The sequence below is a fragment of the Paraplanobispora takensis genome (assembly GCF_016863195.1).
In the GTDB taxonomy this organism is placed as follows: domain Bacteria; phylum Actinomycetota; class Actinomycetes; order Streptosporangiales; family Streptosporangiaceae; genus Planobispora; species Planobispora takensis.
The window spans coordinates 1-51,275 of sequence record NZ_BOOK01000064.1 but is presented as its reverse complement, the minus strand read 5'-3'; the positions used below and the strand labels follow the sequence as shown (position 1 = coordinate 51,275).

Sequence of the window (51,275 nt, the reverse complement as noted above, 5' to 3'; positions counted from 1 at the left end):
AGGCCCGCCTGACGATCCAGCCCAGCCCACGGCACGCCAAGATTTTCAGTGATCTTCTAGCCGAGTAAGTCCTGAGGCTGAAAGCGGGTACGGCAGTGCGGGCCAAGCGGGCGATCGCCGAGGCCGAGCGGATCGCACCAGTCCGGGTCCGGCCCGCCCGTCACTCGTTCGCTGAACTGCAGGCCGCCCGGAACCGGTACACCGACGCTCTGCACTCCGGCGCCCTGGACGCGGTCCGGACAAAGCCCGACGGCAGCGGCTTGATCCTCGGCGCCGCACCGGATGCCGGCAGGCGAGCACCGGCTTCCCCGCCGAACGCCGACGTCCCGGTGGAGGTCACGCTTCTGGGGCGGGGTCAACGACACGACCGCCGCCGCGTCCCGCGAGCACGTCACCTTCGACCTTCTGTTCACCGCCCACGCGTCGAACCTGATCTACGACGGCGGGGTAGGCGAGGGTGAGTTCACCAAACGCGTCATCAGCATCACCGGCTGCTGTGAGGTCATCGCCAAGGGCACGCACACGGGAAGAAACGGTGACACACGCGTTTCCCAGGACTTCCGCAGCGCGCGTGACGCTCTCGGCCTCGCACCGGTGTCCTGATCTCAACCGGCCGTCGGCCTGATGCCACACCGGTGAACCAACGCACCACGTCCGAGCTCGGAGGTTCACGCCCTGCGGGCTCGGACCGGTCATGCCCGGATCACCTGATGAACCTGCCGGCAACCCGACCCCGCTCAACCCGGGACAGTCCCGGGCCTCCGTCGAAACCGGAGCGGTTCAGTCCAGCCGTTTCGAGAACGGCCCCACTGTGGAGCTATGGGGATTCGAACCCCAGACCTCCTCCATGCCATGGAGGCGCGCTACCAGCTGCGCCATAGCCCCTTGCGGTGTGGAGCGTCCCTCGCGGAACGCGGCACAGAAGAATCCTAACCGACTCCGCGACCGCCTCGCGCCATCATTACGGGCGGCCTCCGCCCGGGGATGTCACGCGGGACGGGGCGTGATACGTCCTGGGTCCATGTCCGTCGAGATGACCGTCGAACGCTTCGAACGACACCGCGACCTGCTGACCGGGGTCGCCTACCGGATCCTGGGCACCGTCGCCGACGCCGAGGACGTGGTGCAGGAGGCGTGGTTGCGCTGGTCGGGGGTGGATGTCGGCGTCGTCGAGGACGACCGGGCCTACCTGATCAGGGTGACCACCCGGCTGTCCATCGACCGGCTGCGGCGGATCGGGGCCCGCCGGGAGTCCTATGCCGGGGAGTGGCTGCCCGAGCCGGTCGCCACGGGCGCGGACGTGGCCGAGCGGGTGGAGCTGACCACGTCGGTGGAGCTGGCGCTGCTGGTGGTGCTGGAGACCCTCTCGCCGCTGGAGCGGGCGGTGTTCGTGCTGCGGGAGGCGTTCGGCCTGCCGTACGCGGAGATCGGGGAGGCGATCGGGCGCACCGAGGCGACGGCCCGGCAGCTCTCGCGCCGGGCGCGGCGGCACGTCGAAGAACGGCGCCCGAGGTTCGAGGTGGACCGGGCCAGGCGCCGGGAGATCACCGAGCGTTTCATCGGCGCCGCCGTGGACGGCGACCTGGAGGGGCTCGTCTCGATGCTGGCCGCCGACGCCACGCTGGTCGGCGACGGCGGCGGGAAGGTCAGGGCACCGCTGCGGAGCATCGTCGGCGCCGACAAGATCGCACGCCTCCTCGTCTCGATCGCGTCGGAGACGGGCGCCCGGCGGTTCCTGGAGTCCATCGGCCTCACGGAAGCCGACGGCATCACCGTGGAGTTCCCGGAGATCAACGGCGCCCCGGCGGCCGTGATCACCGCCGGCGGGCAGGTGATCACGCTGCTCTCCCTGGTCGTCCGGGACGGGCTGATCGAGACGATCTACCTTGTCGTCAACCCGGACAAACTCTCCCGCCTCTGATGCCGGAAACCGAGCTGGAAACCGAGCCGGAAACGATGTCACGAACGCCGCGGCGCCTCGCGTCGTGAGGGGCATGAGACGAGAAATCACCATCATCGGCGGTGGCCTCGCCGGGCTCACCGCGGCCATCGCGTGCGCCGAGGGCGGCGCCGCCGTCACCCTCCACGAGGCCCACCGGTCGCTCGGCGGGCGGGCCCGCTCCTCCGCGGCGCCGTACATCGCCAACGACGGGCCGCACGTGTTCTACTCCGACGGCGCGCCGTGGCGCTGGATGGCGGCCCGCAGGCTGGTCCAGCCGTTCCGCAAGCCCACGCTCGGCGAGATCGCGCGGAGCCGGTTCCGGTACGGCGGCCGCCTGACCCTGACCCCTCCCTGGCCGCTGGTGAGCGCGCTCACCAGGCGCAAGGCCGTGGCCCCGGTGGATCAGGACTTCCGGAGCTGGGCCACCGAGCGCTTCGGCGCGGAGGCGATGCGCGCGGCCTGCGGGCTCGTGGGCGTCATCACCTTCGACGCCGACCCCGGGCGGCTGTCGGCCGCGTTCGTCTGGGAGCGGGCGCTGCGGGCGAGCGCGCCGCAGTATCCGGCCCCGCGCTACGTCGTCGGCGGCTGGCGCAAGGTGGTCGAGCGGATGGCCGCCCACGCCCGCGGGCTCGGCGTGCGGATCGAGACCGGATCGCGGGTGGACCGCCTGCCGGAGGACACGCCCGTGATCGTCGCCACCTCGCTGGACGCGGCCAGGCCCCTGCTGGGCGAGGAATCCCTGCGCTGGGAGAGCGGCCGGGCGGTCCTGCTGGACCTCGGGCTCACCCGCGGCCCGCGGGACGTGTTCTTCGCCTCGGACCTGGACGAGGGCGGGTTCGTCGAGCAGTACGGCATGGCGGACCGCACTCTCGCCCCGGCCGGGCATACGCTCGCGCAGCTGGAGATGCCGCTGCGGGCGGGTGAGGCGAAGGCCGACGGGCTCGCCCGGCTGGAGCGCCTGGCCGGCCTGGCCCTGCCGGGCTGGCGCGAGCGCACGGTCTGGCGGCGGGAGTCGGTGTCCAACGGCCGCAGCGGCGCCCTGGACCTGCCCGGCACCTCGTGGCGTGACCGGCCGGCGATCGACCGGGGCGAGGGCGTCTGGCTGGCCGGTGACTCGGTCGCGGCCCCCGGCATGCTCAGCGAGGTCTCCACGCACAGCGCCCTGGCGGCGGCCCGCGGCGCGCTGCGCGCCGCAGACTCGGCCGTGGCGGCCTGACCGGCGGCTTCCCGGTTTCCCACAGCCCCGGGCAGCCGATCAGGCCGGGAAAGCGCAGGCCGGTCCGGCCGGGAAGCACAACCCGGCCAGGCCGGCAGAGCACAGGCCGCTCAGGCCGGGGACACCGCGGTGAGCATGGTCAGCTCCGAGCCGTCGGCTGACAGTTCCAGGGTGACGGTGGCCGTCCCGAGTTCGGAGGTGCGCGACAGGTGCGTGCCCCCGCACGGGATGCCCACCGACCCCTCGGGCAGGTCGCAGTGCCAGGTACGGCGCGCGGTCAGCCCGGGGCCGGGGCTGTCGATCCGGACCGGGGCGTCGGCCGCGATCCACTCCTTGAGCCGGTCCTCGGCCCGGCGGGCGATCTCCGGGAGCTCCTCGGCCAGCCCGTCGGCGGTGAAGCCCTTGCGGCGCAGGGACTTGCCCAGCCGGTAGACGTCGCGGCTGCCGCAGGGGGTGATCTTCGAGGAGGTGATGGCCGTCTGGTCGAAGTCGGGACTGCCCAGCCCGTCGGCGGGGATCTCCTTGCGCCAGCGGCCGGCCAGCGCGGCGTTGAGCGCCAGGGCGGCCAGGTGGCAGGCGGTGTGCCCGGCCGACAGGTCCCGGCGGTGCCGCGCGTCCACCACCAGGTCCACCTCCCCTTCCAGGGGCGTGCCGGTGATGTGGACCACGAGCCAGTGCCAGCCCTCGGCCCCCCGGCGGACCGGGATGTCCTGGCCGAGGTGGACGGCCTCCTCGCCGTCCCGCACGGCTGCGGTGACGCAGTCCAGGACCGGGGCGCCGCCGATCGTGCCGGTGTCGGCGGGCTGGTCCGGCCAGGTGTGGTCCAGCGGGTGGAAGGGGGTCTCGGCGACGATCACGCCGTGCCGGTCCCCCACCGGCACGACCCCCACGACGGCCGAGCGTCCCCCCACGTCCCCCGCCGGATAGGTGACCAGCGTCGATGCCTCGATCTTCATGCCCTCATGATGCCAGTACGGCCTGCGCCGCCCCCGAGGAGGCGCAGGCCGTACCCCGCCTCGGGACTCAGCGGGACAGGGCCCGCTCGTCCTCCAGATAGCGCGAGCGGCCGGCGTACCAGCCGACGGCGAGCTGCACCGCGACCACCGCGAACAGCAGCGTGAAGGGCGCCGTCCAGCCGCCTGTCGCCTCGTGCATCACGCCGACCACCAGCGGACCGGCGCCGGCGATGAGGTATCCGGCGCTCTGCCCGAAGGCGGACAGGGCGGCGGTGGCCTCGGGGGTGCGGGTGCGCAGGGCGAGCATGGTCAGCGCCAGCGGGAAGGAGCCCATCCCGATGCCGACCAGGACCACGAACAGCCAGGCCCAGGCGGCCGGGGCCAGCCACAGGCCGAGGAAGCCGGTCACGTAGAACACCACGAACGCCGCCACCACGGGACGCTGGTCGGAGAACTTCTCGGCGACCGACGGCACGACCAGGGAGACCGGGATGCTGATGGCGGTGAAGACGCCCAGCAGCAGACCGGCCTGGCCGGTGGTGAGGCCGCCGTCGGTGAGGATCGTCGGCAGGAACCCGAACATGATGTAGGCGACCATGCTCTGGGTCCCGAAGTAGGCGGCGACCGCCCAGGCCAGCCTGCTGCGCAGCAGGGTCCGCATGCCGAGGGTGCGGGTGCCGGCGCTCTCCGGCTCGGCGCGCAGCAGCATCAGCCACGGGAGCGCGGCGACGGCGGCCAGCGCCGCCCACACCCCGAGCGCGACGTGCCAGTTGCCGTCGGCGGCCCGCTCGATCGGGACGGTCGCCGCGGCGGCGAGCATCGTGCCGACCGCGAGGGCCGTGGTGTAGACGGTGGTCATGGTCCCGGCCCGGCCCGGGAAGTGGCGCTTGATCAGGGTGGGGATGAGCACGTTGCCCACCGCCCCGCCGGACAGCGCCAGGGCGCTGCTGAACAGGAAGACCTCCGCCGAGTCCACCATCGCGCGGATCAGCAGGCCCGCGCCCAGCGCGAGCAGGGCGAGCAGCAGCAGCCGGTGGTCGCCGAGCTTCCTGGCCATCGCGGGGGTCACCGCGCCGACCGTGGCGAAGATGAGCACGGGAAGGGTGGTCAGCAGCCCGACCCCGGCCCCGGACATGCCCAGGCCCGCCGAGATGTGGTCGAGGACCGGCCCGACGCTGGTGACGGCGGTGCGCAGGTTCAGTGCGGCCAGGACGATTCCCAGCACGAGCAACCATGCCAGGGGTCCCGGCCCTGTCTGGGTGCGGCCCCGGGCTTCCTGGGTGAGCACGCTCATGCGGGTTCAGTCCTCCTGATGTCAGCGTCTATTCATGGGATGATTGGTCGACCCTGACTGTAACAGGACTGAAATGCGGATTTGTTCCTGACGTCGAGAACCCCTGACAAGGTGAAAGCCCGGCCCCCTCTCCGTTGACAGAGAGGAACCCGGGCCTCCGGTGACCTGCGGGGTACGGCTCCGCGGAGCCGTACCTCCGCGAGACGGAGCCGTCCTTAGAGCTGCCCGCCGGGGAGCGTGCCCGTGCCCCGGTCCTGCGGGCCGGGGACGTCGCCGCGCCAGGCGCCCGTCTCGGCGCCGCGCGCCTCGATGAACGTCTTGAAACGCTCCAGGTCACCGCGGACCCGCAGCCGGACGATCTGCAGCCAGTCGCCGACCGTCTCGGCGAAGCCCTCCGGGTCGTACTCCATCTGGAGCGTGACCCGGGTGGTGTCGGGGGTCAGGTGGTGGAAGGTCACCACACCGGCCTGGTGCGGCCGGTCGACGGACTTCCACGCCACCCGCTCATCGGGGTGCTGCTCGGTGATCTCCGCCTCGAACTCGCGGCGGACGCCTGCGATCTCCACGATCCACGCGGTACGCGTGTCGTTGATCTGCTTGACCGACTCGACGCCCTCCATGAACTCGGGGAAGCTCTCGAACTGGGTCCACTGGTTGTAGGCCGTGCGAATCGGCACGTTCACATCGATGGACTGCTCGATAGTGCTCACGATCCTGCCTTCCTGTTGGGGTCGGGGAAGGCAGGACTGCCCGAGTCGGCGCGGGACTAACACCCCGGTATGTCGAAAACCCGTCACACACGACGTCGGAGCGACTTTTTTACGCCTGCTTGCGACGCGACAACCAGTACAGGCCGATCAGCGGCAGGACCATCGGGATGAAGACGTATCCGCTCCCGAAGCCCGACCAGACCGTGGCCTTCGGGAAGGCCGCCGGATCGGCCAGGCTGAGTGTGCCCACGATCAGCACCCCGGCCAGCTCGATGCCGCAGGCCACCAGGGCCAGGGTGCGCCTCCCCGTGGCCAGGGCCACCGCGAGCAGGAGATAGACCACGGCGGCGAAGGCCGACAGCGAGTAGGCCAGCGGGGCCTCGTCGAACTGCCGCGCGATCTGCACGGCCGCCCGCGACCCGGCGGCGAGGGCGAAGACGGCGTAGACCGCCACCAGGACCCGGCCCGGCCCTGAGCCGATGCCGTGCCCGTCCCCGGAGGAGGGGACGGCCGCGCCCGCCTCGTGACCGGAGTCCGTGTCCACGGGCGTGTCGTGCCCGTCGGCCGTCTCGTTCATGCGACCCCCTGCCAGATCTGCATCATCCGCCCGACCATGCCCGGGATCGCGAAGCCCGCGACCGCGATCACCGCCGGGCCCCAGCGGGAACGCTCGCCCACCCCCCAGAACGCCGCCACCGGCGGGATCACCACGGTGCCCAGCATGTAGCCGATCAGGGTCGCCGTCTCCGCCGGGCCCTCGCCCCGCACCAGCGCGGCGATCAGGAACCCCGCCTGGACGAGCAGGCCCAGTTCCAGCACGCCGAGGGCGACGAGGAGCACGTTGCCCATCGCCTTGTTCAGCGCGGTCGTCAGCAGACTGACCAGCGCGATCACCAGCGCCAGCACGATCAGACCGATCGCGAGCGGATCGATCATCGGGACCTCGGGAGGTTTGCGGACATGGGCAGTAGGGTACTGCCCGCCCGCCCCGCCCCCTGATCCGAGGCGCATAGGCTGGGGACGTGGAGAGAATCCTGGTCAGCGCCTGCCTGATGGGGCGGAAGGTCCGTTACGACGGGGCCGCCAAGACGAGCGGCGACGCCCTGCTGGCCGACTGGCGCAGGGAGGGACGCCTGGTCCCCTTCTGCCCGGAGGTCGAAGGCGGCCTGCCCGTCCCCCGCCCGGCCGCCGAGATCGAGGCCGGCGCCGGGGGCGCGGCAGTGCTCGCGGGGGCCGCCAGAGTGCTGGCCGCCGACGGGAGCGACGTCACCCAGGCCTTCCTCGCCGGGGCCCAGTCCGCGCTCGCCGTCGCCACGTCCTTCGACGTCAAGATCGCCATCCTGAAGGAGGGCAGCCCATCCTGCGGCAGCCTGACCATCTACGACGGCGGTTTCCGCGGCCACCGCCTGCCGGGCCAGGGCGTCACCACCGCCCTGCTGGGACTGCACGGCATCGCGGTCTTCTCCGAGGACCGCATCGCCGAGGCGGGAGAGCTGCTGCGGGAGATCGAGAACGGCTGACCCGCGCGCCGTACGCCCGCGCGACCGTGGTCCCGAACGTCCGCGCCGGTCAGTACTCCCAGGTGTCGGTGCGGTTCTCGTGCCCGATGCAGAAGGCCGAGGAGCCGTGGTCGCCCTGGAACAGGTCCACCCGGATCCAGCCGTCGGCCTGGGAGATCCTGGTCTGATAGCCGGAGACGGGCACGGCCGACACCAGGCGGCAGGCGCCGTTCTCGATCGTGAACGAGACGGTGCCGCCCTTGACCTGCACCACCCGCACGTTCTGGTTCGCCGCCGCCTGGGTGGCCGGCTGAGGCGCGGAGGTGGTCTGAGCGGCCTTGGGGGCCGAGGTGGTCCGGGCGGGCCGGGGTGCCGAGGTGGTCCGGGTGGTCGTCGGCGAGGTGCGCGCCGGGACCGGCTTGATCCCCGGGCTGCTCGACGAGCGCCTGGGGCTCGGCGACGTACGCGGTCGCGCGGAGGTGCCGCCCGCCTGCTCCGAGCGGGCCGGGCGCGGCCGGGCGGCGGGGGTCGGCGTGCCGCTCTCGCCGGGGCTGGGCGAGACCGCCGGGGTGCCGAGGAAGTCCGCCGGCTCGATCGGCGGCGGCGCCTCGCCCGTCCGCCCGTCCGCGGCGCTGAGCGGCTCGATCTTCACGTCGTCGAAGACTCCGCGGTGGAGCACGTCCCGGACGCCGAACCAGGCGACGGAGGTCGCCATGACGGTGGCGCCCACCCACACCGCTACGAAGCCCAGCTTTTGCCGCATGCGGTGAATTATTACCCCAGATGTCTCTTTGTTCACTACGGTTACCTCTCATGGCGACCGTTCTCGTGGTGGAAGACGACGAGTATGTGCGCTCCGCGATCATTCAGGAACTGAGCAGGCGCCAGCATGCCGTGCGCAGCGCGGGGCGTGCCCTCGACGCGTTACGGGAGATCACCCAGCATCCTCCGGACGCGGTGATCCTCGATCTCGGCCTGCCCGATCTGGATGGGTCCGAGGCGCTGAAGATGGTCCGCAGCGTCTCCAGCGTCCCGGTCATCGTCGCGACGGCCAGGGACAACGAGGCGGAGATCGTCCGCCTGCTGGAGGCGGGGGCGGACGACTATCTGGTCAAGCCGTTCTCCGGCGACCACCTCAACGCCCGGCTGGACGCGGTGCTGCGGCGGGCCCGGGCCGCGAGCCCTCCGCAGATCGTGCGGGTCGGCGAGCTGGCGGTGGACCTGAACCGGCGCGAGGCCACCGTGGGCGGCACGCCCCTGACCCTGACCCGCCGGGAGTTCGACCTCCTGGCCTACCTCGCCGCCAGGGCCGACCGGGTGGTCTCCCGCAAGGAGCTGCTCACCGAGGTGTGGCAGCAGTCCTACGGCGACGACCAGACCATCGACGTGCACCTGTCGTGGCTGCGCCGCAAGCTCGGCGAGAGCGCCTCGTCCCCCCGCTATCTGCACACCGTCCGGGGCGTCGGGGTGATGCTGGTGGCCCCGTCGTCATGAGCCGGCCAGTGTGGAGCCCGTCAGCGTGGAGCGCGTCCCGGTGGGGCCTGTCACCGTGAGGTCCGTCACCGTGAGGTCTCTCGCTGCGCGCCCTGTCACTGCGCGCCCTGTCACTGCGGGGTTTGTCACTGCGGGGTTTGTCACTGCGGGGTTTGTCACTGCGGGCCCTGTCACTGCGGGCCCTGTCACTGCGGGCCCTGTCACTGCGGGCCCTGTCACTGCGGGCCCCGCGGCTGTGAGCCCGTCATCATGAGAGGGCCGCGATGAGGAGGACCCTCGCCCTGCTCGCGCTCGCCGGGGCGTCGATGATCGCGTTGGCGTTCCTCGTGCCCCTCGCGCTCTTCATCAGGGAGAGCGCCGAGGCCAGGGCCATGGCGGAGGCCGAACGGCAGGCCTCGGCGCTCGTCCCGGTACTGGCGATCACCGTGAACCCGGCCCGCCTGCCCCACGCCCTGGCCAGCACCGGGGCGCAGGACCGCATCGCCGTGCACCTGCCGAGCGGGGGCTCGGTCGGCACCGTCCGGGCCCCGGCCCCGACCGTGGCCGCGGTCGCCCAGCGGGCCAGGGCCGTCACCGCCGAGACCGGCACCGGGCGCCTGCTGCTGCGCCCCGTCGCCCTGGACGGCGGCCGCACGGTGGTCATCGAGGTCTTCGTCCCGGCCGAGGAGCTCACCCGGGGCGTCACCTCCTCCTGGGCGGTGCTCACCGGCGTCGCCGTGGTGCTGGTCGCCGGTTCGGTGGTGGTCGCCGACCGCCTGGGCGGGCGCGTGGTGCGCGCGGCCCGCCGCCTGGGCCGGGCGGCGGGCTCGCTGGGCGCGGGCGACCTGACCGTCCGCATAGAACCCGAGGGTCCGCCGGAGCTGGTCGCCGCGGGAGAGGCCTTCAACACCATGGCCGACCGGGTCGTCCAGCTCCTGGCCGCCGAGCGCGAGATGGCCGCCGACCTGTCGCACCGGCTGCGCACCCCGCTGACCGCCCTGCGGCTCAGCCTCGACCACCTGGGTCCGGAGGCGGAGCAGAGCCGCCGCTCGCTCAGCCGGCTGGAGTCCGAGGTCGACCAGATCATCGCGGCGGCCCGCGAGCCGTCGCGCGCCCCGGCGTTCGTCTCGTGCGACGCGGCCGAGGTGCTCCGCGAGCGGATAACCTTCTGGTCCGCGCTGGCCGAGGACCAGCAGCGCCCGTGGCAGCTGATCGGCGCCTCCGCCCCCGTCCGGGTCCCCGTCGCGGCCACCGAGCTCAGCGCGGTGGTGGACGCGCTGCTCGGCAACGTCTTCCGGCACACCCCCGAGGGGGCCGCCTTCACCGTGACCCTGCACCAGGGCTCCGGAACGGTCGGCATCCTGATCGCCGACGCCGGGCCGGGCATCCCCGACATCGATGCGGCGCTGCGGCGCGGCGCCAGCGGTTCGGGCTCCACCGGTCTCGGCCTGGACATCGCCCGCCAGCTCGCCGAGTCCTCCGGAGGCGACCTGCGGATCGACGGCTCCTCCATGGGCGGCGCCAGAGTGCAGCTGTGGTTCAGGACCGACCAGCGCGACCGCACCCCCCGTACGGCCCGCCGCCTGGTCCGCAACCGCTGGTCCCGCGCCGCCCGAGCCCGCTGACGCAGGCGCCCGGCCCCCTCACGTACCGCCCGAGCCCTCCGAGACGAGTACGGCCCAGGCCTGCTCGCGGGTCGCCGACGCGCCGTGCTCGAAGGCCTTGTCGAACGCCGTGTCCCCGAGCCGGGCGCGGGCCGCGCTCTCCAGCCGGACCGCCTCGGCGTCCGGGGCGAGCGCCGTACCGCGCAGCGCCGCGGCGGTGCCCAGCAGCAGCGCCGCGCGTTCGTCCTCGCCCTCCAGCAGCGCGACCCCGCACAGCGCCCCGGCCACGGCCGCCGCCAGCGTCATGTTCCGGTGGGCCACGGCGGTGCCCAGCACCTGCCGGTGCCACGCCAGCGCGGCCGCGCCCTCCCCCGCCGCCTCGCAGAGGAGCCCCAGGTCGAGCATGATGCCGGCGCGGGTCTCCTCGAACCCGAACCAGCCGGTCGGGCAGGCGGCCAGCCCCTCCTCCAGCAGCCGCCGGGCCCGGCCGGTGTCTCCCCGGGCGCGCGCGACCCGGCTCAGAGCCTGGTGCGCCTGGGCCAGCACCTCCGCCGCCCCCGCCCGGCGGGCGGTCTCCATCGCCTGCTCGGCGTCCCGCGCGGCCCCCTCCGCGTCTCCGGCCTGCACCCGTACCAGGGCCCGGCGGCACAACCGCTCGGCGATGTCGTCGTCCGCGCCGAGCTCGCGCGACAGCTCCATGCTCGCCTCGATCAGCGCCAGCGCCCGGCCGGTGTCGCCCCGCCACTCGGCGATCCTGGCCAGCTCGGACTGGGTGAGCGACAGGCCCCACCTCTCCCCGACCATCTGGAAGCCCTCCAGCGCCGCCGACAGCGCCCGCTCTCCCTCCTCGACCCGCATGGCGTGCACCATCATGAGCCCGTCGCCGAGGAAGCCCAGGGCCCGGCTCCAGGGGTCCTGCCCGATCAGGGCGCGCTGCTCCTTCTTCGACGCGGCCACGCCGGGCTCGGGGATGCCCATCGCCATGCCCCACAGCATGGTCAGGAACGGCTGCCTGGGCGGCCGTCCGATGGCGACCATGGTCTCGATCACGCTGTCCAGGTGCTCGCCGAACTCCCCTCGCGGCCCGCCCGAGACGATGCTGAACACGCACATGGCGTATTCCTCCTCCAGTCCTTCGGGGATCCGCGTGCCGATCGACCGGATGATCTCCTCGGCCGGGCCCGTCCCCTCGCCGCGCGCCCCGCGCATCCACAGGTAGGGGGTCAGAGCCGCGAGCAGGCGCAGCGCCCGCTCGGTGTCGCCGGCGTCGGTCGCGCGGCGCAGCGCGGCGTGCAGGTTGTCCCGCTCGGCGTCCAGCGAGGCCAGCCGGCGCAGCTGATCGGCGCCGAGCAGGTGCGGCCCCGCGGCCAGCGCCAGGCCGAGGAAGTGGTCGGCGTGGGCCCGCCGCATCCGCTCTCCTTCGCCCGCCTCGGCCAGCCGCTCGGCGCAGAAGGCACGGATCGTCTCCAGCATGCGGTAGCGGTCGCCGGCCACCTCGACCAGCGACTTGTCCGCCAGCCCGGTCAGCCACTCGACCACGTCCTCGCCGGGCAGCCCGCACACCGCCGTGGCGGCCTCCAGCGTGGCCCCTCCGGTGAAGACGGTCAGCCGCCTGGCCAGGACGCGCTCGTCCTCCTCCAGCAGGTCCCAGCTCCACTCCACCACCGCGCGCAGCGTGCGATGGCGGGGCTGGGCGGTACGGCTGCCGCGCGACAGCAGCCGGAAGCGGTCGTCCAGCCGCGCGGCCACCTCCCCGGCCGTCAGGGACCGCAGCCGGGCCGCGGCCAGCTCGATCGCCAGCGGCTGCCCGTCCAGGGCCCGGCAGATCCGCACGACCGCGCCGGCGTTCGCCCCGTCCACGGTGAACCCGGGCCGTACGGCGGCCGCCCGGTCGGCGAACAGCCGGACCGCCGGATAGCCGAGCGCCTCCTGCGCCGGTGTCCCGGCGGGCGGGAGGGCCAGGGAGGACAGCGGGCACAGGCTCTCCCCGGTGATCCCGAGCGCCTCCCGGCCGGTGGCCAGGATCCGCAGCGTGGGACAGGCGCCGAGCAGCCGGGCGGCGAGCCCGGCGGCGGCCTCGATCAGGTGCTCACAGTTGTCCAGGACGAGCAGGACCCTGCGCCCGGTGAGGGCCGCGATCATCTTCTCCGCCGCGCCGGGGACGGGCCTGCCGGGCATCGGCGGCGCGAGCCCGGTCTCCCGCAGGCCCAGCGCGCCCAGGACGGCCTGCGGGACCTCCGCACCGTCGGTGACCGCGGCGAGGTCGGCGAAGTAGACCTCGCCCGGCGAGCGCCCGGCCGCCTCCACGGCCAGCCGGGTCTTGCCCGCGCCTCCGGGGCCGGTGAGCGTGACGAGCCTGCCCTCCGAGAGGAGACCGCCGACCCGTTCCAGCTCCTGCGAGCGCCCGACGAAGCTCGTCAGCTGCGCGGGCAGGCCCGTACGCGTGTCCCCGGCCGTCCCGCTCCCCGCCGCCCCCTCCTCGACTGCGGCCCCTGCGGTCCCGGTGCCGGCATCCGGCCCGGTACGCGGCTCCCTCTCCGCCGGCGGACCGGACGCGCCCGGCAGGGGATCGGACCGCAGCATCGCCAGATGGAGGGCCGCCAGGTCGGCTCCCGGCTCCGCGCCGAGCTCTTCGGCCAGGACGCGCCGGGTCTCCTCGTAGGCGGCCAGGGCCTCGGCCTGGCGGCCTCCGCCGTACAGCGCCCGCATGAGCTGCCCGCGCACCCGTTCCCGGAGCGGGTGCGCGGCCACCAGGTCCCGCAGTTCCCCGACCAGCGCCCGGTGCGCGCCCAGGGCGAGCTCGGCCTCGATCCGGTCCTCGACGGCGCCCAGGCGCACCTCCTCCAGGCGGACGGCCTGCCCGCGCGCGAACGGCGCGTCTCCCACGTCGGCGAACGCCGGTCCCCGCCACAGGCCGAGGGCCTCGCGCAGGAGGGCCGCCGCCTCCCGCGCGCGACCGGCGGCCAGCTCCCGGCGCCCGGTCTCCGCCAGGTGCTCGAAGCGGTGCGCGTCGACGTCCTGCGGCTCGGCCGGGAGCCGGTATCCCGCCGGGTGCCCCTCGACCGCGCCGGTCCGCCCGAGCTGGTGACGGAGCCGGGAGATCTGGGACTGCAGCGCGTTGGCGGCGTTGGCCGGAGGATCGTCGCCGTACAGGCCGTCGATCAGCCGTTCGGCGGTGACCACCCGCCCGGCGTCGAGCGCCAGCATCGCCAGCACCCCGCGCACCCGCGGCCCTCCGACCGCCAGCACCAGCCCGTCGGCGCTCCGCGCCTCCACCGCCCCCAGCACGCCGAACCACATGCGCTGAATTCTCCCCGTTCCATGGTCATGTGGCGACCGCCCGGCCTCCCCCGCCACGGCTCGGGCGTCCTAGGCGTCCCGGTGGGGAGGCGTGCTCCACAGCCGCACCGTGCCGCTCGCGTCGGGGGCGGCCAGCAGGTGCCCGCGGGGGTGGAAGGCCAGGCAGGAGACGTACCCGGTGTGACCGCCCAGCGCTTCCCCTTCGGGCCGGACGGTCGCGGCGTCCCACAGCCGCACCGTGAGATCGTCACCGGCGGTCGCGAAGAACCGGCCGCCGGGGTGGAAGGCCACCGCCCAGACGTGGTCCCCGAGATGACCGCGCACCGGCTCGCCCACCGGGCAGCCGGTCGCGACGTCCCACAGTTTCACCTGGTTCAGGTCGTAACCGGCGGCGGCCAGCAGGCGCCCGCCCGGGTGGAAGGCCACCGCGTGGACGGACCCGCTGTGGCCGCTCCTCAGGTGACCGTCAGACCGTCCGGTCGCCACGTCCCACAGCCGCACGGCAGGGCCCGAGGCGCCGGCCAGCAGGCGCCCGCCCGGGTGGAAGGCCACCGCGTGAACGGGACCGCCGGCGCCCAGCGGTTCACCGGCGGGCCGGAGGGTGCCGGTGTGCCACAGCCGTACCGTCCCGTCCTGGCCCGCACTGGCCAGCAGGTGGCCGCCGGGGTGGAAGGCCAGTGCGGTGACGCCTTCGGTGTGTCCGTCCGGCGGTCCGACGGCGGGCCGCAAGCCGGCGGTGCGGTACGTCCTGATCGCGCCGTCCGACCAGCCGGTGGCCATCAGGTGGCCCCGGGGATGGAAGGCCACCGCCCAGGCCTCTCCGGCCGGACCGGCCGGGGAGCGGGCGATCTCGTGACCGGTGGCGGTGTCCCACAGCCGCACCGTCCCGTCCTGGCCCGCGACGGCGAAACAGCCGCCGCCGGGGTGGAAGGCCGCGTCCGCCGGGCCGCAGCGCCCGATGCGGACGTCCCGGAAAAGGGGAGGCGGGACCGGAGGGCTCACGACCAGGAGCGGACGGGCAGCCCGGCGCGGAGCCGGTCGAGGAACCTCTCCACGACGATCGAGCCGCGGCCGGGGTCGACCACCTCCGGGACGAACCGCTCGGCGATGTCGTCCCTGGTGAACTCCGCCTCGGAGGAGGACCCGTAGTTGTCCACGTGCCGGGCGCCCGGGGCGGTGATCCGCAGGTCGTGATCGTAGTCGATCACCCACGGCGTCTCGACCCTGCCCGCTTCCAGGATGCCGTGGTTGTAGTGGCCGTAGACCAGATGCGTGAAGACGCCGTCCTGGATGTAGATCTCGGCGTCACCGCCCTCCAGCGTCTCGGCCCTGGTGGTGCCCTCCACGTAGAGTCCCGGGGTGTCGTCGTACAGCGCGATCGGACCGCTCACCGTGAGGTCCCCGGTGATCGCGACGATCCCGGCCTCCCGTCCGCCGAGTCCGGTGAGGGCGTCCAGGAAGTCACCGCTGAGCACGACGTCGCCGTCGAAGAACAGGACCGTGTCGTAGTCGCCCTGGAAGCAGGCCGACAGGGATCCGTCCAGACGCGCGTCGGCGTCGGCGAAGGTGAGGCGCTCCGGGGAGGCGGGGTGTCCGGAGGATGTGAGGTGTTCGGGGGACGCGGGGCGCTCGGGGGGCACAGGGGCGTTCACGCCTGCAACCGTAGCCCTTCCCCCCGACCGGTACGGCCCGCGGGAGACCCTGCGCGAGCGACCGCGCCGGAGGCGGAGAACGACGAGATCCCGCCCGATCGGGGATCGGACGGGATCTCGGCTGCTTCACGCTGTGGAGCTATGGGGATTCGAACCCCAGACCTCCTCCATGCCATGGAGGCGCGCTACCAGCTGCGCCATAGCCCCTGGTCACCGCTCCGAGTGCTCTCGTTGCGGCGCTCCGGAAGCATATAGGGACAACGTCCCGTTCACCTAATCGACGGACGTACAGCCCGCGCGCGCCATCCGCGGCGCGGGTGACGGCCGCTCTCAGGAGGCTGTCAGAGGGCTGTTCAGGAGGGAGTGGCCTCGGGGCTGTCGTCGCTCTGGACCGGCTCCGGCAGGGTTCCGGCGTTGTGCTCCAGCAGACGCCAGCCCTTGCGGCCCTCCTGCAGGACCGACCACGAGCAGTTGCCCAGGCCGCCGAGGGCCGGCCAGTGCTCCTGCGGCAGCCCCATCAGCCTGGCGATGCCGAGCCGGATGGCGGCGCCGTGGGAGACCACCACCAGCAGCCCGTCGGGGTCGATGCGGTCGGCCCAGCGCGTGATCGCGGAGGAGACCCGCTTGGCGACGTCGGCGACGTCCTCGCCGCCCGGCGCCTCCCAGGCGGCGAACTCCCGGGGCCAGCCCGCCGAGATCTCCTCGCGGGTCAGGCCCTCCCACTCGCCGCCGCCGCGCTCCCGCAGGTCTTCGTCCACGGCCACGTCCAGGCCGGTAACGCGGGCCAGCGCCCGGGCGGTCTCCGAGGCCCGCTCCAGGTTGGAGGAGACGATCAGGTCGGGGCGGAGCGTGGCGAGCATCGAGGCCGCCCGGGCCGCCTGGGCGATGCCCGTCTCGTCCAGCGGGATGTCGGTGTGACCCTGGAAGCGGCGCTCGACGTTCCACAGCGTCTGGCCGTGCCTCAGGCAGACGACGCGACGGCTCATGCTCCGCCCTCGCCCCGCACCGCGACCCGTGCGTCGAGGTCCCTCACGAGGCGTCCTCCACGCCGGTCGGCCGGGCGCGCTGCGCGGCGACCTGGGTCACGCTGTCGGGCAGGGAGATGGAGGGACAGTCCTTCCAGAGCCGCTCCAGGGCGTAGAAGGTCCGGTCCTCCTCGTGCTGGACGTGCACGACGATGTCGACGTAGTCCAGCAGGACCCAGCGGCCCTCCCGCTCCCCCTCGCGGCGGACGGGCTTGGCGTCGGCCTCGATCCGGAGCCGGTCCTCGATCTCGTCGACGATGGCGCGGACCTGACGGTCGTTGGTGGCGGAGCAGAGCAGGAACGCGTCGGTGATGACGAGCTGCTCGCTCACGTCGTAGGCGAGGATGTCGTCGGCCAGCTTGTCCGCGGCTGCCTCTGCGGCGATCCTCACGAGCTGGACGGATCTTTCGGTTGCTGTCACGGTGTGGACTAATCCTCCGTAGTCGGTGTCGTCACCCCTAAGGATGCCCGGTGCGGCCGCGTTGAAGAGCAGGCCCGGACAGATACAACGCCTATCCTCCGCCACCCGATTCCACCCTGCAAACAGATTCACACCCGTGCCCCTCCCCGCCCACCGGCCGTTCGCCCTCATGAACCGTCACGACACGGGAGGGACCGGCGCGGCGGGACGGCCGCCCGCCGTACGGGACGAGGCCAGCTCCTCCAGATGGGGCCACCAGCCGGGATACCGGCGCATCGCCTCCTGCAGGGGTCCGCAGGTGTCGAGCATGTGGACGACGTACAGACTCCATGAGCTCAGGCCGTCCTTGGCGGAGGGAATCTGGCCGGTCATCTGCAGAGCGGAGCTCAGGGCATCGGCCAGCATCTCCGCCATCACCTGGACGCGGACCCGGTCCTTCCCCCTCCGGGGCACCGGCTTGCCCTGGTAGAAGTACGGATACAGGTCCGGGTGGTCGACGAACACGCGCAGGAGCGGGTGCAGGAGGCCGAACACCCCGAACGTGGTCGAGACCCCCGCGAAGCCATTGCCGGTCCTGACCTGTTCCGCGGCGGCGGCGGCCTGCCGGGCCGCGAAACGGATCGCCAGCATCGCCACCAGGAGGCCGACGACGGCCACCACGAGGCTGCACACGGCGACGGTGACTTCGGTCACGGGCCCTCCCAGGGGAGCGATCTTGGGCATTCGCCCTGAGAACGCGCGCCGGGCGGGATTTTCTCCCGGACGCCGGGAATTCCCGGTCCGCCGTTTCCAGCGCCGGAAGGGGTCGCGCCGAGAGGCGGTCAGGAGGGGCCGCTGAGGCGGCGCTCACCGCGGGTGGTGATCACGAACACCTGCCAGTTGTAGTAGGTGTAGTAATTGCGGATGTCCCGCTTGATCTGGCGCGCGTGCCGCTGCACCGCGTTGACGTAGGCCCAGGAGTGGTTGTAGGCGTACAGCGCCCGCCGGTAGTTCCGCGGCGCCCCCGAGGCGTGCAGATAGTTGGCCGCGGCGAGGATGGCGTCGCCGGTGTCGTGGACGTCGCCGCCCATCCCGTAGGCCTTCCAGGTGCCGGGCATGAACTGCATGGGCCCCTTGGCGCCGGTGTGGCTGGGCGAGCGGACGCGGCCGAACTTCGTCTCGACGAACATCACCGACGCCAGCACCTCCCAGTCGACGCCGAAGCGGCGCTCGGCCCGCCGGAAGTGGCCGAGCAGCACGTCGGCGGGCTTGGCCTGGGTGACGCGGAACTTCGCGGGCTTGCTGACGGGGTGGGCGAGGCTGAGCAGTTCGCGGATCGCCGTCACGTTCTCCTCGGCCGGTCCGGCCAGGGCCTTCGGCAGCGCGGCGTAGGTGCGGGAGGCGATCTCGCGGTTGCGGGCCATGAAGCGGTAGATGCGCTGCTGGTGCAGGGCCAGCAGGACCACCGGCTCGGGGGCCTGCCCCGTGGCGGGGTCCCCGGCGCGCCGCCACTCGTCGACGGCGCTCCGCAGCCGCGTCGTGGTGCCGGCCAGGGCACGGGCCAGCCGGGCGGGATCCCTGGGGATGGCCACGTCCGGATCGGGCAGGGCGGAGGCCGTACGGCCCGCGGGATCGGCCGTCGGAGTCGCCGAGGGGCTCGAAGCGGCCCGCCCCGACGCCGGCTGCTCCGCGGCCGACCGCATCGGCGTCCGGCCGGACGCCGCCGTGGAGGCGGAACCCTCCGCACCGGCGCAGCCCGACAGGAGCATCGCCAGACCGACGAACGAGGCGGCCAGCGGCCTGCCGCGCAGCCGTCCGGCGCGCGCTCCCGGCGGCCCGGCGGCCGGGTCGTCCCCGGGTGCGGGCGTCGTGCGGGGACGCCCCGGACGGTGCTCACGCTTCAGTCGGGCAGCTCTCGCGCGCTGATCCTCCATCCGGCCAACGTACCCGAGGGCGCGGTCTGCTCGCCGTGCGGAACACGACTCTCCAGGTGTTCTCCGGCGCAGCAGCCTCCCGCGAATTCCGGGGTGCCCGGCCAGGGCTATGGTGACCGGAGTGGACGTCGATACCTGGTGGAACATCATCGAGCGGGCTCGGGCGATCGCCGGCGACCGGGCCGACGACCGCGACCCGCCCGACGACCCGCTGGTGGAGATCCTGACCGGCCTGATCTCCGAGCTGGAGCCCGTAGAGATCATCGCGTTCGAACGGATCTTCGCGCAGATGCAGGACCTCGCCTATCGGTGGCCGCTGCGCAACGCCGCGCAGCTCATCGAGGGCGGCTGCGGCGACGACGGCTTCATCGACTTCCGCGCCGGGCTCATGCTTCTCGGTCGCGCGGTGTTCACCCGGGCCGTCGCCGACCCCGACTCGCTGGCCGAACTTCCCGTCGTGGTGCGGATGGGCCGTACCGGGGAGGGCTGGATCGGCTGCGAGGACGCCTCCTACGCGGCGAAGCGCGCCTACGAACGCGTCCAGGGGGAGTCCGAGTCGTTCGACGAGGTGCTGACCGCCGCGATGGCGGCCATGGACCGGCCCGACCGCCCGGCCGGCGAGGACTGGAACGTCGAGGAGGAGGAAGAGACCCGCAAGCACCTGCCCCGCCTCAGCGCCCTGTTCCTGGATCCCGAGGACTGAGCCCGGCCCCTGCCGTCCAGGCCGCAGCCCGGATGCAGCGCGGCCGGATGCAGCGCGGCCGGATGCGAGAACCATGCGGACCGCATGCGGAATGCATTCCTCCTTCATGCCGAATACATTCCGGGACCGTCTACCTTTTATCCGGAAATGACCTTCGGGGATTCACCTGCGGCCGGGACGATGCCGCGGCGTCTTTCCCGCACCCGAACGCATCGGGCGTTTCTTTCGCTGGACGGAGAGGGATAAATGAAATCGACCGTGTCTGGAAAGACTTTCTTCCGTACGGCTCTGCTGGCCACCGTGATGACGGTGGCCGGCTTCGCACCGGCAGCCCCGGCCGACGCCGTCGCCGCGGACTTCGAGCTCCAGGTCACCTGGAAGACGCTCTCCCTCAGCGACCGCATGAGCTGCGACCCGACCGGGCCGCCGCGGCGCGGCGGCGGCAGGGGCGCTCCCAGCATGAGCTACAGCTACGAGTGCGGCGGCTGGGAGCGGGTCAACGCCTCGATGAGCGTGGAGGGGGGCTCCCCCGTCACCCCCCGGGTCCGCAACCTCGGCACCTGGAACCGCGCGGCCCGGTCGTGGGACCGGAAGGAGAACTGGGCCGGCGAAGAGTTCCCCGACCACCCGGTCTTCATCGGCACCGGCGACGACTACGACCTGGCCCGGCGCCCGCTGTGCACGACCGACACCTACCTGCGCTGCCTGACGGACTATCTGAAGGACAACAACACGGTGACGGTCCGCGGCGCCTTCGGTGAGCGGATCAGGTTCGCCGCCCACCTCCAGACGACGGACAGGAACGACGACAGGCGCAGGCACACGGGCACCGGGGAGTGCAAGGTGGAGGACTTCACCGACTGGGACGAGGCACAGGTCGACAGATACAGGGCGGGGAACCCTCGGAGGATCACCATCCTCGGTTCCTACGACGGGCGCGGCGTCTGCGCGGTGCGGTACGAACTGGTGGCCAAGCGGCTCCGGTGACGGGCGGGTGCGTACAGGGCGAGGGCCCTACAGCGGCCCCGCGGAAGGGATGTACGGCGAGGGCGCGGAGTGGGCGACGGCGTCGGCCGGTGACGGAGCCGGGCAGAAGCGGTCCCGTTCCGGCAGTGCCCCGGTGGCGAGAAAGGAGCTCAGCGCCTCGTCGGCGCAGCTGCCCAGCCCGGTGACGCCGTGACCGCCCTGGTCAACCGTGATCATGACGGCCCGCCGTCCGAGTGCGGCGCGCAGGCCGCGCGCGCTCACCAGGGACGTGGAAGGGTCACGGGTGTTCTGCAGGATCAGCACGTTGCGCGGCCCGTGGCCGGTGACCGTCACCGGCGGCTCCACCGGCCGGGTGGGCCACGCCACGCACGGCCAGAGGTTCGACGGCATGCCCGCCGTCACCGGCCACGCCCTCCGGTCGGCTGCGACCTGCCGGGCGTACGGCGCCACACTGCGCGGCCAGGCGACGTCGTCGCAGAGCACCGCGTAGAGCGCGGCGGTGCTGTTGTCCGCCGGCACCTCCGCCGTCCCGGTGCCGCCGCCCCTGCCGAGAGAGCCCAGCCGGTCCAGTCGCGTCAGGATGGCGGTGCCGGCGGTGCCGGCGGCGGATCCTGAGACGGTGGCCGCGAGCTCCTGCCACACCTCGGCCACGAGGGGAAAGTAGCCGTCGAAGTACAACCCCGATCGGGTGATCTCGCGCAGCGCGTTGCCGTCGAGCACGGGGCCGTCCGGGACCGGCAGGGGCTGCCGGTCGAGGGCCGCGATCAGCCGGTCGAACGTGCGTCTGACCTCGTCCGGCGTCGCACCGAGGTGGTAGACGGCGTCCCGCCCGGCCACGAAGGCGAGGAAGTCGGGCAGGCGCACCGCGACCGCCTCGTTCCAGGTCCGCCACATGTCCCGCCACACCAGGCCCGGATCGACGGCGCTGTCCAGCAGGATCCGATCGGCGCGTCCCGGGAACATCGAGATGTAGACGGCCCCCAGATAGGTGCCGTAGGAGAGGCCGAAGTAGGACAGTTTCGGCTCACCGAGCGCGGCTCGGATGCGGTCCATGTCCCGGGCCGTGTTGGCCGTGGTGATGAACGGGAGCAGATCGCCGGAGTGCTCGGCGCACGCGGCCGCGGTGTCCCGCGCGAAGGCGATGTTGCGCTCGATGCCGCCGTCCGGCGCCGGGTAGGGCAGCAGCAGCGTGAGCTGCCTCACGGGATCGAGGCCGCAGGTGACCGGGGTGCTGTGGCCGACCCCTCGCGGATCGAAGCCGATCAGGTCGTACCGATCCAGGACCTCGCGCGGCAGTACGACCGCCAGCCGGCTGGGCAGGTCCAGGCCGCTCTCGCCCGGACCGCCCGGGTTGGACAGCAGGATCCCGCGACGCGACCCGGGTTGCGCCGTGCCGATCCGGGAGATCGCGATCTCGATGCTCCGCCCGCGCGGGGCGCGGTAGTCCAGCGGCACCCGCAGAGTCGCGCACCGCTGGCGCGGGTCGCGCGGGATATCGGGTCTCCCCGGCGGGCACTCACCCCAGACCGGAGCCGCTCCCCCGGCTCCGGCCACCGCCGGCTCCGGCGCGCCGATCCGGGCCTCGACCGGCGGGGGCGCGCCTGCCGCCATGGTGGCCGCTGTCGCCGCGGCGAGGAACACCGTCAGAACTGATCGCAGAACTGATCGCAGAATTGATCGCACCGCTACCCCTTTTTTCGAAAGGAACAGATGCTTTCTCGATGACCACGAAATCGGCGCCGGGCACGCGAGTCTCCTCGCTCCGTTCGCCATCCGTGATTCGACCGCCCTCGGCAGGTCACGGGATTTGATCGGCCATGGAACGGCCGGTGACGTCGGCGGGCCGGCGCGGGGCGGAATCGCCGCCGTCCGCCGTTCCGGCCCCGAACTCCCACGGGTACGGCGAGCCGCCGTCCGGATGAATCGATTGTCGGACGCCCGTGCCTTTCACGGGCCGTGACACCCCCTTTGTCGCAATGTTTGTATCAGCATAGTGCGTCATACTTTGCGACAAAGTCAACGCCCGGCTCGGCGGCGACGACCTGGAGCGTCTACGCGCGTATGCACGCCGACGACCGCACGCGGGCCGCCGACGCGCCCTCCCCCGAGCGACCGATGACGGAAAGCCCTGGTCAGTCGTCCTTGTCCTGGTAGAGGCCGCGCTTGTTGATGTATTGGACGATGCCGTCGGGGACCAGGTACCAGATGGGCTCTCCGGCGGCCACTCGCTGGCGGCATTCGGAGGAGGAGATGGCCAGGGCCGGGATCTCCAGGAGGCTGACGCGGCCTTCGGGGAGACCGGGGTCGTGGAGGTGGTGGCCGGGGCGGGTGGCTCCGACGAAGTGGGCGATGGTGAACAGTTCCTCGGCGTCGCGCCAGCTCAGGATCTGGGAGAGTGCGTCCGCGCCGGTGATGAAGTACAGGTCCGTTTCGGGGCCGTGCAGGTCGGAGATGTCCCGCAGGGTGTCGATGGTGAAGGTCGGGCCCGGCCGGTCGATGTCCACCCGGCTCACCGAGAAACGGGGGTTGGACGCGGTCGCGATGACGGTCATCAGATAGCGGTCCTCGGCCGCGGAGACCACCTTGTCGGCTTTCTGCCAGGGCCTGCCGGTCGGCACGAAGACGACCTCGTCGAGGTCGAAGTGGTGCGCGACCTCGCTGGCGGCGACCAGGTGGCCGTGGTGGATCGGATCGAAGGTGCCACCCATGACGCCCAGACGGCGCTTCCCCCGGCTGATCGGCGCGTTCGTCATGGAACGGACCATACGCGCAAGCCGTACGGGGCTTTTAATCACCCCCCGCGCGTGACGGGCGTGCCCGACGTAGCATGCCGGACATGACCACCACCCCGGATCGCAACCGCGTGCAGCTTCCCGGCATCAGCTCTCGTGCTTACGAACATCCCGCAGACCGGTCCGCGCTGGTCGCCCTCCGGTCGCTCAGCGGATTCGACACGGTCCTGAAGCAGATGTCCGGCCTTGTCAGCGAACGCCGCCTGCGCCTGATCTATCTCGCCTCCGCCGTGCGCACCGGCGACACCCAGTTCCGCGCACTGCACGACATGGGCCGTGACGCGGCCTACGTCCTCGACCTCCACCGCATCCCTGAGGTCTACGTCCAGCAGAGCCCGCAGGTCCAGGCCAAGGCGATCGGCTTCGACGACCCGTTCATCGTCGTCACCACCGGCCTGCTGAACCTGATGGACGAGGAGGAGCAGCGCTTCGTCATCGGCCACGAGACCGCCCACATCCTGTCCGGCCACGCGGTCTACCGCACCATGCTGGACATCCTCACCCGCCTGGCCGCCCGCGTGGCCTGGATCCCGCTGGGCTACATCGGCCTGCGCGCGATCGTGGCGGGCCTGGAGGAGTGGCACCGCAAGTCCGAGCTCTCCGCCGACCGCGGCGGCCTGCTCGTCGGCCAGGACCCCGACGCCGCCCTGCGCGCGCTGATGAAGCTCGCCGGCGGCTCGCACCTGCACGAGATGAACATCGAGGCCTTCCTCGACCAGGCCCGCGAGTACGACACGGCCGGCGACGTGCGCGACGGCCTGCTGAAGGTGCTCAACCTGCTGGGCACGACCCACCCGTTCGCCGTCTCCCGCGTCGCCGAGCTGGACAAGTGGCGCCGCGGTGGAGAGTACGAGGCGATCCTCGCCGGCACCTACCCCCGCCGCGCCGACGACTCCAACGCCAAGATCTCCGAGGAGGTCAAGGCCGCGGCCCGCTCCTACCGCGAGTCGTGGTCGCAGTCGCAGGACCCGTTCATCGGCGTGCTGCGCGACGTGGCCGAGGGCGCGGCCAACGCCGGTGAGCGGATCTTCAACCGCTTCGCCCGCCGCGACGGCAACTAGATCTCCATACCTTCACGTGAAAGGCCCGGGAGTTCATCTCCTGGGCCTTTTGTACGCCCATGGGTAATGCTCTACTGTGCCGGTCCATGAGAATCCGCACGATCATCGCTCTGACCGGCGTGGCAGGGCTCCTTCTGACGGGTACGGCGCACGCCTACCCGATCAAGGACAAGGAGTTGACGAAGAACGCGCTCTACGAGTCCGGCGAGATCGCCGAGACCGAGTGCGAGGAACCGCCGATCAACGACGGCGATCTGACCCTGGCCAGGAAGTACTGGGCCGGGATCCAGGACTGCCTGAACACGGCCTGGGAGACGCACCTGACCCAGGCCGGGCTGCCGTTCAGCGAGCCCACCCTGAAGTTCGGGAAGATCCCCAGGAAGTTCTGCGGCTACACGATCGCCAAAGAGAGCTCGATGATGTACCACTGCCCGGCCTCGAACACCATCGTCGTGCAGATCGGAAAGGACTGGGTCAGACAGACGGACACCCTTTGGGAGTTCTACGTCATCGCCCAGATGTACGGCTATCACGTCCAGGACCTCGTCGGCGTCGAGAAGGCCTACCAGAAGGTGCCGTACGCCAACAAGAACGAGATGAACGAGCAGATCCGGCGGAATTTCCTGCAGACCAGCTGCCTGAGCGGCGTGTTCATGCGGAGTGTCTGGCCCTCCCTCGACCGTTCGGACAAGGACTGGAAGGAGTTGCAGAGCATGCTGAAGCGCAGCGGTGACGTCAAGGGCGAGCCCCGTGTCTACGGCAAGGGCAGCACCATGGCCTACTGGACCACACGCGGCTACACCACCGGCGACCCCGCCTCCTGCAACACCTGGGCCGCCCCCGCCTCCAAGGTCGCCTGACCAGGTCGAGACACGACCCGTCCTGTGAGGAACGCCGCCTCGCCGCCCTCACAGGACCAGCGCCACCACCCGTACGGCCGCCGTGCACAGGGCGACGAACCCGCCCAGGACGGCCAGCGCCCGCAGCCCCTCCTTGCGCAGGTCGGGCAGGCCGGAGCCGACCCGCTCCACCTCGCGGCCGACGATCCCCCCGCACACGACCCCGAACACGACGCCCGCGACGGCGACCGGGGCGGGTCGCTGCCACCACTCGACCGGCAGCGACCCGCCCAGGGCCAGCCAGAGGGCGACGGCGGCCAGGCCCGCGGCGGGCAGGCCCGGCCAGATAACGGCGGTCGCCAGCGAGCCCGTGAACGTCAGCGGGAAACCCAGCACCCGCAGCGCGCCCCGTACCCGGGCGGACTTGCGCTTCCTGACCAGCCAGTGCCCGGTCCAGACCGTGCGGGCCAGGACGGCGAACAGCCCGGTGACCGCGAAGGTCGCCAGCGGCCAGATCACCGAGGCCACCACGCAGGGCACCGCCAGCACCGCGAGCAGGACCAGGGCCATGTTCCCCGGGGGCAGCGGTCCCCGGGAGTCGTCCGGCACCGCCTCCGCCGCCGAGGCGACGTCCGCCCGCCGGACCTTGGAGGCCACCCGGGCGGCCGCGGCGGGCCGCCGTGCCTCCTTGGCCTGCACGCGGGCCGCGCGCGGGGACTCCTTGTCCGCAGGCCGTACGGCGGGCGAGGGCTCCTTGTCGGCGAGGCGGCCCGCACGCGAGGGCTCCTTGTCCGCGGGACGGGCCGCGCGTGAGGACTCCGGCCGGGTCTCCGGCTTGGCTCCCGGCTCCGCCCGGCTCTCCGTCTTCGCCCCGGTCTTGGCCCGGGGCTCCGTCTTCCTGGCCGTCGACGGCCCCGTCTTGCGCGAGCCCGCCTTCTCGGGGAGGGGCGCGGAGACCGGCTCGGCGGGGGGCGGCACCGAGGGCTTCACCGCCGCCCGGCGGGTGGCCGCCGGCTTCGCCGGGGTGGCACGTGCCAGCCGCGCCAGGCGGGCCGACAGCAGGGCGGCGGTGGGGCGCTTGGCGGCCTCGCGGTGCAGGGCGGCGCGCAGCAGGGGCAGCAGGATGGCCGGGACGCCGCTCAGGTCGGCCTGGCCGTTGAGGACGGCGTACATCTGCGCCTCGACCGTGCCCCGGCCGAAGGTGGGGCGGCCGGTGGCGGCGAACGCCACGGTGGCGGCCCAGGCGTGCACGTCGGCCGGTTCGCCCACGGGCTCGTCGGCGAACAGCTCTGGGGCGGCGTAGCCGGGGGTGCCGAGGAAGGTGCCGGTCATGGTGAGCCGGGTGGCGTCCAGCACCTGGGCGATGCCGAAGTCGATCAGGACGGGCTCGCTCGACGGGCCGACCAGGATGTTGGCCGGCTTGAGGTCGCGGTGCACGACCCCGGCGGCGTGGATGATCGCCAGGGCGGCGGCCAGTCCCTGGGCCAGGATGATCAGGTCGGCGCCGCGCAGCGGGCCGCCGCGCCGTACCCGGTCGAGGAGGGTGTCCCCCTCGATGTGCTCCATGACCATGTAGGGCCGGTCGCAGGTGAGGTCGGCGTCGAGGACCCGGGCGACGTAGGGGCTCTCGACCCGGCGCAGCGCGCGGACCTCGCGTTCGAGCCGGATGCGGGCCTCGGCGTCGGCGTCGACGGCGTCATGGAGCATTTTGAGCGCGACGTGCTCACCCCGCCGGGTCGTGGCGAGGTAGACCTCGCCCATCCCGCCCCTGCCGAGACGTTCCACCAGTGTGTACGGCCCGACGCGCCCGAGCCTGCCCACCCGCCCTCCAGCCATAGGAGACCACACCTTAGCGGGCGGGGACGGCCGATCTCCCGGCGGCGCGCCGTACGAGAAGGAAGATCAGCGAGAGGAACGGCGGGGGAACGCGTCACGACCGGCCGGCGGGCTCCCGTTCCGGGGACGCCAGCATGCTCTCCAGCTCGGCGACCGGCTCCGCGTCCAGGTCCCGGCGCTTCCTGTGCCTCCAGTACACGTGTCCCCGGCTCTCCAGGAACACCATCACCCGGTCGGCCCCGAACAGCACGGCGCCGATGAAGAGCAATGCGATCGCGGTGTCCATGCGGGCCAGTCAAGCCACGCCTGCCACGCCCCCCGGGTGCGACACGCGGTCACATACCCTGAGCGGCGAGGCGCTTTACCTGTTCATGGCCGCGCTGCGCACGGCGGCTCGGGGGCTGTGTCCATGGCCGCGCTGCGCACGGCGGCTCGGGGGCTCCTCGATCCGGCTCCCGCCCTCGTCACGTCCTCGCTTCGCTGCGGGCGTTCCTCGGTTGGTTCACCGGCGCCCCCTCGCGGGCTGCGGGCGTTCCTCGGTTGGTTCACCGGCGCCCCCTCGCGGGAGGCCGTGATCGTGGAAGAGGGCGCCGGGCGGCTCCCGGCGCCCTTTCGCGGTCAGGCGTTGGGGCAGGAGGCGATGATCGTGCCCGAGGACGTGCGCAGGTGGCCCTCGCCGGTGTAGACCCACTTGGTGGAGGTCAGCTCCGGCAGGCCCATCGGGCCGCGGGCGTGCAGCTTCTGGGTGGAGATGCCGATCTCGGCGCCGAAGCCGAACTCGCCGCCGTCGGTGAAGCGGGTGGAGGCGTTGACCGCCACGGCCGCGGAGTCGACCAGCGCCACGAACCTGCGGGAGGCGGTGACCGACCGGGTGACGATCGCGTCGGTGTGGGCGGAGCCGTACTTCCTGATGTGGGCCACCGCGTCCTCCAGGGAGTCGACCACGGCGGCGGCGATGTCCAGCGAGAGGTACTCGGTGCCGAAGTCCTCCTCGGTGGCCGGGACGACGCCCTCGCCGTGGGAGGCGATCCGCCCGTCGCCGTGCACCGTGACGCCCGCCTCGGCCAGGGCGGCCAGCGCGCGCGGCACGAAGGCGTCGGCGACGGCGGCGTGCACCAGGAAGGTCTCGGCCGCGTTGCAGACCGAGGGCCGCTGCGTCTTGGCGTTGAGCAGGATCTCCAGCGCCAGGTCGAGGTCGGCGTCGGCGTCGACGTAGACGTGGCAGTTGCCCACGCCGGTCTCGATGACCGGGACCGTGGACTCCTCCACCACCGAGTTGATCAGCGAGGCGCCGCCGCGCGGGATCAGCACGTCGACCAGGCCGCGCGCCTTCATCAGCGTCTTGACCGAGTCACGGGTCTGCCCGGGCACGAGCTGTACGGCTCCCGCCGGGACCTCGGTGCCGGCGAGCGCCTCCTGCATGATCCTCACCAGGACCGTGTTGGACTCATAGGCGCTGGAGGAGCCGCGCAGCAGGGTGGCGTTGCCGCTCTTGAGGCAGAGCGCGGCCGCGTCGACCGTGACGTTGGGGCGGCCCTCGTAGATGATGCCGATCACGCCGAGCGGCACCCGGACCTGGCGCAGCTCCAGGCCGTTGGGCAGCGTGCTGCCGCGGAGCACCTCGCCGACCGGGTCGGGCAGGTCGGCGATCTGGCGCACCGCCTCGGCGATGGCCTCGATCCGCCCGGTGTCCAGGCTGAGCCGGTCGATCATGTATGCGGAGGTGCCGTTCTCCCGGGCCTTGGCCACGTCGAGGGCGTTGGCCTCGACGATCTCGGCGGACCGGGTCACCAGCGCGTCGGCGATCGCCCGGAGCGCGGCGTCCTTCGGCGCCCGCGGCAGCGGGGCCAGCTCGGCGGCGGCCTCTTTAGCCGCCAGGGCTACCTTCAGGAAATCCTCGGACATGTGCGCTCCAGGGAGGGGACTAGTAGGTGGGCTCCAGTATGACGATGTCGTCACGGTGGATCAGCTCGCGTTCATATTCCGGACCGAGAGTGCTGGCCAGCTCGCGGGTGGAGCGGCCGAGCAGGTCGGGGATCTCCGCGGCGTCGAAGTTGACCAGGCCGCGGGCGACCACGTGGCCGTGCGGCCCGCACAGGTCCACCGGGTCCCCGGCGGCGAAGTCGCCCTCGACCGCGGTGACCCCGGCCGGCAGCAGCGACTTGCGCCGGGCCACGACGGCCTCGACCGCGCCCTCGTCCAGGTGGAGCCGGCCGCGGCCGGTGGTGGCGTGGGCCAGCCAGAGCAGCCGGGTGCCGGGGTGACGGCCGTCGGGGTGGAAGTAGGTGCCGATGTCGGCGCCGGCCAGGGCCTGGGCGGCGTGCGCGGCGGCGGTCAGCACCACGGGCACCCCCGCGCCGGTGGCGATCCGGGCCGCCTGCACCTTCGTGATCATCCCGCCGGTGCCGACCGCGCCGCCCTTGCCGAGCTCGACGCCGGCCAGGTCCTGGGGGCCGCGCACGTCGGCGAGCCTGCGCGCCCCGGGACGGCGGGGATCGCCGTCGTAGAGCGCGTCCACGTCGGACAGCAGCACCAGCGCGTCGGCGTGCGTCAGGTGGGCGACCAGCGCGGCGAGGCGGTCGTTGTCGCCGAAGCGGATCTCGTCGGTGGCCACGGTGTCGTTCTCGTTGACCACCGGGACGATGCCCAGCTCCAGCAGGCGGTTCAGCGTGCGCTGGGCGTTGACGTGGTGCGCGCGGCGCATCATGTCGTCGGCCGTCAGCAGCACCTGGCCGACGCGCAGGCCGTAGCGGGCGAAGGAGGAGGTGTAGCGGGCCACCAGCACGCCCTGGCCGACCGAGGCGGCGGCCTGCTGGGTGGCCAGGTCCCGGGGCCGGGCCGACAGGCCCAGCGGGCCGAGACCCGCCGCGATGGCGCCGGAGGAGACCAGCACGATCTGCGTGCCGGCCGTACGTCGGGCGGCGAGCACGTCGACCAGGGCGTCCACCCGGTCGACGTCGATCGTCCCCTGCGGTGTCGTGAGCGAGGACGACCCGACCTTCACGACGAGGCGCGAGGCCGTACGGATCCGGTCGCGGGCGGAGGTCGCCGGAGTCACAGGACGCACCTTTCAGGGACTTCGAGAGGGTGGGGCGGGCGTGAGCAGATTATCCAAGTCGGTCCGGGTCCGTCCGAGCCGTACGGCCCCGCAGCCGCCCGCGCGGACGCGAGACCGGCCGCGCGGACGCGAGACCGGCCGCACGGACGCGAGACCGGCCGCACGGACGCGAGACCGGCCTCGCGGGCATGAGAGCTAGCCGAGCCGGTTGTCCGTGCCGCGTGGCCCCTGGTGCACGGCCTCGGCGTTGAGCGTGGGCTGCCAGTCGAAGACGTAGCCGCCCTCCATCGGGCCGATGACGATCTCCGCCCCGGCCTTGGCGCCGGCCTTGGCGAGCTCCTCCTCGACGCCGAGGCGCTCCAGGCGGTCGGCCAGGTAGCCGACGGCCTCGTCATTGGTGAAGTCGGTCTGGCGGATCCACCGCTCCGGCTTGTTGCCGGTGATCTGGAAGGTGTTCTCGCCGACCTTCCGCACGGTGAAACCGGCCTCGCCGAGCTGCCGCGGCTTGATCACCAGACGGGTGGGCTCGGGGACGGGGGCGGCGGCGCGGGCCGCGGCGACCATCTCGCCCATGGCGTAGGTCAGCTCCTTGAGACCCTCGTGGGTGGCCGCGGAGATCTGGAAGACCCGCAGGCCCCGCTCCTCCAGCATGGGCCGGACGATGTCGGCCAGCTCGCGGGCGTCGGGCACGTCCGCCTTGTTGAGCACGGCCAGCCTCGGCCGGTCCTCCAGCTTGCCGTACGCCGCCAGCTCGGCCTCGATCACCTCGTAGTCGCTGATCGGGTCGCGGCCCGGCTCCATGGTGGCGCAGTCGATCACGTGCACGAGCGTGTTGCACCGCTCGACGTGGCGCAGGAACTCGTGGCCGAGCCCCTTGCCCTCGGAGGCGCCGGGGATCAGGCCGGGCACGTCGGCCACGGTGAAGACCGTGTCGCCCGCGGTGACCACGCCGAGGTTGGGCACCAGGGTGGTGAACGGATAGTCGGCGATCTTCGGCCGGGCCGCGCTGAGCGCCGCGATGAGGGAGGACTTGCCCGCGCTCGGGAAGCCGACCAGCGCCACGTCCGCGACGCTCTTCATCTCCAGCATCACGTCGAGCGCGTCGCCGGGCTCGCCGAGCAGCGCGAAACCGGGAGCCTTGCGCTTGGCGGAGGCCAGGGCCGCGTTGCCCAGACCCCCGTGGCCGCCCTCGGCGATGACGTAGCGGGTGCCGGCGCCGACCAGGTCGACGATGACCTCGCCGGTGGCGGCGTCCTTGACCACGGTGCCGTCGGGCACGGGCAGGATGACGTCCTCGCCGTTGGCCCCGTCGCGGTTGGAGCCGGAGCCCTGCTTGCCGTTGTCGGCCTTGCGGTGCGGGCGGCGGTGGTAGTCCAGCAGCGTGGCGGTGTTGCGGTCCACCTCCAGGATCACGTCGCCGCCCCGGCCGCCGTTGCCCCCGTCGGGCCCGCCCAGCGGCTTGAACTTCTCCCGATGGACAGAGGCGCAGCCATGCCCCCCGTCACCGGCCTTGATGTGCAGGACCACCTGGTCCACAAAGTCCGGCATGTCTGCTTTCCTACCCCCATCTACCGGGATCTCGCCTGCCGGGATCCCGTCTCACAACACGAACAGGGGCGGACCGCGCAACGCGATCCACCCCTGTCCTCAACGTCTTGCGGTGCGGATCTACTCCGCGACCGGGACGATGCTCACCGCGCGGCGACCGCGCTTGGTGCCGAACTGCACGTGACCCGCGGCCAGCGCGAACAGCGTGTCGTCACCGCCACGGCCGACGTTGTCGCCCGGGTGGAAGTGGGTGCCGCGCTGGCGGACGATGATCTCACCGGCGTTGACCAGCTGGCCGCCGAAGCGCTTCACGCCGAGCCGCTGGGCGTTGGAGTCACGGCCGTTCCGAGTGGACGACGCGCCCTTCTTGTGTGCCATCTCGCAAAACTCCCGAAACTCAGGCCTGGTTGATGCCGGTGATCTTCACCTGGGTGTACCGCTGACGGTGACCCTGGCGCTTCTTGTAACCGGTCTTGTTCTTGTACTTCAGAATGCGGATCTTCGGACCCTTGGTCTCGCCGAGGATCTCGGCGGCCACCGTGAACCGGCCCGCCTCGGTGGTCACGTCGCCGTCGTTGACGACGAGCACCGTCGGCAGCGTAACCGTGGAACCGACCTCGCCGGCGACCTTGTCCACCTCGAGGACGTCACCGACGGAGACCTTCTGCTGCCTGCCGCCGCAACGAACGATCGCGTACACCGCGGAACCCTTCTTCTGACTCAATGCTCGCTGGATGCTGCGCCCCGCATCCGGCTGCGGTCACTTGTCTGACCGACGAACCGGGTAGGCGCGCGAACAGGGCGCGCCACGAGCGCACCGATTCATCAGGGTACCGGACTACGGCGGCCTGGTCGAACCGGGCGGAACGTCGGGGTGCCGGCGCGACCCGCGCGCCGACGGTCACCGGACCCGACCTGGTCGTGCCCCGCGGCGCTCTGGCGCCGCGGGGCCCCGATCGGTCGGCCGGTTTTGGCCTTGATCAGTCGGCCGGCTTGGTCTTGCGGGAGCGTCGCCGTCCCCGGCCGGAGGCCTGTGCGCTCTGAGCGTCGTCAGCCTGGACGTCGACGAGCGCATCGGTCACCGTATCACGCCCGGACTGGTCCCCGGCCGCGACGGCGCTCGACCCCTCCTTGCCGCCCAGCTTCTCGGCGACGCTCTTCTCCACGGCCATCTTGCCCTGGGTGCCGCGCGGTTCGGGCTTGCCGTCGACCGGCTCGGTCGAGATGTGCAGGCCCCGCCCGTTGCAGCACTCGCAGACGGTCGAGAACGCCTCCAGCAGGCCCTGACCGACCCGCTTGCGGGTCATCTGGACCAGGCCCAGGGAGGTGACCTCGGCGACCTGGTGCTTGGTACGGTCCCGGGCCAGGCACTCCAGCAGCCGCCGCAGCACCAGGTCCCGGTTGCTCTCCAGCACCATGTCGATGAAGTCGATGACGATGATGCCGCCGATGTCGCGCAACCGGAGCTGGCGCACGATCTCCTCGGCCGCCTCCAGGTTGTTGCGGGTGACGGTCTCCTCGAGGTTGCCGCCCTGCCCGGTGAACTTGCCGGTGTTGACGTCGACGACGGTCATCGCCTCGGTCCGGTCGATCACCAGCGAGCCGCCGCTGGGCAGCCAGACCTTGCGCTCCATCGCCTTGGAGATCTGCTCGTCGATCCGGTAGGCCGAGAAGACGTCACCCTCCTCGTCCCACTTGGTCAGGCGGTCGGCCAGGTGCGGGGCGACGTAGCGGACGTATTCGTCCACCGTCTCCCACGCCTCGTCGCCCTGGACGACCAGGGAGGCGAAGTCCTCGTTGAAGACGTCGCGGACCACCCGGACGGTCAGGTCGGGCTCGGAGGACAGCAGCTCCGGCGCGCTGGCCGACTTGGCCTTGCGGCGGATGTTGTCCCACTGCGCCGAGAGCCTGGCCACGTCGCGGCCGAGCTCCTCCTCCGAGGCGCCCTCGGCGGCGGTCCGGACGATCACACCGGCGTTCTCGGGCATGACCTTCTTCAGGATGCCCTTCAGCCGGGTGCGCTCCTTGTCGGGGAGCTTGCGGCTGATGCCGGTCATCGAGCCGTCGGGCACGTAGACCAGGTAACGGCCGGGGAGGCTGATCTGGGAGGTCAGGCGGGCGCCCTTGTGCCCCATCGGGTCCTTGGTGACCTGGACGAGCACGGACTGCCCGGACTTCAGGGCCGCCTCGATCCGCTTGGGCTGGCCCTCCAGGCCCGCGGTGTCGAAGTTCACCTCGCCGGCGTACAGCACCGCGTTGCGGCCCTTGCCGATGTCGACGAACGCCGCCTCCATGCTGGGCAGGACGTTCTGCACCTTGCCGAGGTAGACGTTGCCGACGTACGACTGGCTCGCCTCGCGGTCGACGTAGTGCTCGACGAGGATGTCGTCCTCCAGCACCGCGATCTGGGTGCGGCCGCCGGTGCGGCGGACCACCATCATGCGCTCGACGGACTCGCGGCGGGCCAGGAACTCCGACTCGGTGATGATCGGAGGACGCCTGCGGCCGAGCTCGCGGCCCTCGCGGCGGCGCTGCTTCTTGGCCTCCAGCCGGGTCGAGCCGCGCACGCTCTGCACCTCGTCCATCGAGGTGCTGCGCCCGGCGCGGGGCGCGCGGATGCGCACCACGGTGTTCGGCGGGTCGTCCTGGGCCTCGACGGCGTCGTCGGAGCCGCGGCGGCGCCGGCGGCGGCGACGGCGGGAGCTGCCGCCCTCCTCCGCCTCGCCCTCGGCCTCCGCGGAGGTCTCCTCTTCCTCCTCGGCCGGCTCGGCCTCGGTCTCCTCGGCCTCGTCCAGCTCGCGCGCCCGGCCGCGGCCGCGGCCTCCCCGGCGGCGGCGACGGCGACGGCCGCCGCCCTCGTCGCCCTCGATCTCCTCGTCCTCGGTCTCCTCCGGCTCCTCGGCCGTCTCAACCTCCGCCTCGGCGGGCTCGGGCTGCCGCTCCGGAGCGGGGCGGGCCTGCGGCTGCTCGGCGCGGTAGGGGTCGGGGGCCTGGAAGAGCGGCTGGAAGACCGCGGCGGGCGCCTGGAAGGTCACCGACGGCACCTCGGCGCGCCGTTGCGCGGTCAGCCCGAACGGGTCGGTGAACAGGTCGCCCGGCTCCTCCACGATGTCCTCGCCGGCCGGCTCGTCGTCGAGCGGCTCGTCGGCGGGCATGGCCAGCAGCAGGGACGCGGCGACCTCCTCGGCCTCGGCCTCGGTCAGGTCGAGCGACGGGTCGGGCTCCAGCGGCACCGGCTCGGTGCGCGCAGGCTCCTCCTGGACCGCCTTCTTGCGCGAGCGGGTCCGCTTGGCCGGAGCGGGCGCGGGCGCCTCCTCCTGCGCGGCCGGGGCCTCGCTCTCCGGCCGCTCCGTCTCCGTCTCCGTCTCTGCCGCCGCCTCGGCCTCGGCGGGCGCGGCGGTCACGGGAGCCTCGGCCTGCTCGGCGTCGGCCTTCTTCGTACGGCCGCGCCGCGTGGTGGTGCCGGCGGCGGCCGTCGTCCGGCGCCGGGCGGCGCGCTTGGGCGCCTCCTCGGCAGGGGCCTCCCCGGCGGGCGTCTCCTGCTGCCCGGCCGTGCTCACCGTGCTCTCGGCAGCCGCTGCCGCCGCGGTCACGGTGACGACCGGCGGTGCGCTCCCGGGCTCCGGATCCTCCGGCGGAGGACCGGCGGGCCTGCTGGCGGCCCTGCGACGGCGCGTCGGCTGGGCTGGCTGTTCTGTTGTATCCCCGGCAGGGCCGTTGGCCCCGGCATTGGGCTCGTTGTCGAGCATGCGGGCGTTCTCCCGTCAGCTCCCGGGCGCGTCTCCGCGCCGCGCGGGAGCTCTCGTCTCTCGCTGTCCGCCGGGCGTGCGCCCGGCGCCAAGTCCTATAGGTCGCCGTCGACGTGCCCGCCCGCCGGTCCCGTTTCGCCGCCGCGCGAAGTGTCGCGGTCAAGGTCGAACGGGTCGACGGGGCCACCGATTCGCACGTCCAGCGGCCCCTGCGCCAGCCTGGTCACCTCAGGGGGTGACGGCGGCGCGAAGTCGGCCACGAGACGCAGTCCGGTGAGGACGTCGTCGGGTCGAACGGCAGGAGTTGCGTGCCGTACAACCATGCGAAGTATGACACATGACTGACTGATCGCCTGACCTGCTGTTGTCCCGCTCCCCTCGGCCGTGGTCAGGCTCAGCACCGCTTCCCGCGCGTCGAAGCGGCGCATCCCCTTCTTGGTCAGGCGCTCCACCTCGATCCGCTCGGCGGCGTTGAACCGCTCGACCGCGACCGCGGCGAGGGCGAGGTCGGCTCCCGGCAGACGCAACTCCCACGCCGAGCACTCCAGGCGGTCGGCCAGGCTCCCCGAACCCGCCTCGACGACGTCGAGAACGTCGAGACCGGGTGGCAGCGAGCCGTCCAGGGCGGCTTTGAGCCGGCCGGGATCGCACTGCCGCGTCACGCTGATCTCGAGGTACTCGGCCTCGCTGGCGACTCCGGTCGGGGCGGCCGCCCCCACGTAGGAGATCTTCGGATGCGGTGAGAAGCCCGCGCTGAACGCCACAGGGACCTCGGCCCGGCGTACCGCCCGTTCGACGGCTCGGGAGATGTCACGGTGGCTGGTGAAGCGCAGGCGCCCGCGCTTGGCGTAGCGCACGCGCAGGCGCTGCACCGGGGGCGCGGGCGGAGGGCCGTCGGGAGCGGGTTTCAGAGCTCTACCGTCCTTTCTGAATCGCGACTGTCATTCCAGAATAGGTCGTGCTCACGCACCGTCCATCCGGGGCGACCGCCGGTTACGCACGCGCGGCCCCGGTGGGGCGCCGCGCGGGGACTATACGACCGTCAGCGGCAGGAGCTTCCTGCCCGTGGGGCCGATCTGGATCTCGGTGCCCATCGAGGGGCAGACCCCGCAGTCGTAGCAGGGGGTCCAGCGGCAGTCCTCGACCTCGACGTCGTTGATCGCGTCCTGCCAGTCCTGCCAGAGCCACTCGCGGTCGAGCCCGGCGTCGAGGTGGTCCCAGGGCAGGACCTCGTTCTCCTCGCGCTCGCGCGTGGTGTACCAGTCGACGTCGACGCCGGCCTTGGCCGCGGCGTCCATCCAGCGCTGGAAGGAGAAGTGCTCACTCCAGCCGTCGAAGCGGCCGCCGTCCTGCCACACCGCGCGGATGACCGCGCCCACCCGGCGGTCGCCCCGCGACAGCAGCCCCTCCACGATCGAGGGCTTGCCGTCGTGGTAGCGCATGCCGATGGCCCGGCCGTACTCCTTGTCGCCGCGCAGGGTGTCCTTGAGCGCCTTGAGCCGACGGTCCACCGTCTCGTGGTCGGCCTGGGCCGCCCACTGGAAGGGGGTGTGCGGCTTGGGCACGAACCCGCCGATGGAGACCGTGCAGCGGATGTCCCTGGAGCCGGTCGCCTCGCGGCCCGCCTTGATGACCTTCCTGGCCAGGTCGGCGATGCCCAGGACGTCGGCGTCCTCCTCGGTGGGCAGCCCGCACATGAAGTAGAGCTTCACCTGCCGCCAGCCCTGGGTGTAGGCGGTGGTGACGGTGCGGATCAGGTCCTCCTCGGTGACCATCTTGTTGATCACCTTGCGCATGCGCTCGGACCCGCCCTCGGGGGCGAAGGTCAGGCCGGACCGGCGGCCGTTGCGGGAGAACTCGTTGGCCAGGTCGATGTTGAAGGCGTCGACCCGGGTCGAGGGCAGCGACAGCGAGGTGTTGGTGCCCTCGTAGCGGTCGGCCAGGCCCTTGGCGACGTCGCCGATCTCGGAGTGGTCGGCGCTGGACAGCGAGAGCAGTCCCACCTCGTTGAAGCCGGAGGCCTTGACGCCCGCCTCGACCATGTCGCCGATCGTGGTGATGGACCGCTCGCGCACCGGACGGGTGATCATCCCGGCCTGGCAGAAGCGGCAGCCGCGGGTGCAGCCGCGGAAGATCTCCACGCTGAACCGCTCGTGCACGGTCTCGGCCAGCGGGACCAGCGGCTTCTTGGGGTAGGGCCACTCGTCCAGGTCCATGACGGTGTGCTTGTGCACCCGCCACGGCACGCCGGAGCGGTTGGGCGCCACCCGCCGGATGCGGCCGTCGGGGTGATAGTCGACGTCGTAGAACTTGGGCACGTAGACCCCGCCGGACTCGGCCAGCCGCATGAGCAGCTCGTCGCGCCCGCCGGGCGAGCCCTCGGCCTTCCACTCGCGGATGACCTCGGTGATCGCGATGGCGATCTGCTCGCCGTCGCCCAGCACGGCGGCGTCGAGGAAGTCGGCGATCGGCTCGGGGTTGAAGGCCGCGTGGCCTCCGGCCAGCACGATCGGGTCGTCGTCGCCGCGGTCGGCCGCCTCCAGCGGGATGCCCGCCAGGTCCAGGGCCGTCAGCATGTTGGTGTAGCCGAGCTCGGTCGAGAAGGAGAGGCCGAGCACGTCGAAGGCGCGCACGGGCCGGTGCGCGTCGACCGTGAACTGCGGGACGCCCTCGGCGCGCATGAGCGCCTCCAGGTCCGGCCAGACCGCGTAGGTCCGCTCGGCGAGCGTCCCGGGCATCTCGTTGAGGATCTCGTAAAGAATCTGGACGCCCTGGTTGGGCAGTCCGACCTCGTAGGCGTCGGGATACATCAGAGCCCAGCGGACGGTGGCCTCGTCCCAGTCCTTGACGGTCGAGTTGAGCTCACCGCCGACGTATTGGATCGGCTTGCTCACCTTCGGCAGCAGCGCTTCCAAACGCGGGAACAGAGACTCTACAGGCTGAGACTCGACAGACATGTGTCCAAGGGTATCCGCTAAAAAGGATGCCACAGGCGGTCGTCACCCGCTCGCAGGGAGTCAAGCCGGTGCCGCAGCTCGTCGCGGGCCACCGGGTCGCGGTGTGCGTTGCGCAGGATCGCGGTGAGCGTCTGCAGCTCCCGCATGTCGCGCATCACCGGGTACCCCGCCCAGGCGGTCAGGTCGTGGCCGTAGGCCCGGACGAAACCGGCCCGCTGCTCCCCGGTCAGCCCGAAGCGCACCCCCTGCAGGGTGGGGATCAGGTCGGTCTCCCGCGGCCCCGCGCACACCGAGTCCCAGTCGCACAGCAGCAGCCCGTCCGGGGTTCGGATCAGGTTGCCCCGGTGGGCGTCGCCGTGGATGAGGCCGTACGGCAGCGCGAACCGCGTCCGCTCGTAGTAGGTCTCCGCGAGCTCGTCGCAGCGCCCGCGCAGCCAGTCCAGCTCCTCCCGCCCGAGCACGCGGCAGGCGTCGATCGCCCGGCGCACCGGCCCGAAGGGGTCGTGGGTCGGCAGCTCGAAGGGGACCGGCGGCAGCTCGTGCAGCCGCCGCAGGATCGTCCCCAGCTCCACCGGGTCCGGCGCCGGTCCCACATGCCGCTCGTGGTGCCAGAAGGTCACCAGGAACCCCTCCGCGGCGACCGGCTGCCCGACCTCCAGCGGCCGGACCGTGGGGAAGCCCTGGTCGGACAGCCAGCGGGTGATCCGGACGGAGGTCGTCAGCCGGTCGTACTTGCCCGGGGCCGCCGCCTGCGCCAGCCTGACCACCGCCCCCTCGGCGGGCAGGTGGTAGACCGCGCTGGCGAAGTCGCGCAGGAGCCTGACCCCCCGGGTGTCCAGCCCGGCCCTCTCACAGGCCAGCCGGAGCGCCTCGGCGGGGGTCCGGCCGAGGATCTCCCCCTCGGCGGCGATCGTCATGTCATCGGCTCCTCTCTGAGATCGCGTGCCGGGCCTGCTGCGGCAGTCCGACCTCGCAGAAACTCTCGATCCGCCGGGCGATCCGCTCCCCGTCCGGCCGGCCGGACACCAGCGCGCGGCCGGTCTCCAGGGTGGTGCCCAGGCTGCTGATGCGCCGGTCCGGAGGGAGCGCGAGGATGGGCGCCATGGCCTCCTCCGCGCCCTCGGCGTCGCCCTCCATCAGGTGGGCGACCACCAGGTGGGCGCCGGCCATGGACTCGCAGCCGTAGGAGCGGTTCTCCGGCTCCCCCGCGGCGTACAGGGCCAGCGACTCCCGCGCCGCCTCGACGGCCCGGGCCGGGTCGCCCAGGTGCAGGTGGGTGACGGCCGCGTAGTAGCGCTCCTTGGCCGGGGTGAAGGCGAACTCCCCGGAGATCTCGTCGTGCAGCTCGTCGACCCCGGCCACGCGGGCGTCCCGCGCGCGGGCGAGCGCCTCGACGGCCTCGCGGGCCCGGCCCAGCAGGGCGTGGCACCGGGCCCTGAGCATGTGCAGCCGGGTCGCGCCGGAGCCCGCGCGCAGGTGGGTCAGCCCCTCCTCGGCGTAGCGGGCCGCGTCGCCGTAGCGCCTGTCCCACATCGCCACCGACGACTGCATGCCGCGCGCCCAGCCCATCAGCGCCGGGTGCCCGGCCACCTTGCCGTAGGTCCACGCCGCCCGGGCGAGGGTGTCGGCGGGGATGCGGCGGTCCATGTCCATGCTGACGTTGGCCATCAGCCCGCTCAGCGCGCCGGTGAGGAAGTACAGCTCCCTGGCCTGGCCGGGATGGATGCGCTTGTCCAGCGCCCGGCGGGTGCGCTCCTGCAGCTCCCGCATCTCCACGAACAACGGCAGCGGGGCCTCGGAGACGTAGCGCTTGCCCACCCAGACCACCTGGGTGCGCAGCCGCTCCAGCGCGCCGGAGCCCAGCTCGCTCGCCTCGGCCTGCTCGGCGTGGGTGCCCGCCTCGTCGGCGGCCGCGGCGATCAGGTCCACCGCGGGCGGCGGCGCGGCGCGCAGCCCCTCGGGCGTGTAGTCCTGCGCGAAGCCGAGCTGGACGGGCCCCGTCTCGAAGAGCCGGCACAGCAGGTCGGTGTAGTCGCGGTCGGGCCGTCCGCCCGCCTCCCACTCGCGCCAGGAGCGCTCACTGAGCCCGCGCCGCCGGATCCCCTGCCGGTCGCACATCGCGTGGAAGCGCTCGATGGCCTCCTCCACGGTCCAGCCGTGCGCCAGCCGCCAGCACTTGAACCTGCTCTGCTGCGGGGCGCAGGCGTGGATCTCCTCCACCATCCGCTGGATGACGGCCGCGGAGGGCGGGCCGGACAGGCCCGTCAGCGTCCTGTTGCGGATGATGGTGGCGTAGGCCAGCGTGGCGCGGTCTCCGCCACGCGAACTGTGGGTCATCGGCGCTCCCGGCCGTCTGTGCGAGGGATCGTCTTCACGCTAGTGGTCCGGCCGGTGCCGGGTGGGCTGAGAGCCGGCCTCCGCCGCGGAGGCCGTCCCCTCATGAGGCGGCGCCGCCCCCGCCGATGGGCACGATCGTCCCGCCGTTGCGGAGCTGGGCCTGGAAGAGCTGGCCGCACAGGCTGCCGGGGGTCGCGGCGAACCACACCGCCGGCGGGCTGCCCGCCGACACCGCGGCCCACCGGCCTCTGCTGAACACGATCCGGTAGTCGGGGAACGCGGTGCGCAACAGCTCCAGCGCGCGCTGCCGCTCGGCGAGCTCGGATGTCACGGCCCCTCCGTCATCACGGGTTCCGGCGTCGTTTCCACAATGTTCGCCCGCGGCGCGCAATACCAGTGAGAGCGCGGGACCGCGTGCATGCGGGCGGCTCTCATGTCAGGCCCGAGTCGGAGCCCGCGGTCAGACCGGGTGCCGCTCGCGCATGTGGATCGCCTGGAGCAGCCCGACGGCGATCATGTTGGCGAAGGTCGCGGTTCCGCCGTAGGAGACGAACGGCAGCGGCAGACCGGTGATCGGCATGATCCCGATCGTCATGCCGACGTTGATCAGCGTCTGGAAGCCCAGCCAGCACACGATCGCGCCGGCCACCAGCATGCCGAACCGGTCCTCGCACTGGCGCGCGATCCGCAGCCCGCGCAGCAGGACCACGCCGAGCAGCATCACCACGGTGACCGAGCCGAGGAAGCCGAACTCCTCGCCCGCGACGGTGAAGACGAAGTCGGTGTGCTGCTCGGGGACGAACCGGCCCATGGTCTGGCCGCCGCCGAACAGGCCCTTGCCGAACAGGCCTCCCGACCCGACGGCGTTCAGCGACTGGGTGCTGTTGTAGCCCACGCCCCGGGGGTCGGTGGCCGGATCGATGAAGGCGGTGAAGCGCGCGACCTGGTACGGCTTCAGCACGCCCAGGAACCACACGGCCGCTCCCGCGGCGGCCACGGCCAGCGCCAGCAGGATGATCCAGCGCTTGCGCAGCCCGCCGAGGATGAGCACACCGGCCGTGATCACGGCCAGGACCATCGTCGTGCCGAAATCGGGCTGCATCATGACCAGGCCCATGGTGAGCGCGGCCACCGCCAGCGCCGTCATCACGCCCAGCCCGCGCGGCCGGTCGTCGCCGTCGGCGGGCTGGGCCAGGAGCATGGCCAGCATCAGCGCCAGGCCGAGCTTGGCGAACTCCGAGGGCTGCAGGGCGAAGCCTCCGCCCAGCATGATCCAGGAGTGGGCGCCGTTGACCTCGGAGCCGACCGGTGTGACCACCAGGATCAGCCCGAGCAGGGCTCCGCCGTACACCAGCGGCGTGTAGGCCCGCAGCACCCGGTGGTCCACCGTGGCCGCCGCCACGGCCAGCGCGACGCCGATGCCGACGTTGAGCAGGTGCTTCTTGACCAGGCCCGTGGCCCCCGGCGCCCAGGTCCTGCTGGAGGACCAGACCAGCAGCGTGCCGATCAGCAGGAGCGCGGCCACCGCGACCAGCAGCAGGCCGTCCACGCGGTGCACCGCCGAGGAGGCCCCGGCCGCCCGGCGCGTCGAGAACCGGCTCCGTGCGGCCGTCACCCGGCTCACCATGTGGTCCCCCCGCCCGTGCTGACCTGGCGCGCGACCGTCCCGTCCGGCTTGATCGCCGGCGGCTTGGCCGCGGGGACCCTGGCCTTGAGCGCGCGGGGAGCGGGCGCGCCCTCGGGGGTGAAGCCGTAGATGCCCTCGTAGATCTTGCGTACGGCCGGGGCCGCGCTCTCGCTGCCCATGCCGCCCTGGGACACCATGACGACGACCACGAACCGGGGGTCCTCCACGGGCGCGAACGAGGCGAACCACGAGGTGTCGGCCTTGCCGTACACCTCGGCGGTACCGGTCTTGCCGCCGATCCGCACCTTCTTCATCGGGAACCCGATGAACGCCCCCGCCGCCGTGCCGTCGGAGGCGACCTGGCTCAACGCCCCCTTGATGTAGGCCCGCTCCTCCCCGGAGAGCGGCAGCTTGCCGCGGACCGGCACCTTGATCTCCTTGACCTTGGTGCCGTCCGGCCGCACCAGCATCCAGCCCACCCGGGGGCTGCGCAGCCTGCCGTCGCCGACCAGCGCCGCGTAGGCCGTCGCCAGTTGCAGCGGCGTCACCAGCACGTCACCCTGTCCGATGGAGAAGTTGGCCGCGTCGCCGGGGCGCAGCCGGTCGCCCTCCAGGCAGTTGTCACGCGCCAGCGCCTTGAGGAAGCCGGCCCGTTCCTTGTCCTTCCTGGCGACCTCCGGATAACCGGTCTTGGCCCGGCGGCAGTTGTCCTCCTTGGTGGCCGTCCACACCTCCTTCTTCCAGGCGCGGTCGGGGATCCTGCCCGGGGACTCGCCCGGCAGGTCGACGCCCGTGCGACGGCCGAACCCGAAGGCCCTGGCGGTGTTCGCCATGACCTCCTTGGGCTTGCCCTTGGGCTTCATGCCGCCGTCGCGCACCCACTGCTGGAACGCCGCCCGGTAGAAGATCGTGTCGCACGACTTCACCAGCGCCGTGTGCAGGCTCATCACGCCCAGCGCCCGGCCGCGGAAGTTGTTGAAGGTCCGGCCGCCGACCTTGAAGGAGCCGGGGCAGTTGTAGCTGCCGTACATCGGGTATCCGGCCCGCAGCATCGCCGTGACCGACGACATCTTGAACGTCGAGCCGGGGGCGAACTCCCCCTTGATCGCCCGCGAGATCAGCGGCTTGCCCGACTTGTCCGACAGCAGCCGCCGGTAGCCCGCCTCGGTGATGCCCCCGGTCCAGATCGCCGGGTCGTAGGTGGGCGCGCTGGCGATCGCGATGATCCGCGAGGTCCGCGCGTCCAGCACCACCCCGGCCGCGCCGTCGGCGTGCGGGGCCTTCTTCATCGCCTCGGCCAGCGCCTTCTCGGTCACCGCCTGCACCTTGGCGTCGATGCTGGTGATGAGGGTGTGCCCGGGCACCGAGGGCACCTCGTGCTCGGTCCCCAGGACCCGGCCCAGCCGGTCCACCTGCACCCGCTTACGTCCGGGCGTGCCGCGCAGCTCACGGTCGTACACCGACTCGAGTCCGTCCCGGCCCGCCACGTCGATGCCGGAGAACTCCGTTTTGAAGCCCTCGCGGCGATCCAGTTCCTCCTGCGTGACCGGCTGCAGGTAGCCCAGCGCCTGCACGGCCTCGCTCTTGCCCGGATGATCCCGTACGGCCTGCTCCTTGGCCGTGACCCCCGGGAAGTCCTCCTGGTGTTCCAGGATCTGCAGGGCCTGGCGGGTGGTCACGTCGACGTCGATGGGGACCGGCTGGTGGGGCGAGCCCGCCCAGCACGGACGGGAGACCGAGGGCCCGCACGGCCTGATGCGCAGGCTCAGGTCCGCGGGGTCGCGGCCGAGCACCGCGCCCAGCCGCGCCATCACGGCCGCGCCCTTGTCCTTCATCCGGCCCAGTGCCGTACGGTCCACCGAGACCACCAGCGCCGTCCGGTTGCGCACCAGCGGCCGCCCCGCGGAGTCGAGGATCTGTCCCCGCACGGCTGGTACGACGACCTCGCGCGTGCGTGTCTGCGTCGCCGCGGCCACGTACTTCGCGCCGTCGGCCACCTGCACCTGCCAGAGCCGGGCGCCGAGCATCAGCAGCAGGGCCAGCGTCAGCGCCTGAAGCACCCGCAGCCGTCTCCGTATGAAGCTCACGGATGGCTCCGTACGGCGTAGCGGGCCCACGACACGGTCCGCGGGTTGCCCCGGACGACCCTCGTCACCGCCCACACCACCGGCGGCGCGGCGACCATGTTGCACAGCACCGCCGCGGGCAGCACGTCCCCGAGCGTCTCCGGGATGATCCGGATCTCGCCCAGCAGCCCGCCGGCCGCCACCATGACCGGCGGACCGGCCGCCGCGCAGACCAGCGCCACCATGGGCCCGGCCTCGGGACGGATCTCCGCCACCCGGCCGGCGACGAACCCGATCAGGCACAGCACCAGCGCGTGCTGTCCCATCACGTGCGCGACCGGCGGCAGCAGGTCGCTGGCCAGTCCGGCGGTGAACCCCATCACCGTCCCGGCCTCGGACCCCCGGACCAGCGCGTAGCCCACCACGCCCAGCAGCGCCAGGTCCGGCGCGACCTGCCAGGGCACCGGCACCCTGTTGACGATCATCACCTGCGAGACCATCACCGTCAGCAGCAGGCCCAGGGACATCCAGTCACGTCCCGCCATTCGGATCTCCTCCCGTAGCCCCCGCCGCCGGCTCCGGCAGCACGGGCAGGACCCCGTCACGCGGGTCCCTGCGCGGCGGCTCGACCACCACGCCCACCACCCCCAGCGCCGTCAGGTCGGCGAACGGCCGCGCGTAGGCGATCCGGGTCAGCTCACCCGGCGTCGCCTCGACCTTCTCGATCACTCCGATCGGCACCCCCGCCACGTACGGCACGCCGCGCTGGGAGCCGAAGCTCACTATCCGGTGGCCGGGGGTGAGCGGCGCGGTGGAGTCGAGCAGGCGGAACCTGAGCAGGCGGCCGTACTCGCCGGCGCCGTTCACCACCCCGATCTCATCGCCGCCCTCCAGCCGGCCCCCCACCGCGGAGGCGGGGTCGCTGATCAGCACCACGGTCGAGGTGGACGGTCCCACCCGGATGACCCGGCCGACCAGGCCGTCGCCGTTGAGCACCGTCATCTCCGGCCGCACCCCGTCGGCCTCGCCGACGTCGAGCTCGACGGCCTCCTCGAAGCCCGGCGCACCCCGCCGGGCGATCACCTGGGCGGGCACGACCTTGTATCCCCCTGCGCCCGCCGCGCCGAGCATGTGCTGCAGCTCCTGGGATCTTCTGCGGTCCAGGGCCTGGGCCGCCAGCTCCTGTTTGAGCCGGTCGTTCTCCCTGCGCAGCTGCTCGATCTGCCGCTGGGCCCCGGGCGCCTCCAGCAGCGCCTGCAGGAACCGGCCCACCGGCTGCACGATCCCGGATCCCACCTGCTCGACGCCGCCCAGCACGGACGTACCGGCTCCCTTGACCGGGGCGAGCGGAGAGCCGTCCCCGGTGCGGTGGTCCACGGTCATGATCACCAGAGCCGTGGCCAGCAGCAGCCCCAGAATCGCCCGCGCCCGGCGTGTGTCCTTCATCTCAGTGCCGCGGTTCCGGTACGAGGACCTGCTGCAGGGCCTCGAAGTCCTCCACGCACTTGCCCGACCCCAGCACGACGGAGTCGAGCGCGTTGTCCACCCGGTGGATCGGCATCCCCGTCTCGTCCCTGAGCCGCTCGTCCAGGCCCGCCAGCAGCGCCCCGCCCCCGGTGATCGCGATCCCCCGGTCCATCAGGTCGCCGGACAGCTCCGGCGGGCACTTGTCCAGCGTGGTCTTCACCGCGTCCACGATCGCGTTCACCGGTTCCTCGGTGGCCGCGCGGATCTCCGACGCCGTGACGATCACCGTCTTGGGCAGGCCGCTGACCAGGTCGCGGCCCCGGATCTCGGCGTGTCTCTCCTCGGAGAGCGCGCAGGCCGAACCGATCGACATCTTGATCTCCTCAGCGGTGCGTTCACCGAGCATGAGGGCGTACTCCTTCTTCGCGAAGTTGATGATCGCCTGGTCAAGCTCGTCGCCGCCCACCTTGACCGACTGGCAGGTCACCACACCGCCCATCGAGATGATGGCGACCTCGGTGGTCCCCCCGCCGATGTCGACCACCATGTTGCCGGTGGGTTCGTGCACCGGCAGGCCCGCTCCGATCGCCGCGGCCATCGGCTCCTCGACGATGTAGACCCGCCGCGCCCCGGCCTGGTATCCGGCCTCCTTCACCGCGCGCTGCTCGATGCCGGTCATCCCGCTCGGCGCGGCGATGACGATGCGCGGCTTGGCGAAGGGCCGGCGCTTGTGCACCCGCTGGATGAAGTAGCGCAACATGCGCTCGGCGACGTCGAAGTCCGCGATGACCCCGTTCCGCAGCGGGCGGACGGCGACGACGTCGTTGGGTGTTCGGCCGATCATCCGCTTGGCCTCGATGCCGATGGCCAGGATCTTGCCGGTGCTCGTGTTGATCGCCACCACGGACGGCTCGTTGAGGACGATACCGCGCCCCCGGACGTAGACGAGTGTGTTGGCCGTGCCCAGGTCGACCGCCATGTCACGGCCGAGGAACGCGAATTTACTGCCCATGGAAGGCGCCCCTTCCTTCCGTCAGGTCCCCGGAAAAACTACGGAGAGAACGTGAACCGCTACCTGACGTACCCACCAATGGGCGTTATGCGCAGATTCGCCTCACAAAAATCTCAGGGGCACACGAACACCACGGGCCCCGCCATCCCCAGGGAATGACGAGGCCCGGTGGCGCCGGGAAATCCGGTGCGAACCTCAGAAGCGGTCCGGGAAGAAAATCTTGATCTCACGGGCGGCGGACTCGGGCGAGTCGGAGCCGTGGACCACGTTCTCGCCGATCTCCAGGGCGTGGTCGCCGCGGATGGTGCCGGGAGCGGACTTGACCGGGTCGGTCAGGCCCGCCAGGGCGCGGAACGCCTCGACGGCGCGGGGGCCCTCGAGCACCAGCGCGACCAGCGGGCCGGAGGTGATGAACTCGACCAGCTCGCCGAAGAACGGCCGCTCGGAGTGCTCGGCGTAGTGCGCCTTGGCGGTCTCGGCGTCCAGGGTGCGCAGGTCCATCGCCACGACCTTCAGGCCCTTGCGCTCGACGCGGGCGATCACGTCGCCGATGAGACCCCGCGCGACGCCGTCGGGCTTGATCAGGACAAGAGTGCGCTCGGACACTGATGTTCTCCTTCGAACATGGATGACTCGCAGAGTGCGGTGAACGGGCGAAGTTTATCGTCCTCGGCGCCGCCCCCCGTGCTCGGCGGGCTCACCCGCCGGCCGGCCTGTCGCCGATGGAGTCCTCCGGCGAGGCCATCGGCGAGGGCACCACCGGCGAAGTGTCGGATCCATCCGGCTCGCCGGACTCCGCTCCGATCTTCGCCTCGGCCGCGCCGGGCCTCACGACGGGCAACGCCTCGGTCATCGCCGCGGCCACCGCGTCGGCCTTCGCCGCGGGCGTGGCGGGCGTCACGGGTGTCGTCGCGGTCTCCGCCGGGGCGGGCGCCACCGGGGACGCCGTGCCGGCCGCTGTGTCGGACTCCGTCCCCGTCGCCGTGTCGGCTTTCGCCGCGAACGCCGTACCGGTCTCCGGGACGGGTGAGCGGCGGGCCAGGACGGCGCCGAGCACGATCACCGCGACGACCAGGACGCCGCCGATCAGCGCCCACAGGTGCAGGGCGCTCACGAACGCGTCGACCAGCCCCTGCGGGGTGTCGGCCTCCTTCAGCCGGGTGAACTGGATTCCGCTGCCCAGCAGGAAGCCCGCGAGCACGCCGGGGAAGAACAGCGACATCCCGAAGAGCGCGGTGCCCACGCCGGACGGGCGCAGGACGGAGGCCAGGGCCGCCGCGGTGCCGACCGCGAGCAGCACGAACGGGATGATCAGCGCGGGCCCGTCGGTGGCGGGCAGCAGGAAGCGGACCGCGCACAGCCCGGCCACCACCGCCACCAGGCCGCCGGCCGCGACCGGGGGCATGAGCGACTCGCTCACCCGGTCGGCCAGCAGGGCCGCGGCCAGGGCGGCGACCCCCGCGATCAGGAAGGCCGGCCAGAGCCCGGACAGCCCGGGACCGCCCAGCCCGCCGAGCTCGACGTAGGTGACCTGGGCCGCGGTGGGCAGGACCACCACGCCCACCGCCACCATCGTGTAGGACAGGGCGCGCCCGCCCAGGCCCTCGAAGGTGCCGACCGACGCCAGGCCCAGCAGGGCCACGACCGACAGCACGGCGGCGAGGATGACGAGGTCGGGAGGCCAGTCGAAGGTGGTGCCCAGCCCGAGGAGGGCGATGCCCAGTGCCGGCGTGGCGGTCATCAGCAGCCGCCCGCGCTCGGCGCCCTTCGGGCCCGCGGCGGCGCCGTCGCCGCCCTTGAGCCAGAGCACGAGGTAGAGCCCGGCCAGTCCGAGCGCGATGCCGGTCAGCAGCGGGTACGGCTGGAGCGTGATCTGCCACGAGGTGGCCTCGTCCAGCGGCCAGAGCGCCAGCGCCTGGGCCGACAGCAGGCTCACCGCGAGCGTGCCCGCCCACACCGCGCGCAGGATCCGGGGCCGCTCCCACACCGCCACCAGCGTGGCGGGAACCAGGAGACCGGCGCCGATCCCGTGCACCGTGCGCAGCAGCGCCACCACCGTCGGGGAGTCGGCGTATCCTCCGGCCACGTCGGCGACGGCGAGCAGCGCCAGCCCGCCGACGAGGATCGGGGCCGCTCTCAGACGGCGTACGGCCACCGCGGCCAGCGGGACGGTCAGCACCATCGCCGGCAGGGCCAGCCCGTGCGCCCGGATCATCTCGATCTGGGAGACACCCGGCGGGAGCAGTGCCGCCACCACCGAGACGGTGTTCGGGATGGCGACGATCGCCAGCGGAAGCGCCACCGCGACGAGCAGTCCGAGGACGACATCGAGCAGCAGGGACAGACGGAACGTGCGCGACGGGGCGGTGGACCCTGTGGCCACCGCCTGCGTCGGCTGCATAGGGGGGACGGCCATGTAGGCCGACTTTAGCGGGAAGTCACGCCTTCGACACGGCGAGCGACGAATATCGCGGTAATCCACAGAGCCGCGAAGATCACTCCGAGGAAGAACATGGTCGGCACGAGGAAGCCCGAGGCGATCGCGAGCACCTGCACGACACTTCCCGCGATGTAGGCGAGAGGGCGCTTGAGCATGCCGATGACCAGCACGCACAGGATCGCCAGGCCGATGCCGACGGTCACCGCGACCGGCGGCTCGACACCCTGGACGTTGATCGCCACCGGGGTGATGAGCCCCACGACGATCGCCTCCATGCCGAGCACGCTGGCGCACAGCCGCCGCATGCCCGGGGTGACCGTGATCATCTCTCGTTTTCCCTCCGGCGGCCGGTCGTCGCTCACCTGGCCTCCTCCACCTTGAGCAGGACCCGCGCGTCGCCCGCGGTGACCACCGAGCCGGTGATCAGCACGCCCGCCCCGGTGTGCTCCCCCGCCTCGTCGGCCAGTCCGACGCCGATGTCGATGGCGTCGTCCAGCCGCTCGGCCCGGTTCACCCGCTCGGGCCCGAAGACGTCCTCCGCCAGCGCGGCGAGCGCGGCCACGTCCATGGAGCGGGGCGAGGAGTTGCGGGTCACCACGATCTCGTCGAACATCGGTTCCATCAGCTCCAGGATGCCCTGTACGTCCTTGTCCTCGAACACGGCGACCACGCCGATGAGCCGGGAGAAGCCGAAGGACTCGTGGACGGCCTCCAGGGTGGCCTGGACCCCGCCGGGGTTGTGCGCGGCGTCCAGCAGGACGGTGGGGCCCCTCCGGACGACCTCCAGCCTGCCCGGCGAGCGCACCTGCAGGAACGCCTGACGGACCAGCTCCGGGTCGAGGGGATCGTCCCCGGCCGTCAGCGCCTCCACCGCCGCCAGCGCGCAGGCGGCGTTGCCCGCCTGGTGCGCGCCGTACAGCGGGAGCAGGACCTCCTCGTAGTCGCCCTTGAGGCTCTTCAGGTGGAGCAGCTGCCCGCCGATGGCCAGTTCCCGGCCCAGCACCCCGAACTCCAGGCCCTCCCTGGCCACCGTCGCCCCGGCCTCCACGGCCTTGCGCATCAGCACTTCGGCCGCGGGAAGCTGCTGCTGGGCCAGCACGACGGTCGCGCCGGGCTTGATGATGCCGGCCTTCTCCCCCGCGATGGTCGCCACGTCGTCGCCGAGGTAGTCCGTGTGGTCCAGGGAGATGGGGGTGATGACCGCCACGTTCCCGTCCGCGACGTTGGTGGCGTCGAAGCTGCCGCCCATCCCGGTCTCGACGACCGCGACGTCCACGGGCGCGTCGGCGAAGGCGGCGAAGGCCATCGCGGTGAGGGTCTCGAAGAACGAGAGCCGCCTGCCCCGGGCGTCGATCATCTCGAGGTAGGGAGCGATGTCCTCGTAGACCTCGGCGAAACGCTCCTCGCTCAGCGGGACCCCGTCGACGCAGATGCGCTCTCGCATGGAGACCAGATGCGGGCTGGTGAAACGGCCGACCCGGAGGTTGCGCTCACGCAGGATGGTCTCGATCATCCGCGTCGTGCTCGACTTGCCGTTCGTGCCGGCGACGTGGATGACCTGGTAGGAGCGTTGCGGGGAACCGAGCACGTCCATGAGTGCGGCGATCCTGTCGAGAGCGGGCTCGAAGTTCCACTCGACGCCGCGTTTCATGATTTCAAGTTCAACCGCTCGATAATCCACGGCTCCAGCCTACTGACCCCGCCCGCCCCCTCCCGACCGCCGTCCGCCCCTCCCGGCGCCGGGCTGCCGCTCCGGCCGGGGACGACCCCTGGGGAAAACCCCCGGAAACA

Annotated in this window: 47 protein-coding genes and 2 tRNA genes; 10 read left to right on the top strand and 39 right to left on the bottom strand. The window is 72.4% G+C overall.

Annotated elements, in window-relative coordinates; all coding sequences use genetic code 11:
- Window positions 1-282: 282 nt before the first annotated feature.
- Window positions 283-603: a hypothetical protein gene (locus tag Pta02_RS35860; protein ID WP_203879465.1), complete on the top strand. Its 321-nt coding sequence runs from the start codon at window positions 283-285 to the stop codon at window positions 601-603.
- 209 nt (window positions 604-812) lie between these two features.
- On the opposite strand, the gene Pta02_RS35855 is transcribed toward Pta02_RS35860, so the two are convergent.
- Window positions 813-885 (bottom strand) — tRNA-Ala (locus Pta02_RS35855).
- A gap of 148 nt (window positions 886-1,033) precedes the next feature.
- Between Pta02_RS35855 and Pta02_RS35850 the strand changes: the two genes are divergently transcribed.
- Both Pta02_RS35850 and Pta02_RS35845 read left to right on the top strand, forming a co-directional pair.
- Entirely contained in the window at window positions 1,034-1,921 is an 888-nt protein-coding gene (locus tag Pta02_RS35850; protein ID WP_203879472.1) for an RNA polymerase sigma-70 factor, read from the top strand.
- Between the two features lie 73 nt (window positions 1,922-1,994).
- Window positions 1,995-3,158 (top strand): NAD(P)-binding protein, encoded by a 1,164-nt coding sequence (locus tag Pta02_RS35845; protein ID WP_203879464.1) that lies wholly within the window; start codon window positions 1,995-1,997, stop codon window positions 3,156-3,158.
- 110 nt (window positions 3,159-3,268) lie between these two features.
- On the opposite strand, the gene Pta02_RS35840 is transcribed toward Pta02_RS35845, so the two are convergent.
- The 5 genes from Pta02_RS35840 to Pta02_RS35820 form a co-directional block, all read right to left on the bottom strand.
- The gene (locus Pta02_RS35840; protein WP_203879463.1) at window positions 3,269-4,114 is read right to left on the bottom strand and encodes an alanyl-tRNA editing protein; all 846 of its coding nucleotides are present in this window, start codon (window positions 4,112-4,114) and stop codon (window positions 3,269-3,271) included.
- Between the two features lie 67 nt (window positions 4,115-4,181).
- Window positions 4,182-5,408 carry an MFS transporter gene (locus Pta02_RS35835; RefSeq protein WP_203879462.1) on the bottom strand — a complete coding sequence of 409 codons (1,227 nt, stop codon included), beginning with the start codon at window positions 5,406-5,408 and terminating at the stop codon, window positions 4,182-4,184.
- Window positions 5,409-5,623: 215 nt separating this feature from the next.
- Window positions 5,624-6,118: an SRPBCC family protein gene (locus Pta02_RS35830; protein ID WP_203879461.1), complete on the bottom strand. Its 495-nt coding sequence runs from the start codon at window positions 6,116-6,118 to the stop codon at window positions 5,624-5,626.
- A gap of 109 nt (window positions 6,119-6,227) precedes the next feature.
- A complete protein-coding gene (locus Pta02_RS35825) occupies window positions 6,228-6,695 on the bottom strand; it encodes a hypothetical protein (protein WP_239131495.1) in 468 nt (155 codons plus the stop codon).
- The gene (locus tag Pta02_RS35820; RefSeq protein WP_203879460.1) at window positions 6,692-7,054 is read right to left on the bottom strand and encodes a hypothetical protein; all 363 of its coding nucleotides are present in this window, start codon (window positions 7,052-7,054) and stop codon (window positions 6,692-6,694) included. Before Pta02_RS35820 ends, Pta02_RS35825 begins: the two co-directional genes overlap by 4 nt.
- 86 nt (window positions 7,055-7,140) lie before the next feature.
- Here Pta02_RS35820 and Pta02_RS35815 point away from each other — a divergent pair, with 86 nt between their 5' ends.
- Complete coding sequence (locus Pta02_RS35815; protein ID WP_203879459.1) at window positions 7,141-7,638, top strand: 2-thiouracil desulfurase family protein; 498 nt, start codon at window positions 7,141-7,143, stop codon at window positions 7,636-7,638.
- Window positions 7,639-7,687: 49 nt separating this feature from the next.
- Here the strand turns inward: Pta02_RS35815 and Pta02_RS35810 are convergent, their stop codons facing one another.
- Window positions 7,688-8,380, bottom strand: coding sequence for a hypothetical protein (locus Pta02_RS35810; RefSeq protein WP_203879458.1), 693 nt, complete (start codon window positions 8,378-8,380; stop codon window positions 7,688-7,690).
- Window positions 8,381-8,430: 50 nt separating this feature from the next.
- Here Pta02_RS35810 and Pta02_RS35805 point away from each other — a divergent pair, with 50 nt between their 5' ends.
- Window positions 8,431-9,111: a response regulator transcription factor gene (locus Pta02_RS35805; protein ID WP_203879457.1), complete on the top strand. Its 681-nt coding sequence runs from the start codon at window positions 8,431-8,433 to the stop codon at window positions 9,109-9,111.
- A 263-nt stretch (window positions 9,112-9,374) separates the two neighbouring features.
- A complete protein-coding gene (locus Pta02_RS35800; RefSeq protein WP_203879456.1) occupies window positions 9,375-10,715 on the top strand; it encodes a sensor histidine kinase in 1,341 nt (446 codons plus the stop codon).
- Window positions 10,716-10,733: 18 nt separating this feature from the next.
- On the opposite strand, the gene Pta02_RS35795 is transcribed toward Pta02_RS35800, so the two are convergent.
- The 8 genes from Pta02_RS35795 to Pta02_RS35760 form a co-directional block, all read right to left on the bottom strand.
- The gene (locus Pta02_RS35795) at window positions 10,734-13,994 is read right to left on the bottom strand and encodes an AfsR/SARP family transcriptional regulator (protein WP_203879455.1); all 3,261 of its coding nucleotides are present in this window, start codon (window positions 13,992-13,994) and stop codon (window positions 10,734-10,736) included.
- 69 nt (window positions 13,995-14,063) lie between these two features.
- Window positions 14,064-14,996, bottom strand: coding sequence for a WD40 repeat domain-containing protein (locus Pta02_RS35790; RefSeq protein WP_203879454.1), 933 nt, complete (start codon window positions 14,994-14,996; stop codon window positions 14,064-14,066).
- A complete protein-coding gene (locus Pta02_RS35785; protein WP_203879453.1) occupies window positions 14,993-15,646 on the bottom strand; it encodes a hypothetical protein in 654 nt (217 codons plus the stop codon). Before Pta02_RS35785 ends, Pta02_RS35790 begins: the two co-directional genes overlap by 4 nt.
- 134 nt (window positions 15,647-15,780) lie before the next feature.
- A tRNA-Ala gene (locus tag Pta02_RS35780) sits at window positions 15,781-15,853 on the bottom strand.
- Window positions 15,854-15,999: 146 nt separating this feature from the next.
- Window positions 16,000-16,632 (bottom strand): histidine phosphatase family protein, encoded by a 633-nt coding sequence (locus Pta02_RS35775; RefSeq protein WP_203879452.1) that lies wholly within the window; start codon window positions 16,630-16,632, stop codon window positions 16,000-16,002.
- Window positions 16,633-16,675: 43 nt separating this feature from the next.
- A complete protein-coding gene (gene rsfS / locus Pta02_RS35770) occupies window positions 16,676-17,092 on the bottom strand; it encodes a ribosome silencing factor (RefSeq protein WP_203879451.1) in 417 nt (138 codons plus the stop codon).
- Between the two features lie 177 nt (window positions 17,093-17,269).
- Window positions 17,270-17,785 (bottom strand): hypothetical protein, encoded by a 516-nt coding sequence (locus tag Pta02_RS35765; RefSeq protein ID WP_203879450.1) that lies wholly within the window; start codon window positions 17,783-17,785, stop codon window positions 17,270-17,272.
- A gap of 128 nt (window positions 17,786-17,913) precedes the next feature.
- Entirely contained in the window at window positions 17,914-19,005 is a 1,092-nt protein-coding gene (locus Pta02_RS35760) for a lytic transglycosylase domain-containing protein (RefSeq protein ID WP_203879449.1), read from the bottom strand.
- Window positions 19,006-19,126: 121 nt separating this feature from the next.
- On the opposite strand from Pta02_RS35760, the gene Pta02_RS35755 reads away from it, so the two are divergent.
- Window positions 19,127-19,708 (top strand): DUF4240 domain-containing protein, encoded by a 582-nt coding sequence (locus Pta02_RS35755; RefSeq protein ID WP_203879448.1) that lies wholly within the window; start codon window positions 19,127-19,129, stop codon window positions 19,706-19,708.
- Window positions 19,709-19,966: 258 nt separating this feature from the next.
- Complete coding sequence (locus Pta02_RS35750; RefSeq protein ID WP_203879447.1) at window positions 19,967-20,695, top strand: hypothetical protein; 729 nt, start codon at window positions 19,967-19,969, stop codon at window positions 20,693-20,695.
- 27 nt (window positions 20,696-20,722) lie between these two features.
- Here Pta02_RS35750 and Pta02_RS35745 read toward each other — a convergent pair whose 3' ends face one another.
- Together Pta02_RS35745 and nadD are read right to left on the bottom strand one after the other, a co-directional pair.
- Complete coding sequence (locus Pta02_RS35745; RefSeq protein WP_203879446.1) at window positions 20,723-22,378, bottom strand: alpha/beta hydrolase; 1,656 nt, start codon at window positions 22,376-22,378, stop codon at window positions 20,723-20,725.
- Between the two features lie 449 nt (window positions 22,379-22,827).
- Window positions 22,828-23,448, bottom strand: coding sequence for a nicotinate-nucleotide adenylyltransferase (nadD, locus tag Pta02_RS35740; RefSeq protein ID WP_203879445.1), 621 nt, complete (start codon window positions 23,446-23,448; stop codon window positions 22,828-22,830).
- Window positions 23,449-23,522: 74 nt separating this feature from the next.
- Between nadD and Pta02_RS35735 the strand changes: the two genes are divergently transcribed.
- Together Pta02_RS35735 and Pta02_RS35730 are read left to right on the top strand one after the other, a co-directional pair.
- Window positions 23,523-24,548, top strand: coding sequence for a M48 family metallopeptidase (locus Pta02_RS35735; protein WP_203879444.1), 1,026 nt, complete (start codon window positions 23,523-23,525; stop codon window positions 24,546-24,548).
- An 86-nt stretch (window positions 24,549-24,634) separates the two neighbouring features.
- Window positions 24,635-25,408: a neutral zinc metallopeptidase gene (locus Pta02_RS35730; RefSeq protein WP_203879443.1), complete on the top strand. Its 774-nt coding sequence runs from the start codon at window positions 24,635-24,637 to the stop codon at window positions 25,406-25,408.
- Between the two features lie 48 nt (window positions 25,409-25,456).
- Here the strand turns inward: Pta02_RS35730 and Pta02_RS35725 are convergent, their stop codons facing one another.
- The 22 genes from Pta02_RS35725 to Pta02_RS35620 all read right to left on the bottom strand — a co-directional run bounded on the left by Pta02_RS35725 (window position 25,457) and on the right by Pta02_RS35620 (window position 51,135).
- Complete coding sequence (locus tag Pta02_RS35725; protein WP_239131494.1) at window positions 25,457-27,223, bottom strand: serine/threonine-protein kinase; 1,767 nt, start codon at window positions 27,221-27,223, stop codon at window positions 25,457-25,459.
- A gap of 94 nt (window positions 27,224-27,317) precedes the next feature.
- Complete coding sequence (locus tag Pta02_RS35720) at window positions 27,318-27,509, bottom strand: hypothetical protein (protein WP_203879442.1); 192 nt, start codon at window positions 27,507-27,509, stop codon at window positions 27,318-27,320.
- Window positions 27,510-27,841: 332 nt separating this feature from the next.
- Window positions 27,842-29,128, bottom strand: a complete 1,287-nt coding sequence (locus Pta02_RS35715) for a glutamate-5-semialdehyde dehydrogenase (protein ID WP_203879441.1) — start codon at window positions 29,126-29,128, stop codon at window positions 27,842-27,844.
- A 19-nt stretch (window positions 29,129-29,147) separates the two neighbouring features.
- A complete protein-coding gene (proB, locus tag Pta02_RS35710) occupies window positions 29,148-30,281 on the bottom strand; it encodes a glutamate 5-kinase (RefSeq protein WP_239131493.1) in 1,134 nt (377 codons plus the stop codon).
- A 195-nt stretch (window positions 30,282-30,476) separates the two neighbouring features.
- On the bottom strand, window positions 30,477-31,829 hold the full coding sequence (obgE, locus tag Pta02_RS35705; protein ID WP_203879440.1) for a GTPase ObgE: 1,353 nt from the start codon (window positions 31,827-31,829) through the stop codon (window positions 30,477-30,479).
- Window positions 31,830-31,949: 120 nt separating this feature from the next.
- Window positions 31,950-32,207, bottom strand: coding sequence for a 50S ribosomal protein L27 (gene rpmA / locus Pta02_RS35700; RefSeq protein ID WP_049575729.1), 258 nt, complete (start codon window positions 32,205-32,207; stop codon window positions 31,950-31,952).
- Between the two features lie 19 nt (window positions 32,208-32,226).
- On the bottom strand, window positions 32,227-32,529 hold the full coding sequence (rplU, locus tag Pta02_RS35695; protein ID WP_068925702.1) for a 50S ribosomal protein L21: 303 nt from the start codon (window positions 32,527-32,529) through the stop codon (window positions 32,227-32,229).
- Window positions 32,530-32,809: 280 nt separating this feature from the next.
- A complete protein-coding gene (locus Pta02_RS35690) occupies window positions 32,810-35,578 on the bottom strand; it encodes an Rne/Rng family ribonuclease (protein ID WP_203879439.1) in 2,769 nt (922 codons plus the stop codon).
- 95 nt (window positions 35,579-35,673) lie between these two features.
- Window positions 35,674-36,450: a TIGR03936 family radical SAM-associated protein gene (locus Pta02_RS35685; RefSeq protein ID WP_239131492.1), complete on the bottom strand. Its 777-nt coding sequence runs from the start codon at window positions 36,448-36,450 to the stop codon at window positions 35,674-35,676.
- Between the two features lie 159 nt (window positions 36,451-36,609).
- Window positions 36,610-38,535: a TIGR03960 family B12-binding radical SAM protein gene (locus Pta02_RS35680; RefSeq protein WP_203879438.1), complete on the bottom strand. Its 1,926-nt coding sequence runs from the start codon at window positions 38,533-38,535 to the stop codon at window positions 36,610-36,612.
- Between the two features lie 17 nt (window positions 38,536-38,552).
- Window positions 38,553-39,452, bottom strand: a complete 900-nt coding sequence (locus Pta02_RS35675; protein WP_203879437.1) for a phosphotransferase family protein — start codon at window positions 39,450-39,452, stop codon at window positions 38,553-38,555.
- A gap of 1 nt (window position 39,453) precedes the next feature.
- Window positions 39,454-40,872, bottom strand: a complete 1,419-nt coding sequence (locus tag Pta02_RS35670; protein ID WP_203879436.1) for an NsdA family TPR-like regulatory protein — start codon at window positions 40,870-40,872, stop codon at window positions 39,454-39,456.
- A gap of 100 nt (window positions 40,873-40,972) precedes the next feature.
- Window positions 40,973-41,203 (bottom strand): hypothetical protein, encoded by a 231-nt coding sequence (locus Pta02_RS35665; protein ID WP_203879435.1) that lies wholly within the window; start codon window positions 41,201-41,203, stop codon window positions 40,973-40,975.
- A gap of 129 nt (window positions 41,204-41,332) precedes the next feature.
- Window positions 41,333-42,487 carry a rod shape-determining protein RodA gene (gene rodA / locus Pta02_RS35660; protein WP_307837515.1) on the bottom strand — a complete coding sequence of 385 codons (1,155 nt, stop codon included), beginning with the start codon at window positions 42,485-42,487 and terminating at the stop codon, window positions 41,333-41,335.
- Between the two features lie 5 nt (window positions 42,488-42,492).
- Window positions 42,493-44,586, bottom strand: a complete 2,094-nt coding sequence (gene mrdA, locus Pta02_RS35655; protein WP_275423644.1) for a penicillin-binding protein 2 — start codon at window positions 44,584-44,586, stop codon at window positions 42,493-42,495.
- Window positions 44,583-45,110 (bottom strand): rod shape-determining protein MreD, encoded by a 528-nt coding sequence (gene mreD / locus Pta02_RS35650; RefSeq protein ID WP_203879433.1) that lies wholly within the window; start codon window positions 45,108-45,110, stop codon window positions 44,583-44,585. Before mreD ends, mrdA begins: the two co-directional genes overlap by 4 nt.
- Window positions 45,097-46,011, bottom strand: a complete 915-nt coding sequence (mreC, locus tag Pta02_RS35645; protein ID WP_203879432.1) for a rod shape-determining protein MreC — start codon at window positions 46,009-46,011, stop codon at window positions 45,097-45,099. Before mreC ends, mreD begins: the two co-directional genes overlap by 14 nt.
- A 1-nt stretch (window position 46,012) precedes the next feature.
- Window positions 46,013-47,044, bottom strand: a complete 1,032-nt coding sequence (locus Pta02_RS35640) for a rod shape-determining protein (RefSeq protein WP_203879431.1) — start codon at window positions 47,042-47,044, stop codon at window positions 46,013-46,015.
- 195 nt (window positions 47,045-47,239) lie between these two features.
- Window positions 47,240-47,650 carry a nucleoside-diphosphate kinase gene (ndk, locus tag Pta02_RS35635; protein ID WP_068898916.1) on the bottom strand — a complete coding sequence of 137 codons (411 nt, stop codon included), beginning with the start codon at window positions 47,648-47,650 and terminating at the stop codon, window positions 47,240-47,242.
- A gap of 91 nt (window positions 47,651-47,741) precedes the next feature.
- Window positions 47,742-49,460, bottom strand: a complete 1,719-nt coding sequence (locus Pta02_RS35630; protein ID WP_203879430.1) for a hypothetical protein — start codon at window positions 49,458-49,460, stop codon at window positions 47,742-47,744.
- An 11-nt stretch (window positions 49,461-49,471) separates the two neighbouring features.
- Window positions 49,472-49,846, bottom strand: a complete 375-nt coding sequence (locus tag Pta02_RS35625; protein WP_239131491.1) for a DUF4233 domain-containing protein — start codon at window positions 49,844-49,846, stop codon at window positions 49,472-49,474.
- Complete coding sequence (locus Pta02_RS35620) at window positions 49,843-51,135, bottom strand: bifunctional folylpolyglutamate synthase/dihydrofolate synthase (protein ID WP_203879429.1); 1,293 nt, start codon at window positions 51,133-51,135, stop codon at window positions 49,843-49,845. The genes Pta02_RS35625 and Pta02_RS35620 overlap by 4 nt, the downstream gene beginning before the upstream one ends.
- Window positions 51,136-51,275: the final 140 nt, after the last annotated feature.

Excerpts from the sequence above, each read along its gene's own strand:
- Pta02_RS35860 (WP_203879465.1), top strand. The coding sequence starts at position 283 with ATGCCGGCAGGCGAGCACCGGCTTCCCCGCCGAACGCCGACGTCCCGG.
- Pta02_RS35850 (WP_203879472.1), top strand. The coding sequence starts at position 1,034 with ATGACCGTCGAACGCTTCGAACGACACCGCGACCTGCTGACCGGGGTC.
- Pta02_RS35845 (WP_203879464.1), top strand. The coding sequence starts at position 1,995 with ATGAGACGAGAAATCACCATCATCGGCGGTGGCCTCGCCGGGCTCACC.
- Pta02_RS35840 (WP_203879463.1), bottom strand. The coding sequence starts at position 4,114 with ATGAAGATCGAGGCATCGACGCTGGTCACCTATCCGGCGGGGGACGTG.
- Pta02_RS35835 (WP_203879462.1), bottom strand. The coding sequence starts at position 5,408 with ATGAGCGTGCTCACCCAGGAAGCCCGGGGCCGCACCCAGACAGGGCCG.
- Pta02_RS35825 (WP_239131495.1), bottom strand. The coding sequence starts at position 6,695 with ATGAACGAGACGGCCGACGGGCACGACACGCCCGTGGACACGGACTCC.
- Pta02_RS35820 (WP_203879460.1), bottom strand. The coding sequence starts at position 7,054 with ATGATCGATCCGCTCGCGATCGGTCTGATCGTGCTGGCGCTGGTGATC.
- Pta02_RS35810 (WP_203879458.1), bottom strand. The coding sequence starts at position 8,380 with ATGCGGCAAAAGCTGGGCTTCGTAGCGGTGTGGGTGGGCGCCACCGTC.
- Pta02_RS35805 (WP_203879457.1), top strand. The coding sequence starts at position 8,431 with ATGGCGACCGTTCTCGTGGTGGAAGACGACGAGTATGTGCGCTCCGCG.
- Pta02_RS35800 (WP_203879456.1), top strand. The coding sequence starts at position 9,375 with ATGAGGAGGACCCTCGCCCTGCTCGCGCTCGCCGGGGCGTCGATGATC.
- Pta02_RS35795 (WP_203879455.1), bottom strand. The coding sequence starts at position 13,994 with ATGTGGTTCGGCGTGCTGGGGGCGGTGGAGGCGCGGAGCGCCGACGGG.
- Pta02_RS35775 (WP_203879452.1), bottom strand. The coding sequence starts at position 16,632 with ATGAGCCGTCGCGTCGTCTGCCTGAGGCACGGCCAGACGCTGTGGAAC.
- Pta02_RS35760 (WP_203879449.1), bottom strand. The coding sequence starts at position 19,005 with ATGGAGGATCAGCGCGCGAGAGCTGCCCGACTGAAGCGTGAGCACCGT.
- nadD (WP_203879445.1), bottom strand. The coding sequence starts at position 23,448 with ATGACGAACGCGCCGATCAGCCGGGGGAAGCGCCGTCTGGGCGTCATG.
- Pta02_RS35735 (WP_203879444.1), top strand. The coding sequence starts at position 23,523 with ATGCCGGACATGACCACCACCCCGGATCGCAACCGCGTGCAGCTTCCC.
- Pta02_RS35730 (WP_203879443.1), top strand. The coding sequence starts at position 24,635 with ATGAGAATCCGCACGATCATCGCTCTGACCGGCGTGGCAGGGCTCCTT.
- Pta02_RS35725 (WP_239131494.1), bottom strand. The coding sequence starts at position 27,223 with ATGGCTGGAGGGCGGGTGGGCAGGCTCGGGCGCGTCGGGCCGTACACA.
- Pta02_RS35720 (WP_203879442.1), bottom strand. The coding sequence starts at position 27,509 with ATGGACACCGCGATCGCATTGCTCTTCATCGGCGCCGTGCTGTTCGGG.
- Pta02_RS35715 (WP_203879441.1), bottom strand. The coding sequence starts at position 29,128 with ATGTCCGAGGATTTCCTGAAGGTAGCCCTGGCGGCTAAAGAGGCCGCC.
- obgE (WP_203879440.1), bottom strand. The coding sequence starts at position 31,829 with ATGCCGGACTTTGTGGACCAGGTGGTCCTGCACATCAAGGCCGGTGAC.
- rpmA (WP_049575729.1), bottom strand. The coding sequence starts at position 32,207 with ATGGCACACAAGAAGGGCGCGTCGTCCACTCGGAACGGCCGTGACTCC.
- Pta02_RS35690 (WP_203879439.1), bottom strand. The coding sequence starts at position 35,578 with ATGCTCGACAACGAGCCCAATGCCGGGGCCAACGGCCCTGCCGGGGAT.
- Pta02_RS35680 (WP_203879438.1), bottom strand. The coding sequence starts at position 38,535 with ATGTCTGTCGAGTCTCAGCCTGTAGAGTCTCTGTTCCCGCGTTTGGAA.
- Pta02_RS35675 (WP_203879437.1), bottom strand. The coding sequence starts at position 39,452 with ATGACGATCGCCGCCGAGGGGGAGATCCTCGGCCGGACCCCCGCCGAG.
- Pta02_RS35670 (WP_203879436.1), bottom strand. The coding sequence starts at position 40,872 with ATGACCCACAGTTCGCGTGGCGGAGACCGCGCCACGCTGGCCTACGCC.
- mreD (WP_203879433.1), bottom strand. The coding sequence starts at position 45,110 with ATGGCGGGACGTGACTGGATGTCCCTGGGCCTGCTGCTGACGGTGATG.
- mreC (WP_203879432.1), bottom strand. The coding sequence starts at position 46,011 with ATGAAGGACACACGCCGGGCGCGGGCGATTCTGGGGCTGCTGCTGGCC.
- Pta02_RS35640 (WP_203879431.1), bottom strand. The coding sequence starts at position 47,044 with ATGGGCAGTAAATTCGCGTTCCTCGGCCGTGACATGGCGGTCGACCTG.
- Pta02_RS35630 (WP_203879430.1), bottom strand. The coding sequence starts at position 49,460 with ATGGCCGTCCCCCCTATGCAGCCGACGCAGGCGGTGGCCACAGGGTCC.
- Pta02_RS35620 (WP_203879429.1), bottom strand. The coding sequence starts at position 51,135 with ATGAAACGCGGCGTCGAGTGGAACTTCGAGCCCGCTCTCGACAGGATC.